This window comes from Peptoniphilus senegalensis JC140, assembly GCF_000321025.1.
GTDB lineage: Bacteria > Bacillota > Clostridia > Tissierellales > Peptoniphilaceae > Peptoniphilus_A > Peptoniphilus_A senegalensis.
Genome location: NZ_HE610717.1, coordinates 493,017 through 550,687, shown reverse-complemented (window position 1 = coordinate 550,687; position 57,671 = coordinate 493,017). Strand labels below are relative to the sequence as shown.

The window sequence follows — 57,671 nt, the reverse complement described above, 5'->3', positions numbered from 1 at the left end:
TTAATGTAAGTGAGAGAACGCCATATTATCAAATGGAGTCAAGTGACTACTTAATTATTGATGAAGACTTTAGAATTTTAAAAAATTCAAAGAAAAAATCCGATAATCTTGTTAATTTGACAGGATTTAATGTAGATAATCCAAAGGCAGGAAATTATATTTTAGTAAACAAAGAGGATGAAGAAAAAAGGAACCTTCTTCTTGAATTAAAGAAAGAGGAATATTCTCTTCGTGGAAATATTAGAGAAATTGAGCTATTAGATTCAATTGCTACATTTACAACTGTCGGGGGAATAAAAATTGAGTTTGGTTCTTATAGTAACACATCTTATAAATTAAAAATGCTCTCTCTTATCTTAGACGACATTAAAAAAACAAATAAAAATGCTATCATTATTCAAATGGAAAAGGGAGAGAGTCCAATTCTCATAACGGATGGCGAAAAAGATGGTAACAATAATGAAAAAAATCAAAAAGATGATAATGATAGAAAAGAAAAAAATGACAAATCATATAGAGAAGTAGAAAAAAATTAGTATTATACAAATAAAAATTAGCAATTGACCTTTATATATTGACTATTTACAAGTATTTCTATAAAATAATAGTAATGAATATAAAAACAATTAATTAGTATACGAGGAGGATGTTTATGTTGGAATTCGATATGGACCAAGACGAATTTGCCAAAATTAAAGTAGTTGGCGTTGGTGGCGGAGGAAATAACGCTGTTAATAGAATGATTAATGCTGGTGTAAAGGGTGTAGAATTTTTAGTATTTAACACTGATAAGCAAGCATTAAAGAGTTCACTTGCTGAAACTAAGATTCAACTTGGTGAAAAAATAACTAAGGGACTTGGTGCAGGTGCAAATCCTGAAGTAGGAGAACAAGCAGCAGAAGAATCAATTGATGAAATTAGAGAGTCTCTTGAAGGTGCTGACATGGTATTCATAACTGCAGGAATGGGCGGAGGTACTGGTACTGGTGCAGCTCCTGTTATTGCTGATGTTGCTAAAGAATTAGGTCTACTTACAGTTGGCGTTGTTACAAAACCATTTACATTTGAAGGTAGAAAAAGAGCAAAATCTGCTGAACAAGGAATAAATGCTCTAAAGGGAAAAGTTGATACATTAGTTATAATTCCAAATGACAGACTTCTAAGTATTGCAGATAAGAAAACTAGCTTCTCACAAGCTTTTGAAATGGCTGATGACATATTAAAACAAGGTATCCAAGGTATTTCAGATTTAATTTCTGTACCAAACTTAATTAACCTTGACTTTGCTGATGTTAAGACAATTATGTATGACAAGGGTGTTGCACACATGGGTATTGGTCGTGCATCAGGCGATGATAGAGCTACTGAAGCTGCTAAACTTGCAATTAATTCTCCTCTACTAGAAACTTCTATCGAAGGAGCAAAATCTGTTCTATTAAATATCACTGCAGGATCAGATCTTGGTATCTTTGAAGTTAATGAAGCGGCTGATTTAATTAGAGATTGCGTATCTGAAGATGCAAATATAATCTTTGGTGCAGGAATTGATGAATCACTTAAAGATGAAGTTAAAATCACAGTTATTGCAACTGAATTTGACCAATATAAAGACGACAAAAAAGAAAAGAAAGAAAATAAAGTTGAAATGACAGGCACTCCTATTGGAACAATTGGCGAAGATGATGAAGAAGATAATGGAGAACTTAAAATTCCTTCTTTCTTGAGAATTAACAGAAAATAATTTTAGTATTTTCATAATATAACATTAGTGGACATTGGAAACAATGTCCTTTTTTTAGTTTATTTGACTACATTGATTAATAAAAATTTAAGTGATATTATAGGTTTAAAAGTTTATTGGCTTATATAAATGAGGTGAAGATAATGAAATGTCCATTTTGCGGATACGATGATTCTAAGGTTTTAGATACAAGACCTACTGATGAAGGATATACAATTAGAAGAAGACGTGAGTGTTTGAAATGTCAAAAAAGATTTACTACTTATGAAAAAATAGAAAAATCGCCAGTAATGGTAATAAAAAAAGATGGAAATAGACAAGCCTTTGATAGAGAAAAAATTATTAGGGGTATGATTAAGTCCTGCGAAAAGAGACCAGTTTCTGCTGACGAAATAGAAGAAGCTGTAAATAATATTGAAAAGAAAATTGAAAACTCAATGAGAAGAGAAATTACTTCTCTCGAAGTGGGAGAAATGGTAATGGATGAATTAAAGGATTTAGATGAAGTTTCTTATGTAAGATTTGCATCAGTTTATAGGGAATTTAAAGACTTACAGTCTTTTGTTGACGAGCTTGAGAATTTTGTAAAAAAGAAGAATTAAAATGGATTTATTTGAACTTAGTATGCAGAAAAACTTAATGAATGGGGCACCTCTTGCAGATAAGATGAGACCAAGAAGTCTAGATGAATTTGTGGGTCAAGATCATGTGATTGGCGAGGGAAAATACCTGTCAAGGCTTATAAAGAGCGACAGACTTTCTTCTATTTTATTTTACGGGCCTCCTGGAGTAGGCAAAACAACTTTAGCAGAGATTATTGCAAAAACTACAAATAAAAATTTTATAAAACTTTCAGCTGTAACTTCAAACCTAAAGGAACTTCGCGAAGTTTTAAAAAAAGCTGAAGATTCTATGAAGTTTCACAATATATCTACTATAGTTTTTATTGATGAGATTCACAGATTTAATAAGACGCAACAGGACGCTCTTTTACCTTTTGTAGAAAGAGGAATTATAACTTTAATTGGTGCTACTACTGAAAATCCCTATTTCGAAGTCAACAGAGCTCTATTATCTAGGATGCAAATTATAAATTTACTACCACTTGAAGATAAAGACCTATATAAAATGCTTGAAACTGCATTAAGTGATAAAGAAAGAGGCTTTGGGAACAAAAATGTTGAAATCACAGAACTTGCAAAAGAAATTCTAGTTAAGAATTCAAATGGTGATGGAAGATTTTTATTAAATAGCTTAGAAATTGCTATTCTATCAACTGATGAAATAGATGGGAAAATTTTTGTAGATGAGAATGTAATAGAAAATTCTCTTTTAATAAAAAATGTTAAGTATGACAAAAATAATAATGAGCATTATGATACAATTTCTGCATTTATTAAGTCTATGAGAGGATCTGATCCTGATGCGGCATTGATTTATCTTGCAAAGATGCTTGAAGGCGGAGAAGATATAAAGTTTATCGCAAGAAGACTTATAATTTTTGCATCAGAAGATGTTGGAAATGCAAATCCACAGGCAATGGTAATGGCTTCAGCTTGTTTTAACAGCATAAATGCTGTGGGTATGCCAGAAGCGAGAATTATTTTGGCACAGATGGTGACTTACCTTGCAACGTCTGAAAAATCAAATGCATCTTATCTTGGAATAAATAAGGCGATGGAAGATGTAAAAAAATCAAATAATATAAATATTCCAAAAATTATTAGGGACAAGCACAATCCACAAAATGAAACTGATGAAAAATATTTGTACCCACACAATTATGAAGGATCTTATGTTGAGCAAAAGTATATGCCAGACAATTTTATCGGCAAAAAGTATTACGAGCCAAAAGATGTTGGACATGAAATTAATATAAAAAAACATCTTGACTCTTTGAAGTGAGTAAAATTGACAAATAAGGGATTTAATTATATACTTAAACATTATGTAAGGAAAACAAATTAGGAGGAATTATGTCAATTAGCATTAGAGATATTTTTAAAAATCCAGAAGATTTTTTAGATAAAGAAATAGTATTAAGTGGTTGGATAAAAACTAGCAGAGCTTCAAAGAATTTTGGTTTTATTGAACTTACTGATGGAACAGTTTTTAAGCCTATTCAAGTAGTTTATGGTAAGGACCTTTATAATTTTGATGAAGTGGAAAAATATCCAATATCTTCTTCTCTTGAAGTTACTGGGAAAATTGTTAAATCTCCAGGGAAAAATCAATCTTTTGAACTTCAAGCAAATAAAATTGTTGCCATTTGTTCATCTGATCCTTCTTATCCTCTTCAAAAGAAGAGACATACAATGGAATATTTAAGAACAATAGCTCATCTTCGTCCAAGAGCAAATACATTTAATGCTATTTTTAGAGTTAGGTCACTAATTGCTTATGCAATTCACAAATTCTTCCAAGAAAAAGGATTTGTATATGTTCACGCTCCAATAATTACAACATCAGATGCCGAAGGTGCTGGAGAAATGTTCCAAGTTACAACTCTTGATATTGATAGTATTGCAAAATCTGAGCCAACAGAAGTTGATTACTCAAAAGACTTTTTTAACAAAAAAACTCATTTAACAGTATCAGGTCAACTTGAAGCTGAAGCCTTTGCAGAAGCTTTCAAGAATATATACACTTTTGGACCAACATTTAGAGCAGAAAATTCAAATACGCAAAGACATGCTGCTGAATTTTGGATGATTGAACCTGAAATGGCATTTGCAGACTTAAATGTTAATATGGACATTTCTGAAGAAATGTTAAAATACATTATCTCTTATGTTTTAGAAAATGCGCCACAAGAAATGGAATTCTTTAACAATTTTATTGACAAGGGTCTTCTTGAAAGACTACAAAATGTTGTTGAAAATGAATTTGCAAGAATAACTTATACAGAAGCTATTAAAATTCTAGAAAAAGCTGATAGAGAATTTAACTATCCAGTTAGTTGGGGAATAGACCTTCAAACTGAACACGAAAGATATATAACTGAAGAAGTTTATAAAAAACCAGTATTTGTAACAAATTATCCTAAGGAAATCAAAGCATTCTATATGTATGAAAATGATGACAAAAAAACTGTAGCGGCAATGGATTTATTAGTACCAGGAGTTGGCGAAATCATTGGAGGAAGCCAAAGAGAACACAGACTTGATATTCTAGAAGAAAAGATGAAGAATATTGGAATGAATATGGAAACTTATGACTGGTACCTTGATTTAAGAAGATATGGCTCTGTTGTTCACTCAGGTTATGGACTTGGATTTGAAAGAGCTGTAATGTATATAACAGGAATGAAAAATATAAGAGATGTAATACCATTCCCAAGAACTGTTGGAAATGCTGAATTTTAGGAGTTAATATGAATAAATATACACCAAACGAAATAGAAAAAAAATGGCAAGACTTTTGGGATGAACATGAATCTTTTGTCTGTGAAAATAATTCTGATAAAGAAAAATTCTATGCACTTGTAGAATTTCCTTATCCATCAGGACAAGGACTTCACGTAGGTCATCCAAGACCCTACACAGCTCTTGATATTGTTTCAAGAATGAAGAGAATGCAAGGATATAATGTACTTTTCCCAATGGGTTGGGATGCTTTTGGTCTTCCAACTGAAAATTTTGCAATAAAAAATAAAATTCATCCAGCTATAGTTACAAAAAATAATATTGCACATTTTAAAGAACAATTAAAATCTATTGGATTTTCTTTTGACTGGACTAGAGAAATTAATACAACAGACCCAGAATATTACAAGTGGACACAATGGATTTTTCTACAATTATATAAACATGGCCTAGCTTACAAAAAAGAGATGCCAATAAACTGGTGTCCTTCATGTAAAGTTGGACTTTCCAACGAAGAAGTTGTTGGCGGAAAATGCGAAAGATGTGGAGAAGAAGTTGTTAGACGAGTAAAAAGTCAATGGATGCTAAAAATAACAGAATATGCAGATAGATTGATTTCAGATCTAGACGACCTTGATTTTATAGATAGAGTTGTGACTCAACAAAAAAATTGGATTGGGAGAAGTGAAGGGGCAAGTATAAACTTTTCACTTAAAGATTTTGATGAAAAACTAGAAGTTTTTACCACTAGACCTGACACAATTTATGGAGCAACATACATGGTAATAGCGCCAGAACATCCTTTAATCGAAAAGTATTCAGATAAAATTGAAAATTCAGATGAAATAAATGCTTATAAAGTAGAGTGTGCAAAGAAAAGTGAATTTGAAAGAACTGAATTAGAAAAAGATAAAACTGGTGTTGAAATTAAGGGGATTAAGGCAATTAATCCACTTACAAATAAAGAAATACCAATTTGGATTTCTGATTATGTATTAATGACTTATGGAACAGGAGCTATTATGGCTGTTCCAGCTCACGATGATCGTGACTATGACTTTGCAAAGAAATTTGGACTTGATATAATTCCAGTTATTGAAGGTTCTGACGTTAGCGAACATGCAAATACAGAAACTTCAAGCGGAAAAATGATAAATTCAGGGATATTGAATGGTCTTGAAGTAAAAGAAGCTATTGCCAAGATGATTGAATATTTAGAAGAAAATAAACTTGGCGACAGAAAAATAAATTACAAGCTTAGAGACTGGGTATTTTCTAGACAAAGATATTGGGGAGAACCAATACCTATAGTTCACTGTGAAAAATGTGGTCATGTAGCTCTTCCAGAAGAAGAACTTCCACTTTTACTCCCAGAAGTTGAAAATTATGAGCCAACTGATTCAGGGGAATCACCACTTGCTAAGATGACTGATTGGGTAAATACAAGATGTCCAAAGTGTGGCGGACCTGCAAAAAGAGAAACAGATACAATGCCACAATGGGCTGGTTCATCATGGTATTTCTTGAGATATACTGATCCACATAATGATAAAGAACTTGCAAGTAAAGAAGCACTTGAATATTGGACTCCAGTAGACTGGTATAATGGTGGAATGGAACATACAACACTTCACTTACTTTATTCAAGATTTTGGCACAAATTCTTGTATGATATTGGAGCTGTACCTACTAAAGAGCCATACCAAAAGAGAACTTCTCATGGTATGATTCTTGGTGGCAACAATGAAAAAATGTCTAAATCAAGAGGAAATGTTGTAAATCCAGACGACATTGTAAGAGATTATGGAGCTGATACACTTAGATGTTATGAAATGTTTATTGGCGATTTTGAAAAACCAGTTCCATGGTCAGAAAATGGAGTTAAAGGCTGCAGAAGATTTTTGGAAAGAGTTTGGAATTTACAAGCTATAGTTGTTGATGGCGATGAATACAGTGAAGATTTGGCAGCTGAAATTCACAAAACTATTAAAAAAGTTACTGAAGATTATGCAAGCTTAAAAGCAAATACTGCCATTGCACAACTTATGACACTTTCAAATAGTTTCAATTCTAAGGGTAAAATTACAAAAGAAGATTTTAGAACTTTCTTAATTTTATTAAATCCAGTTGCCCCACATATAACAGAAGAATTGTGGCAAGTATGCGACTTGGGTGGAGTTCTTTCAGAACAAGTTTGGCCTAAATTTGATGAAAAAATGACAATTGATGATGAAATAGAAATTCCTGTTCAATTTAATGGTAAAGTTAGATACACAATTAAAATTGAAAGAGATGCTTCACAAGATGAAGTATTTGAAGTGGCAGAAAAGGATGAACTTTTTGCCAAAAATATTGAATCAAAGAAAGTTGTTAAGAAAATTTATATTCCAAATAAGATAGTAAATATTGTTGTAAAATAAAATGAAAAGCACTTTTTAGTGCTTTTTGTTTCTTTATGAGGAGTTTTTATGAATAGCATGACTGGCTACGGCCTTTTTGAGAAGAGAAGCGATAACTTTTATATAAAAGTTGAGATGAAATCAGTTAACAATAGATATCTTGACATCAACGTAAGGATGCCATCGTCTATTATGTATACTGAGGAAGCGGTAAAATCTTTTATTAAAAGTAAAATCAAAAGAGGTAAAGTTGATGTATTCATTAATTTTGAATATTTGGACTCTAGTGAAGTCAAAATTGATGTTGACTATGAGCTTCTAAATAAGTATATTAGTATAAGTAAAGATTTACAGGAAAAATATGGAGTAGTTGAAGATCTTTCTTTTTCAAAATTAATAGAAGTTGGAAATATTCTTAAACCTCAAAAGGCAGAGTTTGATGGAGACTACATTAAAGATGAACTTATAAATATAGTGGAATTAGCATCTAAAGATTTTGTCGAAGCAAGAAATATTGAAGGGGAGAAAATTAAGGAAGATTTTCTTATAAAGTTAGAAGAAATAAGAAATATTACTTCATTTATTGAAAAGAGAGCCCCAATTTCTCTTAGGGAAAATGAGAAAAAGCTTAGAGATAGGATTTCTGAATATTTAGAATTAAGTAAAATAGATGAAGATAGAATTTTGACTGAAATTGCAATTATGCTGGACAAACTCTCAATTGACGAAGAAATTACTAGATTGAAAATACATATAGATAATTTTAATGATATAATAAAGTCAGAGGGAGCGATTGGAAGAAAATTAGATTTTTTAATTCAAGAGATGAATAGGGAATCTAATACAATTGGCTCAAAATCAAATGATATCGAAATTACAAGTAAGGTTGTACTCCTTAAATCTGAGATTGAAAAATTGCGTGAACAAGTACAAAATGTTGAATAATATAAATTAGGATGGTGATGATTTGGACGGCGGATTTTTATTAGTTTTGTCAGGTCCTTCTGGTTCTGGAAAGGGAACTGTCAGTGAGGCTCTTATGAAAAACAACGATGATATAATTTTTTCTACTTCAGTTACTACTAGAACGCCTAGACCAGGCGAAGTAAATGGAGAAAATTATTTTTTTGCTACAAGAGAAGAATTTGAAAAAATGGTAGAAAATGATGAGCTTTTGGAGCATGCCTTTGTTCATACTAATTATTATGGAACTCCAAAACAATTTGTTTTTGATGAAATTGAAAAAGGAGAAATTGTACTTTTAGAAATTGATGTACAAGGAGCCTTACAAGTAAAAAAGAAATACAAAGAAGCAGTCTTTATTTTCTTAATTCCTCCTACTATGGATGAACTGAAATCTCGCCTTGTTAAGAGGGACACAGAAACTGAAGATGAAATAGAAACAAGATATAAGAATGCTTTTAAAGAACTTGATTTTGTTGGAGAATATGATTATTTTGTTATAAATGACGTAATAGACAATGCTGTTAGGGACATTGAAACTATTATAGCTGCAGAAAAATTGAGAGTTAAAAGGCACAAAGATATTAAGAAAGAAGTTCAAGCAGAAGAGGAGAGAAATAAATGATTATACCATCTTTTAAAGAGTTAAGAGAAGTTGCAAATTCAAGATACGAACTTGCAATTTTGGTTTCAAAGAGATCAAGAAAATTAATTGAAGGAAACCCACCACTTGTGGATACAAAAAGTGAAAATCCAGTTACAATTGCTATTGAAGAAATTATGGCTGGAAAAATTAAGTTTGGCGAAAGATTATCTGATTCTCAATATGAAAAGAAGGTAGCAGAAGAAAAAGAAGAATTAATCGAAAAAATTAAACAAGAAAAAATAGAAAAGTTGAGCTCAGAAGACCTAGAAGAGGAATAAAATGTTAAAAGGAAAAAAAATTCTTCTTGGAGTTACTGGTGGCATTGCATCTTATAAATCTCCAGGGATTTGTAGTTTGTTAAGAAAGTTAGGAGCTGAAGTTAAGGTTGTTATGACTAAAAATGCAACTGAATTTGTAAGGCCTTTAACTTTTCAAACTATGTCAAATAATGTTGTGCACTGCGAAATGTTCAATCAATTATTTAACATGGATGTGGAGCATATTTCTCTAGCTAAATGGGCTGATATAATAGTTATAGCACCAACATCTGCTAATTTAATTGGCAAATTTGCAAATGGTATTGCTGATGATATGCTTACTACAGTTTTAATGGCATCAAGGTCAAAAGTTATGCTTGCACCAGGCATGAATACTGTTATGTTAAATTCAGAAGCCAATCAAAAAAATATGGAAACTCTAAAAAATAGAGGAGTAATTATTTTAGAGACTAAAGAAGACTTATTGGCTTGCAATGACTATGGAAGTGGAAAAATGCTGGAGCCAAGTGAAATAGTTGATGAAATTGATAGGGCTCTAATGGAAAAGGATTTGGGAGGAAAGCATGTTCTTATAACAGCTGGTCCAACTGTGGAACCTCTCGACCCAGTAAGATTTATTTCAAATTATTCGTCAGGAAAGATGGGTTATGCTTTGGCAGACAATGCAAATAAGAGGGGAGCAAAGGTCACTCTTATATCCGGTCCGACAAAAATAGATATTCCAAAGGTTGATAACTTTGTTAGGGTAAAAACTACAAGGGATATGTTTGATGCTGTTGGAAAATATTTTGATGACTGTGATGTTTTAATAAAAGCTGCAGCACCAAGTGATTATAGACCTAAATCTTACAGTGAAGAAAAGATTAAAAAGGGCAATGACAGTCAAATGAATTTAATTGAAATGGAAAAAAATCCAGACATAGCTGCTCATTATGGAAGTTTGAAAAAAAATCAAATTATAGTTGGTTTTGCAGCTGAATCCACAAATGTTTATGAGTATGCTAAAGAAAAGCTTGTAAAAAAGAATTTTGACATGATTGTTGCCAATAATATTAAGAAAAAGGGTGCAGGTTTTGGAAGTGACACTAATATTGTCTCTATTATAAGTAAAGATAACATTGACGATTTAGAAATCATGAGTAAAGCTGAACTTGCAAAAGAAATTTTAGATAGAGTAAAAAATCTTATGAGCTAGAGAAATCTAGCTCTTTTATAGGTGAAGAATGTTTGCAGATATTTTTATAGAAAATAATTTTCAAAAAATAGATAAACTTTATACATATATAGTAAAAGATGATGTTAAACCAGGTATGCGTGTTCTTGTGAATTTTGGCAAAAGTTACCGAGTTGGAATCGTCCTTTTTTTGCATGCAAGTTATTCTGGGAAACATTTAGAAAAACTTAAAGAAATTAATTCTGTCTTAGATGATGAGCCAATTATTTCAAAAGATTTAATTGAACTTGGACTTTGGATGAGAAATAGGTATTTAATTGGATATTCAAAAGCTTTTGCACCAATTTTACCTCCAGGAAATTTGCAAAAAATTAAAAAGAAAATTATTGTGGAAAAATATCCTCAAGGAAGAGAACTTGAAGAATTAAATTCTGTAGATATTAATAAATATTTTGAAGATTTAAGTTTTGATGAGAAGAAAATTATAAAAAAACTTAGGGCAAAGGGATTTATAAAATATAATTATGAACCACTAATTGCGGTAAAGCCAAAGCTTATTAATTATCTTAAAATTTCAGAAAATTTTGATGCAAAAAAATTAGAAAATATTAATGAAAAACAAGCTCAAGTTTTTGATTTTATAAAAAATAAAAAGGATGTATCTAGGGTTGAAGTAATGTCTACTATTGGTGTTTCTTATTCTCCTATAAAAACCTTAATCAATAAAGATTTAATTCTTGAGTACAAAAAAGAAGTAAATAGAGAGCCAGTGGAAAAAAAATTTGTGTCAGAAAAGTTGGCTTTAAATGAGGAACAACAAAAAGCTCTCGAAAGTATTATTAAAAGGGATAAGGTTGTTTCACTCTTGCATGGTCTTACAGGAAGTGGAAAGACTGAAGTATATTTGAATCTGGCGTCAAAAGTAATAGAAAAAGGTGGAGAGGTTATTGTCCTTGTTCCTGAAATTGGTCTTACTCCTCAAATGATTGAAAGATTTAAGGGAAGATTTGGCGACAGTGTGGCAATTATACATTCAAAACTTTCTTCTGGGGAGAGATATGATGAGTATAGAAAAGTTTTAAATGGAGAAGTAAAAGTCGTTGTTGGGGTTAGAAGTGCGGTTTTTGTTCCATTTAAAAATTTAAAGATGATTATTATAGATGAATCTCACGATTCTTCCTATGAATTTCATGATAATTTGAAATATGACACAATTGAAGTTGCAATTAACAGAATGAAGAATAGGGGAAAAGTTGTATTAGGATCTGCAACTCCTTCCATTGAATCTTATTTTTATGCAAAAAATGATTTTTATAATCTATGTGAGTTAAAAAACAGAGCGAAAAAAGGGGCTTTCTTACCAGAAACAAAAATTGTGGACATGAGAGATGAACTAATAATGGGCAATATTTCCATTTTTAGTAGGGAGCTTAAAGCAGCAATTGAGGAAAAATTAAAGAAGAAAGAGCAGATAATTTTGTTTTTAAACCGCCGTGGTTTTTCAAATTTTATCTCCTGCAGGTCTTGTGGAGAAGTAATAAAATGTGAGGATTGTGATATTTCAATGACTTATCACAAGGCGAAAAATAGACTTATTTGTCATTATTGTGGAAAGACAAAACCACTTCCCAAAGTCTGTCCAAGCTGTGGTTCAAAGTTTATTAAGCAGTTTGGAGTTGGCACACAAAAAGTAGAAGAGGAAGTAAATAAATTATTCCCAGAGGCAAATGTTCTTCGCATGGATAGAGACACAACTACTAAAAAAGATTCCTTTGAAAAATTTTATGAAATTGTAAAAAATAAAGAAGTAGATATAATTATTGGAACTCAAATGGTTTCCAAGGGCTTTGATTTTGAAAATGTAACCTTAGTTGGAATTGTAGCTGCAGATATGTCTTTATATATTTCCGATTACAAGGCAAAAGAAAGAACTTTTCAACTTATAACACAAGTTGCTGGTAGGGCTGGTCGTGCCTCAAAAAGGGGCGAAGTTATTATTCAAACATATAGTCCAGATAGTGAAATTATTAAATATTCTGCAAGTGGAAATTATGAGGATTTTTATAATTATGAAATAGAAGATAGAAAACTATTTTTGTATCCACCTTATAGGAAACTTATTGAGTTTGAATTTTCTTCTTATGATGAAAATTTAACACAAGTCTGGGCAGAAAAATTTTTAAGACAAATGTCTCTTGATATAAAGAATTTAGATCTAATGGTGACAAAATTTATAAAGTTGCCAAAAATACAGAATATTAATAGGACAAAGTTTTCTCTAAAAATAATACCTAGGGACCTTCCAATGTTAATAGATGCTTTAAATAGGGTAATTAATAATAGCAAGATAGAAGAAGATAATAAAATATTTTTAAATATAGAGTTTAGGTGATTAAATGGCAATAAGAAAAATTAGAATTGATGAAGATCCAATACTTAGAAAAAAATCAAAAGTGGTTTCAAATTACAATGACAGATTAAAAGTATTGGTTGAAGATATGTATGAAACAATGGATGTGGCTTATGGCGTTGGGCTTGCTGCACCTCAAGTTGGAATTTTAAAGAGGGTAATCGTAATAGATAATAGAGATGAAGAAAATGGCAAGAGATTTTATATGATTAACCCTGACATTATTGAAAGAGAAGGGGAAGAAATTTCTATGGAGGGTTGTCTTTCAGTTCCAGGAAAACAAGGAACTGTCGAGAGAGCAAAAGATATAAAGGTTAGATATAATGATTTAAGCGGCGAAGAAAAAATCATGTATGCTGAAGACTTTTTGGCGAGAATTATTCAGCATGAGATAGACCATTTAGATGGAATTTTATACACAGATAAGGCAATTGAAATGTATGAAGCGGAGAGTGAAGAGTAGTGAAATTTATTTTTATGGGGACTCCAGAATTTTCAGTTCCTATATTAGATAGACTCAATAGCTTAGGGGAAGTTGCCCTTGTAGTTTCTCAAGAAGATAAGAGAAAGGGAAGGGGCAAAAAAGTTACAAAAACTCCAGTAAAAATTAAAGCTGAAGAACTTGGTCTTGAAGTCTACCAACCACAGGATATAAATTCATCTGATTCAATAGAAATTTTAAAAGAGATTGGGGCAGATATTATAGTTGTGGTTGCCTATGGACAAATTTTAAAAAGAGAAATAATTGATCTTCCAAAAAAATATATTGTGAATGTTCACGCATCTCTACTTCCAGAATTTAGGGGAGCAGCTCCAATCAATAGAGTGATTATGGAAGGAAAAGAAGTTACTGGAGTTAGTTTAATGAGAGTGGAAGAAGGACTTGACTCTGGTGCAGTTTCTGCTGTAAAAGAAATCAAAATAGGAGAAATGAATGCAGGAGATCTAGAAGATAAACTTTCTTTAATGGGAGCTGATCTTTTGGAAGAGTTTATAAAAGAAGTTGAAGAGGATAAAGTTAAATTTGTTTCTCAAGATGAATCAAAAAAAACTTATGCAAATAAAATTTTAAAAGATGATTTGATTTTAGATTTTAGGGACAATTCAAAGAAACTTGTAAATATAATTCGAGGACTTAGTCCACATTATGGTGCTAAATTTTCTTATGAAGATAAAATCTACAAAATTTTTGATGCAGAAGTGGTTGAATGTTCATCTGATAAAGTAGCAGGAACAATTTTAAAATCAGATAGTGAGCTACTTATAAAATCAGGAGATGGTGCAATTTCTGTAAAAGAAATTCAAGCACCAGGAAAGCGTGCCATGAAAATTGATGATTTTCTTAGGGGAAATAAATTTGAGGAAAATTATTTGATTGGAGGAAAATAATGTTTGGACCATATTTTTATACTTATGATTATAGTTATTTAATTTATATTTTGCCTGGAATTATTTTGGCATTTTACGCACAAGCAAAGATTAGTTCTGCCTATGAGAAATACAATAAAATTGCTTCATCTACTAATTTAAGTGGAGCTGAAGTTGCAAGACAAATATTAGATAGGAATGGTTTAAACAATGTAACTATAAATTTAGTAAATGGAAAACTTTCAGACCATTATGACCCAAGAGATAAGACATTAAATTTATCACGAGATGTTTATTACAAAAATTCCATTGCATCAGTATCAATAGCTGCTCACGAAGTTGGTCATGCAATTCAAGATTCAGTTGAGTATGCACCTTTAAGAATAAGAGCAGCATTAGTACCCCTTGCAAACTTGGGAACACAGCTTAGTTTCTTTTTAATTATACTTGGATTTTTCTTCTCAGTATTTTTTACTAAACTTGGCATTGCCTTATTTTTCTTTGCAGTTTTATTTCAAATAGTCACACTTCCTGTTGAGTTTAATGCCTCTAATAGGGCAAAAAAAGAACTTGCAAATGGAATTATTTCTGAAGAAGATTTAAGTGGAACGAGAGAAGTATTAAATGCAGCAGCACTTACTTATGTAGCATCAACAATTGTTGCAATAGGACAATTTTTGAGATTACTTAGCATTTTTGGAAGAAGAGATTAATGAAAAACGCAAGAGAAAAAACACTACAGATTATTAATGATGTCCTCTATAAGGGGGCATTTTTAGAAGAAAGTCTTGAAATTTTAAAGAAATCAAACATTGAAGAAAGAGATTACAATTTTATAAAAGAAATTAGTACAGGAGTAATTAGAAATAGGAGCTATCTTGACTATGTCATTAAGATTAATTCAAGAGTTAAATTTAACAAAATTCATAAAATTATTTTGACAATACTTGAGATGGCAATTTATCAAATGTATTTTTTGGATAAAGTTCCAGATTATTCTATAGTTGATGAGTCAGTGAATTTAGCGAAAATTTATGGCAATAGGGGATCTATTTCCTTTACTAATGGAATTTTAAGAAGTATTTCAAAAAAAGAAAAGGCACAAGTTAGGATTAATGACAGTATTGAAAATCTTTCAACATACTACTCTCATCCAAAATTTTATACGGAATACTTCTATAATAATTATGGAGAAGATTTTACAAAAAAACTTTTGAAGGCAAATAACGAGAAACCACTTTTTACTATTAGAGTTAATACTTTAAAGACAAATAAAATTGACTTGATTAATAATTTAAAAGAACTTAGCTTTGAAATAGAAGAGACAGTTTATGATAATGCTATAAATATTTTAAATCCCAAGGGAATAATTGATACAAAATATTTTGATGAGGGACATTTTTATGTGCAAGACTTGGGCTCAATTTTAGTCTCCAGCTTTTTAAAGCCAGTGGAAAATTCGAAAGTCTTGGACTTATGTGCAGCGCCAGGTGGAAAAACAACTCATATATCGGAACTTATGGATAATACTGGAGAAATTATTGCTTGTGACAAATCAACTGGAAAAATAAAACTAATCGAAGAAAATGCTAATAGACTTGGAGCAAAAAATATAAAAGCTCTTGTTAATGATGCTAGAATTTTAAATGAAAATTTTATAAATAAGTTTGACTACGTATTAGTTGATGCACCTTGTTCAGGTACTGGTCTTTATAGAAAAAAGCCTGATATAAAGTGGAATAAAGATTTAGAAGATATAAAGGGACTTGCGGAAATTCAATTTGAGATATTAGAAAATGCAAAAGAATATGTTAAAGATGGTGGAAATCTTTTATACTCAACTTGCTCTCTTTCAAAAATAGAAAATGAAGATGTAATAAAAAAATTTTTAGAGAAAAATAAAAATTTTAAAATTAAAAAATTAAGAGGTAGAGAGATTTTAAAATTATTTCCATCAGTTGATGGAAGTGATGGGTTTTCTATCACTCTTTTAGAAAAAAATTGACTGTGATCTAATCGCAGTCTTTTTCTTTTGCATAGGAGAAAAAAGAATAATAAAGTAATTTCTTTAAATATATTTTTATTTGTGCAAGTCTAATGGTATAATGAAAAGATGAATAGGTGGTTTAATGGAATTAAATTCAATGTATGAAGATGAACTGCGACAGTTTTTTGAAGAGAAAGGTGAGAAGGCTTTTAGAGGTTCTCAACTTTTTACATTTTTTCATGACAAGAAGAGATGTGATGTAGAAAATTCAAATCTTTCATCTAAGTCCATCAACATAATTAATAGTGAAGATATAAATAAAGTAGAAATTTTTAAAATTTTTGATTCAAAATTAGATGAGACGAAAAAATTTCTCTTTAAACTAAAGGATGAGAACTTAATAGAAGGAGTTCTTATGGAATACAAACATGGCTATTCTCAATGTATATCAACGCAAGTTGGATGCAGAATGGGATGCGATTTTTGTGCTTCTACAAAGTCTGGACTTGTGAGAAATCTTACAGCTGCAGAAATGTTAAGTGAGGTTTATGAAATTGAAAACAAGTTAGATATAAAAGTTTCAAATTTTATTTTAATGGGAAGCGGAGAGCCACTAGATAACTTTTCTGAGGTTATTAGGTTTATTAAGTTACTTCATGACGAGAAAGGACATAATACAAGTTATAGAAATATAACAATTTCCACTTGTGGGGTCGCAGATAAAATTTATGAACTTGCAGATACAAATATTCCAATAAATCTTGCTGTTAGTCTCCATCAGACTAATGATATTGATAGGTCAAATCTTATGCCAATTAATAGAAAGTTTAATTTGGGGGAATTAAAAAAGGCTTTGGAATATTATTGCAACAAAACAAAAAATAGAATTACCTTTGAATATACTTTAATTAAGAATCAAAATGATGGCAAAAAAAATGTTGATGAGCTATATAATTTTGCAAAGCATATTAAATGTCACATAAATTTAATACCACTAAATCCAATTGATGAATTTGACGAAAAGAGACCTTCCAAAGATGAGATTAATGAATTTAAAAATCTACTTGAGAAAAAGGGATTTAACGTGACTATTAGGCGAGAACTTGGAAGAGACATCAGCGCTTCATGTGGACAACTAAGGCGCAAAATTGAGGTGAAATAAATGAAAGTTGTGTCAGCAACAAATGTAGGCAACTACAGGAAAAACAATGAAGATTTTTATTTTGTAAATGAATCAAAAAAATTATATATATTGGCTGATGGAATGGGCGGACATCTAGCTGGGGAAAGAGCATCAAAGATGGCAACTGATATTATTGCTTCTGATTTTGAAAAGTCAAAAGAAATAGAAAGTATTGAAGATGCAATTGAGATTTTGTCTTCTTCTATTAGAGATGCCAACAGAGAGATTTTCAAAAGCTCAGAAGAAAATGAAGATTACAGAGGTATGGGTACTACTGTATCAGCTGGAGTGATTTTGGGAGATGTCTTAGTTTATTCTAATGTCGGGGATTCGAGAATTTATAAAATAAATAGAGATATGGAGCAAATTACCATAGATGATTCCTTTGTTAATTATTTGATTGAAATTGGAGAAATCACTGAAGAGGAAGCTAAGGTCCATCCAAAAAAGAATGTGCTAACTAAGGCAATGGGTACTACTGCCGATTTAGATGTATCCGTAAACACCTTAAAGATGGAAAAGGGAGATATATTTTTATTTTGTTCTGATGGACTTACCAATATGGTTTCTGATGAAGAAATATTCAAAGTCATAAAGGAAAATAGTCCAGAAGATGCAAGAGATAAACTTATTGCTTTAGCCTTAGAAAATGGCGGCATGGATAATATCACTTTTATTTTAGTATTTAATGAGTAGGTGCACAATGATAAATAAAATTTTAGCAAATAGATATGAAATATTAGAAAAAATTGGCACAGGCGGCATGGGCAATGTCTTCAAGGCTCATGATAGAAAGCTTGATAGAATTGTTGCCATTAAAGTTTTAAAGTTAGAATATAATGAAGACAATAATTTTATTAGAAAGTTTAAGAGAGAATCCCTTGCAGCTGCAAGTATTTCTCATCCAAATATTGTTAGCATATATGATGTAGGAACTGAAAAGGTTGAAGACAAGGAAGTTCACTACATTGTAATGGAATATATTGACGGAAAAACCTTAAAAGATTTAATAAATGATGAGGGTAGGCTTTCAGAAAAGAGAGCTTTAAATTACTGTATCCAAATTGCAGAGGCTTTAAAAGTAGCTCATTCAAAGCATATTGTTCACAGAGATATTAAATCTCAAAATATAATGGTTACTCGTGACGACAGAATTAAGGTTACAGATTTTGGCATTGCAAGGGTTGCTGATAACACAACTGTTACTGCTACTAATGCTGTAATGGGTTCAGTTCACTATTTTTCGCCAGAGCAAGCAAGAGGTGCAAAGGTGGACAATAGGTCTGATATTTATTCTCTTGGAATTGTTCTTTTTGAAATGTTAACGGGAAGACTTCCTTTTGATGCAGATAATCCAGTTTCCGTTGCCCTTATGCAAGTTCAATCACAAATGCCAAGGCCTTCTGATTTTATTAAGAGTATAGACCCATCAGTTGATGCTTTAGTTTTAAAGATGACAGAAAAGGACCCTGATGAAAGATATAGAGATGTCTTTGACTTAATTAAAGATATAAAAGATTATACTATTGGGGCAAAAACTTTTACTGTAAAGAGAGATTATGAAGAAGATGATAATAGCACAGTTATCACTCCAAATGTTAAAAGAAGAACAAATAGAAACCACTCAAATAATTTAGATAATGACAGACAAAAGCCAAAAAAAGTTGTGAAAAAGAAAAAATCTGCTGCACCAGCTATACTAGGGATTTTTTCTGCAATAGTAATTATTGCCTTACTAATTTATGTAGTGCCAAAAGCTATAAAGGGTATGAAGAGTGGCGATGTAGTTGAAAAAATTGCTGTAGAAAATTATATTGGCAAGACTAGAGATGAAGCTAAGGAGTTAATTGAAGCTCAAGGTTTAATACTCGATGTAAATACAGTAGAAGATGAAAATGAACCTGATGGCCTTGTTCTTGGTCAAAAACCTGAAGAAGGAACTTCAGTGGATAAGGGCTCAACTGTAACTCTTGAAATAAATGAGCTACCTGATTCAGTTCCTGTTCCTCCTCTAAAGGGATTAACTAAGGAAGAAGCCCAGAAGACTTTGGAGGATAATTCACTAAAACTTGGCTCTGTGGAAGAAACTTTTAATGAAGAAGTTGAAGAAGGGAAAGTTATTTATTCAAATCCTGATGGTGGTTATTCTGTAAAGAGAGGTACAGCTGTTAAGGTTATAGTATCCAAGGGCATTGACAAAACGCCAGTTGTTTTAAGTGATTACAAGGGAATAGACCAAGATGTAGTCGTAAACCAACTAAAGAGTTTAGGCTTTACAGTCGTAATTGAAAATGGAAACAGCAACAAGGTTGGCGAAGGTCAAGTTTATGATATGGATCCAAAGCCAAATCAAAGTGTAGAAAAAGGCTCAACTGTAACTCTTTACATTTCCAAAGGACCAAAGATTGAGGAAGAAGAAACTGAAAGTGAAATTCAGGACACTGAAAATCAAGATAATTATAACAGAATAAATCATGTGAAAGTTAAAGTTCCTGATGATGGAGAAAGTCATAGGGTAACTGCAGATAGAGTAAAGGACGCAAATGGAAATAAAATTGGTGCAACTTCAGTTTGGAATTACAATGTTGAGGCTGGAGATGTTGCAAATGTTGAATTAATTGGTCCTGGCGAATACAATATTTATGTTGACGGAAACCTTGTAAAAACTGAGAAAATAAAATAATGCGCGGAAAAATTATAAAACTGACAGGTGGATTTTACTATATAAAGTCTGGAGATGTAGTTCTCGAAACAAGAGCTAGGGGAAATTTCAGACACACAAAGGTAGAGCCAATTGTCGGGGATGATGTAGAATTTAAGTATGAAGAAAAAACTCTGGGATATATTGAAAAAGTATATCCCAGAAAAAATATGCTCACAAGACCAAAGGTTAGCAATGTTGACTTAGTTCTAATAGTTATACCAGTTATGGAACCTAAGTATAATCTTGTTATAATTGATAAAACTATAATTCAAGCTGAATTTGAAGGAGTTGACATAGCTATAGTAATTAGCAAGTGTGATTTAGATGCTAAGGCTGGAAAAAATTTGGCAAGAATTTATGAAAATTCAGGATTTGAAACTTTTAGAGTTTCAGACAAGGATGAAAACATAGACTCACTTAGGGATTTTTTAAAAGGTAAAACTGTTGCTCTATGTGGAGTTTCTGGAGCAGGTAAATCTACTATCACATCGAGAATTTTAAATAAAGATGTGGAGGTAGGAAGAGTCTCTGAAAAGACTAAGAGGGGAAAACACACCACTAGACACACAGAAATACTCTATAATAACGATATTTATATTTTTGATACTCCTGGCTTCTCATCTTTAACTCTCAAGATAGAGGAAGATGATTTAAAAAATTATTTTCGAGAATTTAAAGATTTAAGTCCTTGCAAGTTTAATAATTGCAATCACATAAAAGAGCCAAAGTGCACTGTCAAAGATGCAGTAGAAATTGGCGATATAGAAAAGACAAGGTACGATAATTATTTATACATTTACAATGAATTAAAAGAAAAAGGAGAATACTAATGATTTCACCGTCATTACTTTCAGCAGATTTCACAAATTTAGAAAAAGAAATAAAAATTTTAAATGAAGAGAAAGTTGATTACATTCATCTTGACATAATGGATGGCAACTATGTTCCAAATATTTCTTATGGACCAGGGATTGTAAAGAGCCTAAGAGAGCTTACTGAAATTCCATTTGATACTCATCTTATGATCGAGAGACCAGAAAATTTTATTGAAAAGTTTGTAGAGGCAGGATCAGATATAATTACTATTCATCCAAGCACAACAAAGCACCTTGACAGAACTCTTTCGCTGATAAAATCTTATGGTAAAAAAGTAGGTCTTGCATTAAACCCTGGAGACAGCCTAGATGTATTAGATTATAATTTAGAGAAATTAGATTTAGTATTAATAATGAGTGTAAACCCTGGTTTTGGTGGACAAAAATTTATTCCATCTGTACTTAGAAAAATTAGAGAAGTAAAAAAATTAATTAGAGAGAGAAATCTAAAAACATTAATTGAAGTGGATGGTGGAGTTAAGCTTGATAATGCAAGAGAAATCTTAGATGCAGGTGCGGATATTTTAGTTGCAGGTTCAGCTATTTTTGAAAAAGATAAGACGAGAGAAAATATTAGGGCATTTAAAGAAATTTTATGAAAAAGGCACTTTTAATTTCAGGTGGAAGACAAGTCTCAAAAGAATTAATCAAAAAATATATAAATAGGTTTATTATAGTGGCTGACGGAGGGGCAAAACTTCTAAAAAAGTACGAGCTAAAAGCTGACCTTCTCCTTGGAGATTTAGATTCTATTGATAGAGAGACTCTTTGTTATATAAAGGAAAATAAGATAGAAATAAAAAAATTTCCTGCAAAAAAAGATTTTACGGATACAGCACTTTGCATTGACTATCTTTTAGAGGAAGACTACAAAGACATTGTAATATTAGGTGCTTTGGGCACAAGGCTTGATCACGAACTTGCAAATATTTACAAGCTAAAAATGCTTTATAAATTGGGAGTTTCTGCAAAAATTGTTGACGATAACAATGAAGTCATTTATGTCGAAGAGGGCGAGTACGAATTTGAAAGTTCAGACAAAAAATATTTTTCACTAATAAATGCTGGCGATAAAATGAGTTTCACAACTAAAGGACTTTACTATGAAGTTGAGAACCTTGAAATAAATGTTATGAATCCAAGTAGAGCTGTAAGCAATGAAATGCTTGGCGACAAGGCAAAAATAAAAATAAATTTTGGTGCAGCCTTTATAATTAAATCTAAGGACTAAACACAATTTAATAAAAAAAAGAGACTGTTTAAAATAGTCTAAAAAAGGCGAGGAAAAAAAATCCTCGTTTTTTATTACAATTAACCAAAATAATAAGGAGATACAAAAGTAAATTTGTATTGATTTAATGTGTTAAAAATGATAAAATTAATATGCTAAATTACATTTTTTAAACGGAGTATTTCCGACATTTCTACAAGAAAGATGGGTAAGGAAAAATCTGTTTAAGCATCGGTATTTCGAATCTAACAATTAAAATAGTACGCCAAGGGAAAAGGATTACCTTTAAAAAGCACTCAGTAAGCTTAATTGGTGTATGGAATGCTTATTCATAGCTTTTCGAAAACCGAAATTTTTTAAAGGAGGCATATATGAAAAGAATTTTGTTATTAGTTATGTTAACTGTAACATTGTTTTCAGTAACAGCTTGTGGAGGAGACAAAAAGTCAGCTGAAGGTGAAAAAAATGCTAATAAGGTAGAAACTGAGCAAGCAAAAGATAACAAAGGGTTAACAGCAGAGGAAAGAGCTAAAGAATTTATTACAGTTGCAACTGGTCCAACATCAGGTATTTATTATCCTATAGGCGGTGCTTTTGCAACGGCTCTTAAAGATTATGGTTATGATACTTCGGCAGAAGCTACAAATGCAACAGGAGCAAACATTCAATTGATGTTGGATGGCGATGCTGAAATTGCAATTGCTATGCAAGACGCTGTTATGCAAGCTTATCAAGGAACTCAAGCTTATAAAGATAAAGAACCAGCAAAAGATTTGAGAGCTATGATGAGATTGTGGCCAAATTATGTTCAATTAGTAACAACATCCGATACTGGAATTAAATCTGTTAAAGATTTGGTAGGTAAACGTGTTGGAGTAGGTGCTCCAAATTCTGGAGTTGAAATTAACGCTCGTATGATTCTTGAAGCCTATGGAATTACTTATGATGATATTACACCAGATTATTTAGCTTATGGCGAAGCAATTGAAAACATGAAAAACAAACAATGTGATGCCGTATTTGTAACTTCTGGCTTACCTAATGCTACAGTTATGGAACTTGGAGTACAATATGACATGGTAGTTGTTCCAATTGATGGAGAAGGTCGTGACAAGTTAGTAGAAGAATATCCTTATTATGCAAAGACGGTTATACCTGCAGACACATATAACAATAAAGAAGATGTTGAAGGTGTATTTGTATATAACATTATGCTTGTTAGAGGAGATTTACCTGACAATGTAGTTTACGATATGTTGAAGGGTGTTTTTGAAAATATCAGCACTATTAAGAGTTCACATAATGCGGCAGATAAGAATATAGATATTACCTTTGGTGTAGATGATATTCAGTTACCATTACATCCAGGTGCTGAACAATTCTGGAAAGATAACGGATATATTAAATAAAATTACAGCTTATAAAAAGGCGAGTTTTCGCCTTTTTATAAATTATGGATCTTTAAAAAGGCAAAAAACATGAAAATATTTAAAATAAAGTCAAAAAGAAAAATAATCTATGGAATTATTTTAATTATTTTTTTAAGTATTTTTTTTGGATATCCAAAAAAAAAGTATTTGAAAATTTATGACCGCAGAAGTGAGGTCGTATTTTTAAGTGAAGAAGTTCAAGAAGGTGATATGTTATGTTTGGAAATTGAACATTCCTTTGAACATATTCCGTGGTTTGAATATTATCGAGTTACAGATGACTATTTTTTATTAAAAAAAATTGCAGTTGCAGGATATGGAGCCGGAATTCCTGCTGAAATGGATGTACCTACGAAAATTGAAAACGGGCTTGTTTGGATGGAAGATATTGATTCACGATTTGACGAATTGAAATGGCTTACACATAATGTATATATGAAAAATTTAACCTTGAACAAGAGAGTTATTTTTGATTTTAGATCTTTGCCAAATGCTAGTTTAGTAGGTGCTGTAATTGAAGAGAAAAGAGGTGTTTGGAATTGTATGAAGAATTAAATAAAAATCAGGGCTATGAATCAGTTGCACCAATTGATGAAAAAAAAGGTGCAGAGATTATGGAAAAATTTGATAAAGAGTCTCGAACAAGAAACTTTGATGCAAAAAGTTTAACTAAAATTATTTTTTATTTGAGTATTTTCTTTACTTTATATCATATGGGTTATGCATCGGGAGTTCGCTTTTTGCAAATGGTTAATATTAAACACCATGCTATTCATGTTGGTTTGGTTTTAATTTTGGGATTTAGTTTATATCCTACAACAAAGAATTCAACGCGTAAATCGATACCGATTTATGATTGGATTTTGATTATATTATCAGCTGCCATGCCGATTTATGTTTTTATTAGATATTTACCATGGACAGCTACAGGATTTATGCCCACAACTTTAGATATGGTTATGGGAACAATTTTAATTTTTTTAGTATTAGAATGTTCACGAAGAATTAGTGGACCAGCTTTGACAATTTTAGCTATTCTATTTTTATTGTACGGACTTTTTGGAAGACAGTTTCCAGGAGTTTTCAGACATAGAGGCTATAGTTGGGAAAGAATAGCACAGTATTTAACTATGGACATTTCAGGGATTTATGGAACGTCAGTAAAAGTATCTTCTACATTTATTGTTTTATTTATTATTTTTGGAGAAGTAATGAATAAATGTGGAATGGGTCAATTTTTTAATGACATTGCCAACGCTTTAGCTGGACATACTATGGGAGGTCCTGCCAAGGTTGCAGTATTAGCATCAGGATTTTTAGGTTCAATTAACGGTTCTGCTGTAGCTAATGTTGTTACAACTGGTACTTTTACCATACCTTTAATGAAAAAAACCGGTTATTCCAAAGAGTTTGCTGGTGCTGTTGAAGCTACTGCCTCTGTTGGAGGACAGTTGTTACCTCCAATTATGGGAGCGGCTGCCTTTGTTATGGCAGAAACTTTGGGAGTTAAATATCCTGTAATTATTAGGGCGGCAGTGCTTCCTGCTCTTATTTATTATTTAGGTATAATTATTCAAGTTCAAATGAGAGCACAAAAACTAAACTTAAAGGGTATCCCAAAAGAGGAGTTACCTAAAGCAGGTCAAGTTATGAGAGAGAGGGGTCATTTGTTGATTCCTATAATATTTCTATTGTACATGCTTATTTTTAGTGGTAAAACAGTTATTGTAAGTGCATTCTGGACAATTGTGGTAACTATTATCATCGCTCAATTAAGACCAATCAGTCGTATGAGCTTAAAAGATTTGGCAGAAGCCTTTGCTGCAGGAGCTAAGTCCACTGTCAGTGTGGCTATTGCCTGTGCCTGTGTAGGCATTATTGTTGGTGTGGCTGCTCAAACTGGATTTGCTCTTAATGTTGCCTCAACAATTATTAGAATAGGTCAACAAAGTATTTTCTTAACATTGCTATTTACAATGGTTACTTGTATGATTCTTGGAATGGGATTACCTTCTATTCCTTCATACTTGATTACGGCAACTATTGCAGCTCCTGCTTTGGTGGAATTGGGAGTTCCTGCATTGTCAGCCCACCTATTCTGCTTTTACTTCGCAATGTTTGCTAATTTAACTCCACCTGTTGCCTTGGCGTCTTTTGCGGCTGCAGGTCTTTCCGGCGGAAATCCTATGAAGACAGGTATTGCTTCGGTAAAATTGGCATTGGGTGGATTCATTATTCCATTTATGTTTGTTTTCAATGGAAAACTCTTACTTGAAGGTACTGGATTTTTAGATGGGATACAAGTTGTATTAACAGCTTCAATAGGAGTAACTTTAATTGCTGCGGCTGTAGAAGGGTATTTATTAAAACCTCTTCCTATTATATTAAGATTGATAGCTTTTGTTGCGGCATTTCTTCTAATTGACAGTGCAACATTAACAGACTTGGTAGGTATAGGTGCTCTTGTACTAATTGTACTATATCAAAAACTAATCAACAAAAAAGACAAGCATTCCGATGTAAAAGAAGATAATCTTTTAAAAGAAGACTGAATTTAATGATTTATAAAAAAAGACGAGGAAAAAGGCTTATTGAATTAGGGATTTTAGAAAACTGATTTAGGGAGTCTTTAAGTGAAAAAAGTCTATGAGTTTAAATTCATAGGCTTTTTTATTTGGGAGTGTTGTTGATATTGGGAATATTTTTAAGTGATAGATACACGCACCTCGGTCTAATTATGAATACCCAAGAGGGAGCTTAAGTATCTTCTATATTGTCTAGGCACACCAAAAATTCACACACTTTTATGAAATATAGAAAGGAGTTAGTAATGCCATTTGAAATAGTGAGGAACAACATAGTGAATATAAAAGTGGATGCAATTGTAAATACGGCAAACCCTAAGCCTATAATAGGTGGTGGAGTAGATAGTGAGATCTACAAAGGTGCAGGGTCGAAACTTCTCATTGCAAGAAAGAAGATCGGCGACATACCCTTTGGCAAAGCCTTTATTACGTCTGCATATAATTTAAAGGCAAAATATGTAATCCACACTTCAACTCCATCTTGGGAAGGTGGATATAAGGGAGAAGGAGAAATACTTTCAGCCTGCATTAAAAACTCTTTAAACTTGGCAAAAGAAAAGGGCTGCGACTCCATAGCCATGCCTTTGATCGGAACAGGAACCTGTGGATATCCAAATGACTTGGCGCTTCAAAGTGTCATTAAAGAAGTGAGCGAATTTTTATTAAAAAACGAAATGCACATCTACCTTGTAGTCTTTTCAAAGGACGCCTTTTCATTGTCAAAAAAACTCTTTCAGTCGGTAAAAGAATATATTTCAGAAAACTACGTAGAAGAAAAAATAAATGAAGAATACATAGGCTCATTTTATAGAAAATATAATTTTGAGGCTGACAAGATGGCAACTTTTATACAAGACAGTGAAAGTATAGAGGACATTTTAAAAAATTTGGATGAAGGATTCTCCAAGACCTTATTAAGACTCATAGACAAGTCCGGCAAGACGGACCCTGAAGTTTATAAAAAGGCAAATATTGACAGGAAGCTTTTTTCCAAAATCAAAAACAATCCCGACTATCGCCCCTCAAAGAACACAGCAATAGCCTTTGCCTTGGCATTGGAATTGAACAAGGATGAGATGGAAGATTTAATAGGAAAAGCAGGCTATGCCCTCACAAGAAGCAGCAAATTTGACGTAATAATTGAGTATTTTATCGAAAGAAAAAATTACAACATCTTTGAAATAAACGAAGTCTTGTTTGCCTTTGACCAAGCTTTAATTGGAGGATAAATGTCGCCTTGGAAGTGACCTAAATGTCTTCTTGTTTTTTTACAATATAGTAAAAGAAAGAGGGGATAAAAATGATAGAACTTGTATTTATATTAGATAAGAGTGGCTCAATGGAAGGCTTGGAAAAGGACACAATAGGTGGATTTAACTCAATGATCGAAAGGCAAAAAAAAGAAGCGGGAGAAGCCTATGTCTCCACAATATTATTTAACGAAGAAAGTAAAGTGATACACGACAGAGTGTCCATAAAAGACGTAGCAAAGCTGACAGAGGAAGAATACTATGTAGAAGGCTGCACCGCACTACTTGATGCAGTGGGAGGAGCCATAAAACACATTGGAAATATTCATAAGTATGCTCGCAAAGAAGATGTGCCAGATAAGACATTATTTGTAATCACCACAGACGGTATGGAAAATGCCAGCAGAAGGTACGGTTACAGAGAAGTAAAAAGACTAATCACCAAGCAAAGAGAGAAGTATGGCTGGGAATTTATCTTCTTAGGTGCAAACATAGACGCAGAAGGAGAAGGAGAAAAATTTGGCATAAGAAGAGAAATGGCGGTAAACTATCACAGCGACGAAAAAGGCACAGAACTAAACTACAGAGTCATAGGCGATGCCATAAGCTATGTAAGAAGAAACAAAGGAAGAATCGACAAACACTGGAAGGACGAAATTACTGAAGACTACGAAAATAGAGGAGGCAAAAGATAAAAATAATTAAAGACCTGCTTTGTTTTTGGGGAACTTGTTAAAGGGGATAGACGCAAGTATTTAGGTTTGCCTCTATCCCCTTTAATATAAAATAGAACTTTTAATAAGGCTTAATCTATTTCCTTTTAGTCCTAAATTAGCATTTATCTAAGCTTTTACCTTACCCAGCAAGGATTATACTTTACATAAGTCTTCTTATAATTAAAGACTTGATAATAAAATACTATGACACCAATTACTCTATAAAAAAGGACAAAATTTTTTATAAAGTTTTTAATGAAGATATTAAAAAATCCTGTGACAAAATACTTAATATCCTAAAATAAAAGCCCCTAAATCCTCGTTTTTTTGATACAATATTTTTTTGAAAAAAAATTAACAAGAACAATTCTAAATTAATTATAAAATTTAATTAAAGATTAAATAAAATTAAAGTTGTGTTTATTCACAACTTTTTTTATTCTTAAAATATGAAAGAATCAGTCACGAAGAATGGTTATATCTCATTTGTTAAATTACTTTTCTAATTTATAGTACATCTTGTAATGTTTTATTGAGCCGTATTTTCTCTTTAAATAAGTTTTTTTTCGACTAAAGCTAAAGTCTTTTTTGTTGTTAATTGTGAACTCGTAACCATTTTTTAAAAGCTCATCAATTGTCTTGTGATATTTTTTGTCAGTGTATTCTTTTAAAAGTTTTGGATGAGCGTTCATCCAAATTTTTGATGTTTCTTTGTGATAGTAAACTTCTTCTTCAAAGCCTAAATCTAAAAGGTCTCTTATATAAAAGTCTAATACATTAACTCCTCCTGCTGCCATAAAGTAATGACTTTGTGGAAGTCTCAAGTTCATTTCAAAGGCCTTATAAGTGTTATCTCGAGGATCGTATTTTAAATCTATATTTGAGTAGCCAGTGTAGCCAATTGATTCAAGTTTTTCTTTATAAAACTCAAATAGTTCGGGCATATATTTTGTGTATATTGCATCATTATTTCCGATTCTAAGTGGAAGTGGATCTGCAAGAAGAATTTGTCCGTAAACCATCATTCGAACCTTGCCAGTTTTGTCGCAGTAGACATTAAAAGATGCTTGATTTGATGCAGGGCCAGGAATGTATTCTTGCACTAGCATTGTGCCCTCATAATGATTGTCATCGTAAATTGTTTTTACAACAGATTCTAGCTCTTCGTAGCTGTAAATTGTGTAGACTTTGTACTTATTGGGGAAGGATAATTTCACATAAGAAATTGAATCATTAGGTTTTAATATTAGCGGAAACTGTAGATCAAGGTCTTCAATTTCCTTAGAATTATTAATTATTGCAAATTTGGGATAAGGAATGCCAAGTTCTTGGCAAGAATTATAGAAGTCGATTTTATTTTCTAGTCTTGCGTTTAAATCACTTGAAGGCGTGTTGAACTTATAATATTTTTTTATTTTTTCTTTGTTATTTGAAAGGAGTTTTGAATACTCGTCACCACAAGGAATTGTAATAAGAGTTGCATCTTTATTTGCATCTGCAAATTTTATCATTTCAGAGACAAAGACATCATCATTGGAGAAATTTTTTATTATCTTTCTGTCTAAGATGCGTGAATTATCTGTGGCAGGAAGTGGTTTTTGACAAAAAACTGTGGAGATCAAATCGTAATTATCGTTTAATATGCGAGCAATTCCATAGGCATTTTCGTCAGAGCCAAGAATTACAAACTTTACTTTCAATTTATTTAATATATCTTTAGAAATATTTTTCATGTTTCTCCTTTGCAAGCTAATTATATAAATTTATTTTAAACATTAAGTAATATTATACAATAGATTTAGACATTTTTTAAGTTTTATGGCTAAAGGCTAAGTCTATTTCTTTCCAATATGTTGAAATGTTTTTTATTTGTTCATCTTTTAGTATATCTTTATCTAATTCCTTTAATCTTTTGTCAATTTCGGAAATGACAGAAAGTTTGTCGGCACACCATTTTGGTTCAAAGAGATTTTTCTTTGGTGGATCGCCAGTGATTCTGTGAACTACGGTCTTCTCGTTGATATTTTCCAAAGCATAAAGAATTGTTTGAGTGTATTCTTCCCTTGATAAAAGTCTAAATTTTTTATTTTTGTAGAGTTCATAAATAGGCGAGCCCTTTAAAATATATAAGTTGTGAAATTTTACACCAAAGGGGGCAACTTCTCTTATGTATTTGATTGTATTTTTAAAATCATTTTGGTCTTCAAAGGGAAGTCCAAATATTGCGTGAATTAAAAATAATATATTTGCGTCTTTTAATTTTTTTACAGTTTCATCAAAAATTTCATGAGTGTAACCTCGATTTATGAGCTTAATTGTGTTTTCATTTACACTTTGCATGCCAAGTTCTAGCCAAAGTGTTTTCTTGCGTGAAATTTCTCTTAAATAATCTATTTTTTCATCATCGAGGCAGTCGCATCTAGTTGCAATAGATATTCCAACTATGTCATCTCTACTTGTAACTTCATCGTAAATATTTTTTAAAGACTGGAGAGACCCATAGGTATTGGTAAAATTTTGGAAGTAGGAAATATAATTTTTTGCCTTCCACTTCTTTTCTAGAAATATTTTTTGGGATTCAATTTGCTCGCTAATAGAAAGATTTTTAGACCCAGCGAATTCTCCACTGCCTTCATCAGAGCAAAAGATACAGCCAATATTGGAAAGCCTACCATCTCTATTGGGGCAAGAAAAGCCAGCATCAAGAGAAAGTTTTACGCTCTTGCCAGAAAAATACTCACGAAAAAAATCATTAAAGGATAAAAATCGTCTCATCAAATCACCTAGTACATTATATATTTTTTTAAAAATTATTTCCATGACTTTGAAATTATAAAAAATGCTATATAATATAATAAGAATTGAGGTTTATATGGACTTAAAATTTAAAAATTATTTAATTTTAGCAGAAGAATTTTTGATAGATGGGGACTTAGATAAAGCTGAAGATTTACTGTTAAAATCTTTAAAATTCACAAGAGAAGCAGATGTCGATGAAAAAATTTCTGTCTACTTTGAATTAACTGATATATATCTAAAAAAAGAAAATTATGATGAGGCAAAACTTTATTTTGAAAAAATTTTGAGCCTAAGAGAAATGGCAGGTGCCTATTATGGTCTTGCCATAACAAATGATTTTTGCAATGGGGATATAAATTATTCTATTAAAAATTATAAATTGGCTATTAAACTTGATGAAAATTATGACAGAGCCCATTATTATCTGGCTCATGCCTATGACAAGATTGGAAAGACAGAGCTTGCAATAAAAGAATTTGAAAAAGTTCTTGCAATAGATGATTATGACTTTGTAGCATATAATGATTTAGGCTCAATTTATGAAATAGAAAATAAAAATGACTTGGCTGAAAAATTTGTGAAAAAATCTCTTGAGATAAAGCCAGACTATGGGAGAGCTCTATATAATATGGGTGTTCTCTCAAAAAAGAAGGGCGACAACGCTTTGGCTCTAAAATATTATTATGAGGCGATTGGTAAATTTGAAGACCCATTTTTATTTTTAAATATGTCTGCCGTATATATTGAAGAAAAAGATTACAAATCTGCTATAAATATTTTAGATAGAGGACTTTTAGATTTTCCAAATTCTGTTAATTTACATTATAATAAGGCTTGTTCTTTCTCTCTTTTGGGAGATATTAAAAGGGCAAAAGATGAAATAAAAAAAGCAATAAAAATAAACAGGGAAGCCTATGAATGGGCTAAGACAGACGATGATTTGTGTGAGATTGTAAAGGAGTTAAAATGATTATTATTAAAACAGAAGACGAAATAAAAAAGATGCAAGTTGCAGGTAAAGTTTTATCTGATGTGCATCACAAACTTAGAGATTTTATTAAACCTGGTGTAAAAACTATTGAAATAGATAGGTTTGTGGAAAATTATTTAAAGGAAAGAGGAGCTTATCCTGAACAAAAGGGTTACGAAGGCTATCCTTATTCAATTTGTGCATCAGTAAATGATGAAATATGTCACGGATTTCCATCTGAATATGCCCTTAAAGATGGCGATATTATAACTGTTGATATGGTTGTAAATGTAGATGGATGGCTTGCAGACTCTGCATGGTCCTATGAAGTTGGAGAAGTTTCAGAAGAGGCAAAAAAACTTTTGAGAGTAACTCGTGAATGTATGTATAAGGGAATTGAAAAAGCTGTTATTGGCAATAGGCTTGGAGATATTGCTGCAGCTGTTCAAAAACACGCAGAAGAAAATGGTTATTCTGTTGTCAGAGAATTTGTTGGTCATGGAATAGGTCAAGAAATGCACGAAGACCCACAAGTTCTTCATTATGGAAAGGCTGGCAGAGGACTAAGACTTCAAGAGGGAATGGTATTTACTATTGAACCAATGATTAACATGGGCAAAAAGGAACTTACAATAGATGACAATGGTTGGACGGCAAGGACTGCTGATGGTTCACTTTCTGCGCAATATGAACACCAACTTGCAATAACTAAGGATGGTCCAATAATTATTACTGACCAGGGCGATTGTTAATAAATGAGGGAAGTCAATTTATTAAAGGGAGATATATTTTCTGCATTGTTAAAGATGGCAATGCCCTTAATGGGAACGGCTTTTGTGCAGATGGCATACTCGCTTGTCGATTTAATGTGGCTTGGTAGATTATCTACTGGAGCTGTTGCTGCTGTTGGAACTTGTTCTTTTTTGGTATGGATTGCACAATCTATTACTCTTGTTGCAAAAACAGGAATTTCTGTTGGACTTTCACAGTCTTATGGAAAGGGAGATAATGAAAGTGCAAAAAAAGTTTGGGTAGCAGGCTTTATTTTAAATTTAATATTTTGTATAAGTTTAACAATTTTATATATCACTTTAAGAAATAAAATAATTGGTTTTTACAAACTTGATGATCTTGTTCATCAATTGGCAGTAAATTATCTTGTAATAATTAGTTTAGGATTAATTTTTACTTTTTTAAACCCAATTTTATCAGCAGCTTTTTTTGCAAAAGGAAACTCAATTACACCTTTTAAAATTTCAATAATTTCTCTAGTTATTAATTTAATTCTTGATCCTTTTTTAATTTTTGGGATTTCAATTTTTCCAGAGCTTGGAATAAAAGGTGCGGCTCTTGCAACTGTTTTTGCACAAATGGTTTCCACACTCCTATATTTATATGTTGGATTTACAAACAGGGAAATTTTTGTTAAAACTAATTATTTTAAAATTCCTGAAAAAAATTATTTTAAGTCAATTTTAAAACTAGGATGTCCAGCATCACTCCAATCAGTGATTCATGCCATGGTGGGTATGGTCTTAAATAAATACATTGCAAGTTTTGGAGCAATTTATATTGCAGTATATTCAATTGGTTCACAAATAGAATCTATTTCTTGGATGACATCTGACGGATTTTCTGTTGCCTTTTCTGCCTTTTTTGGACAAAATTTTGGGGCCAAAAATTATGAAAGACTTCGAGATGGTAGGAGAGAAGCAATGAAAATTGTAAATATGATAGGAATTTTTGCGTCACTTTTATTATTTTTCTTTGCAAAAAATTTATTTACACTTTTTATACCAAGAGATCCTGAGGCAATTATAAAGGGAATTGATTATTTAAAAATTGTATCAATATCACAATACTTTATGGCACTTGAAATTGGAACTACGGGAATGTTAAATGGTCTTGGTCTTACAAAGTATTCTGCAATAAATGCAATGATATTAAATGTATCAAGGATTCCTCTTGCCATAATTTTGATGCCAATTTTAGAAGCCAATGGTATTTGGATTGCTATGAGCTTGTCCTCTATCTTAAAGGGAATATTTTTAACTTTAATTTATTATTATTTGCGTAATAAGACAGATGGCTTTAAAATAAACATGAGGACTTATATTTGAAAGGAGATAAAATGTTAAAACAATTTGAAAAACCTGCACTTGGAGAAAAAATTGCAGTGCTAAAAACTAATAAAGGCGAAATTAAAATAAGATTATTTGAAGAAGCAGCACCTCTAGCTGTAGAAAACTTTACTTCACTTATAGAAGATAAATATTATGACGGAATAATTTTCCATAGAGTTATAGAGAACTTTATGATTCAAGGTGGAGACCCATCTGGAACAGGTCGCGGGGGCGAAAGCAAGTGGAAAAAGGCTTTTAAAGATGAATTTGATGTAAACTTTAGGAATTTTAGAGGGGCACTTTCTATGGCTAATGCTGGCCCTAACACAAATGGATCTCAATTTTTTATTGTTCAAGGGGATAAAATTTCATCTGATTTAATTGGTCAAATGAAAGAAGCTGGAGAAGAGAGCGGCTATCCTAAAGACATTGTAGATGCTTATGAAAAAGTTGGGGGTGCTTTTTGGCTAGATGGTAAGCACACTGTCTTCGGACAAGTTTTTGAAGGAATGGATGTAGTTGATGACATTGCAAAGTCCAAGGTTGGATTTATGGATAAACCTGTATTTGACATTGTAATTGAAGAAGCTTTTATGGAAGAGTACAAGGGATAAAATAATGCATCAATACAGAGGAAGAATGATTTTACACACTGGCTCTATGTTTTCAGGGAAGACTAGCTCTTTAGAGAAAGATTTAAAGAGATTTTCTATTGCTAATTATAAAGTTGTTGCCTTTAAGCCATTGATTGACAAAAGATATTCACGAGAAGAAATTGTAACTCACGATAAAATTTCTTTAAAGGCAATAGAAATAGAATCCAGTGCTGAAATTTTGGATTACGCAGAAAAAAATTCTCCTGAAGTAATAGGAATTGATGAAGTTCAGTTTTTAAAGGATGAGCCTAATGAAATTGAAGCTAATTTAGAGAAAATTCTTGAAATGGGAATCACAATTGTAATGGCAGGTCTTGATATGGACTATATGGCAAAGCCTTTTGAAATTGTAAAAGAAGTTATGCCTAAGGTAGATTATCTTAACAAGCATCATGCAGTTTGCAAGAGATGTGGAAGTGATGCTTGGGTTTCTCATAGAAAGATTAAGAGTGACAAGAGGGTGGAACTTGGAGCAGTGGAAGAGTATGAGCCACTATGTAGGTCATGTTATAGAGTTGCTATTGAAGAAGACAAATTAAAAGAAAATCAAGAAAAATTTTTATAAAGGATTGACAACCTCTAATCATTTGATTAAAATACAAGTAAATGATTAGAGGTGATTTTTTTGACTCCAAGAGAAAAGGAAATTATAAATCTTTTGAAGAAAAATCCGAGAATATCACAACAAGAGATTGCTGATGAATTAGATATTACAAGGTCTGGTGTATCTACACATATAAATAATTTAATGACTTCTGGATATATTTTAGGTAGAGGATATATTCTTAGAGAAGATTCTTATGTAGCAGTTCTTGGTGGATCTAATATGGATATTACAGGATATTCTTTTGATAATTTGAAAAGCAGAGATTCAAATCCAGGGAAAATAAAATATTCTAGTGGTGGTGTAGGCAGGAATATTTGCGAAAATTTAGCAAGGCTTGATGTTAACACAACTTTTCTATCAGTTCTTGGTAAGGATGATGCTGGGAAAAATATTTTGGATGAGTTAAATAGAATTAATGTCGACAGCTCCAAAATTTTATTGGCTGATGGAATAACTCCTCACTATCTTGCAATTTTAGATGAGACAAAGGATATGTATATTGCAATTTCTGATATGGATTTGTTAAAAAATATTGATAGGGAATACATTGATAAGAACAAAAGAATTATTGAAAATTCTGAATTTACAATAATGGATACAAATCTTCAAGAGGAAACTTTGGATTATGTACTAAAAAATTTAAAGGGAAGGTTTTTAATTGACGGAGTTTCCACAAAAAAAGTAATGAAAATAAAAAATCTATTGGATAAAATTCATTTCTTAAAAGTTAATCTTTATGAAGCTCAAGCTCTAACAGGTCTTGAAACAGAAAACATTGATAGACTTGGGGAATATTTAATAGCAAAGGGTTTAAATAGTCTTGTCATTACTGCTGGAGAAAATGGTGCATTTTATTTTGAAAAAGATTTTAAGATGATGAGAAAGCCAAAAGAGGTTGAAATTGTAAATGCAAGTGGAGCAGGAGATGCCTTCATGGCTGGCTATGCCTATGGTCTTTACAATAACTTAGATATAGATAAGAGAATGAAGGCAGCTGAAGCTGCTGCAAGGATTACACTAAAAAGTGCTGATTCATGTTCCAAGCACATGAATGAAAATAATTTAAAAGGAGAAATTTTATGATTAGTAATGAAATGTTAAAGAAGTATGTTGAATATAGCGACGAAGTTAAAAAAGCAATGGAAGAAGGTAAGCCAGTAGTTGCTCTTGAGTCTACAATTATATCTCATGGCATGCCTTATCCACAAAATATTGAAACAGCTAAGGCTTGTGAAGAAATTATTAGAGAAAATGGTGCTGTTCCTGCAACAACTGCAATTATCGGGGGAAAAATTAAAATTGGTTTAAGCGATGATGAATTAGAATTTATGGCAACATCAAAAGATATTATTAAAGCATCAAGAAGGGACTTTGCCTATATAGTTTCTCGTGGTTTAAATGGTGCTACAACAGTTGCTTCTACAATTATTGCATCAAGACTTGCTGGAATTAAAATCTTCGTAACTGGAGGACTTGGTGGCGTTCACAGAAATGCAGAAGTTACATTTGACATATCAAGAGACCTTGAAGAACTTGCAGCAAATGACATAATGATTGTTTGTGCAGGATGTAAGTCAATCCTTGACATTGGACTTACACTTGAATATCTTGAAACTAAGGGAGTGCCAGTATTTGGCTATCAAACAGATTATATGCCAGCCTTTTTTACAAGAAAGAGCGAATTTAAGGTTGACTACAATATTAAAAATCCAAAAGAAGCAGCAGATGCGGCAAAGGCTCAATGGGAATTAGGACTTCAAGGTGGTATTCTTCTTACAAATCCTATTCCTGAAAGTGATTCAATGGATGAAGAAAAAATAAATTCAGCTATAGAAAAAGCTTTAGTTGAAGCAGAAGAAAAGGGAATTCATGGTAAAGAAACTACTCCTTTCTTGCTATCAAAAGTTCTTGAAGTAACTGAAGGTAAGTCTCTTGAAGCAAATATTGCTCTTGTGAAAAATAATGCGAGATTGGGTGCTGAAGTTGCAAAATATTTATACTAATTCAAAAAAAGTTTCTGAGTCAAAGGTAATTTTTACCTATGGAGTAATGCCAACAGATTTAAACACGGGTGGCACAATGTATGGACCAAGGCTCTTTGAAATTGCTGATCATAGCTCTGGAACCTGTGCCATTAGACACACTAGGGGAAGAGTTGCAACAATTTCATGCGACAGTTTTACTTTTTTAAAGCCAATAAATCAAGGAGACTTTTTAACTGCAACAACATTTATTTCTGGAGTTGGAAATTCTTCTGTTGAAGTTTTTACAAAATTTACCAAGGAAGCTCCAATGACAGGGGAAAGAGAAGTAGCTGCCTTTTGCTTTTTGACTTTTAAGTGTAAGGGAAGTGAGCCAGGAAAAATTCCTGCAATTATAGGAGAAAGTTTTGAAGAGAAAAAAATAATAGCAGGCTACGAAAGTAGAAGAGAGATAAATAAAATAAGACAAAAAAATAATAAAGATTTAAGTGAAATTTTAAAATAAAGGAAAGCTGTAAGTAACAAATGTTATTTACAGCTTATTTTTTATAATCTTAATCAAGTTTTATTGAAGAAAATAATTTTTTTGTGTATTCATCTCTTTCTGGATTTCTCAGTTCTTCTGTCTTAAATAAGTCCACAAGTTCGCCCTTGTAGAGGACGCCAATTCTATCGCACAAGTAAGAGATAACATTTAAGTCGTGAGAAATAAATAGACAAGTAAAGTTATATTCTTTCTGCAAAGATTTTATTAAATTTAAAATTTGTGCTTGGATGCTAACATCTAGTGCCGATACGCCCTCGTCAATAATTAAAAACTCTGGATTAATTATAAGAGCTTGACCTATGGCAATTCTTTGCTTTTGACCACCAGACAAACTGCCAGGGTATTGATTTAAAATATCTTCTTCTAGTTCAATATCTCTTAAAACTTTTGATACTCTTTGGTTTTTTTCTTCTTCACTGTATAGATTGTGAATATTTAAAATTTCCTTTAAGGCAAAGCCTATTGTCTTCTTTGGATTTAGAGCTGAATAGGGGTTTTGAAATACTACTTGCAGCTCTTTTCTGTAGTTAAATAGTTCATCTTTAGAGAAAGTTGAAATATCTTTTCCATTAAAAAATATTTTGCCTTGATTAGCTTTTATAAGCCTTAAAATAATATTTGCAAGGGTGGTTTTACCTGATCCACTTTCTCCAACTAGACCAAAAATTTCGCCTTTGTAGATGGAAAAATTAATGTCTTTTAAGGCAATATTTTCTTTTTTTCTAAATAAAAGAGAAGAAGATTTATAAATTTTTCCTACATTTTCAATCTTTAATATTTTTTCCATTTTCATCTCCAAATAAATGACAATGCACAATATGACCATTGAAATTAGAACTTTCAGGGAATTTCTCCTTGCAAATGTCCTTTGTAAAGTCACACCTATCCCAGAAAGGACAAGCAACATTGCTTCTATTTTTAAGGGCAGGTACTTTTCCTCTGATGTTGAAAAGTTTTTCGCCTCTTTTTTTATAAGAAGGCACAGCTTTTATTAAAGCCTTTGTATAAGGGTGCAGAGGATTTTTTATAAGTTCAGAGGTATCTGCACTTTCTACAATTCTTCCAGCATACATAACTAAAACTCTCTTAGAAATTCTTTCAATTAAATTCAAATCGTGAGAAATAAAAAGGATTGCACCATTATAAAGTTTGCTGATGTCTTCAAAAAGTTCAATAATTTGCTTTCCAATATTTGCATCTAGTGCCGTAGTTGGTTCATCAGCTATTAAGACATAGGGGTTAGCAATAAGACTCATTGCAATTACAATTCTCTGTTGCATTCCTCCAGATAATTCGTGAGGATACTTATTGTAAACTGCTTCTGCATCTCTTAAACCACATTTTTTCATAGTTTCTATAACTAATTTTTTATTTTTTTCCTTGGGAAAGTTGTAGTGAATTTGCAATATTTCTTCTATTTGTTTGCCAACTTTTTGAAGTGGATTAAGAGCTGATCCTGGTTCTTGAAAAATTGTAGAAATAGATCTAGCTCTATACTTTTGCCACTCTTTTTCTGAAAAATTTAAAACTTCCACATCTTTTAATTTACAGGAGCCAGACAAAATGTGAGCGTCAAGACTTTGTATTCCCAAAATAGTTTGTGTGGCAACAGTTTTGCCGCAGCCACTTTCGCCAACAAGACCTACAAAATCTTTTTCGTAGAGGTCAAAACTTATGTGGTTTACAGCATTTTTTAACTCTCCATTTAATTCAAAGGCAACCGTCAAGTCCTTGACTTCTAATAATTTATTCATCCTTTTTTCTCCTTTAGTCTCTTATTTCTGAAATTTTCGCCAAACAAAGTAAAGCCAAGCACTAAAAGAGAAAGGTTTAGACCTGAAAATATAAAATACCAAGGTGCTTGAGTAAAATAAGCCTGAGATTCCTTTAACATTCTTCCCCAAGAAGGATGAGGAGGTCTAACTCCCAAGCCTAAGTAGGAGAGTCCTGCTTCAGATAAAATTGCAGATGAAATAGAAAGTATAATTGCAACCATAAGTTGATTTTTTATATTTGGGAAAATATGATTTTTTGCAATATAAAAGGGACTAGCACCTTTTACAATAGCAGACTTAACAAAAACTGATTCCTTCACTTGCAAGAAACCACTCCTAACAACTCTTGCAAAGTAGGGGATGGACATAGTGCCTATTGCTATAATTGTGTTTAGAATTCCTGCTCCAAAGACAAAGACAAGCATCATGGCAAATAAAATTCCAGGAAAGGCCATTAGTGAATCAATAAATCGCATCAAAATTTCGTCAACATTTCCACCAAAATAACCAGCAGATGCTCCAATTATTGAACCAAAGACCAAGGCAAAAAATACAGTGCCAAAAGAAAGTAAGACTGTAATTTTCGTTCCTTCCATGATTCTTGACAAAATATCTCTTCCCATATTGTCTGTTCCAAAGAGATGTTCAAGGGAAGGAGATAAAAATTTGTCAGCTGTTACAATTTCATTGGGATTATAGGGAGTCCAAAAAATTGAGATTATAAAAACTAAAAGATATAGGATTAAAATAATTTTTCCGATTTTAATTGAAAGTTTATTTTCTCTAATCATATTAACCTCTTATTCTTGGATCTACAATTCTGTAAAGTATGTCTACGATTAAATTTATGAAAATTACCATAAAGGCAACGGCAAGCACTACTGATTGAATGAGAGGAAAATCCCTTGAAGATATTGACTGCACAATAAGTGAACCAATGCCGGGAAGTGAAAATACATTTTCAACTATTAAACTTCCTCCAACGCTCGAAGTAATACTAATGCCAATAATTGTTATAACTGGAATTAAAGCATTTCTAAGCACATGTTTATACAAAATATCCTTTAATAGTAGTCCCTTCATCCTTGCAGTCCTCACATAGTCCTTGTTTATTTCATCTAAAATAGCTGACTGCATATATCTAATTATTGTAGCAATATTTGGTATTGCAATAGCAAGTGAGGGCAAGAAAAACTTAGAAAGTTTCTGCAAAAAGTTTCCGCTCATTGCATTGTAGGAAAGGGTATTAAACCATCCAAGCTTTACTGCAAATACATAGATTAGTAAAAAGGCAAGCCAAAAAGATGGTATTGAAATGCCAAGCTGTGTAATAGCTGTAATAATTGATGAATACCATTTATCTGATTTTGCTGTAATTTGAATTGACAAAGGAATTGCAATTATAAGTGATAAAAACAAGGAAAAAAATGTCAAATATAAAGTTACAGGAAGTTTCCTTAAAAAAAGATCCTTAACAGGAACTTGGTATTTTAAAGAAGTGCCCATATCTAGTTTTAAGATGTCCTTTATCCAATTTCCATATCTTACTAAAATTGGTTTATCAAGTCCCAGCTCTTTTTCAAGAGCTAGAACTTGAGCTTCATCTGCCTCTGTTCCTAAAATAATTTCTGCTGGATTTCCAGGAAGGACTTGAAATACAAAGAAAATTATTAGACTTACAAAAAATAGTGTAAGAAAGAGGGAGATGAGCTTTTTAAAAATAATTTTACTCATTTTCTAATTTTACATCCTCAAGATTTAATTTTTGAATAGGATATTGATTTAAGCCAGTTAAACCCTTACTTAGGGCTTGATTGTTGTCAGGATCTGCAATAAATACTGAAGCAGCTTCTTCTGCTAGAATTCTTTGAGATTCTTTAATATTTTTTATTTCTTCATCTTTTGTTGAAGCTTTTTCTGCATTTAAAATGGCTGCATCAAAATTCTTAGACTTAAAGTTTATATAGTTCTTTTCATTTTCAGAAGTGTATCTTCCTAAAATTTGAACTGGATCAAGATAACCAATAAAACCTACTACTGTTGCTTCATAATCTCTATCCTTATAAACTTTAGTTAGCCAAGATGAAAATTCAATAGGGTCAATTGTAACTTCTACGCCAACTTTTTGAAGTTGAGATTGAATAAGTTCAGCTGTGTTCATATGGTACTTATAATCACTTGGCACAGTTAATTTAAAGCTAAGTCCCTTTTCATAGCCAGCTTCTTTTAATAGAGCCTTTGCTTTTTCAACATCATGAGGATAATATTCTCCTAAATCCTCAAAATATTCCTTTAAAGCTGGAGAAAAAGATGAGAACAATTTTGTTGCTTTACCTTCAGCTGCACTTTCAATAATTTCATCTCTATCAATTGCATAGTTAAGAGCTAGTCTTACATTTTTGTCTTGGAAAGGCTTGAAGTCATTGTTTAAGCCCATAACTTGTACTAAGTTTTGTGGGAAATTATTAATTGTACAAGCATCGCCAAGTTGATCGGCTTCTTCAGCAGAAATACGATCGGCTAAATCTAAATCCTTATTTTTTAAAGCCATAATCATGGTTTGTCTGTCAGTAATTCTTATTACTTCAAGATTTTCAAAGTGAGCTATATGATCTTTTTTGTGATAATCTTCAAATTTTTTAAGTTTTAAACCCTCACCTGGAGTGTATGAAACAAATTGATAAGGTCCTGTTCCAATTGGTTTAGTTCCATTATCTTTATAATCTTTTTCCACTATTGGTCTAAGTGTCAAATAAATAAAACCATTTTGTCTTTCTTTTAAATGAACTCTGACACTTAAATCATCAATAACTTCAATTTTGTCAATAATTGCAAATTTTGATGATAGGGGTTCCTTTGATGTTAAACCTGCCATAGCATCGTAGGTATATAAAACATCCTCAGCACCAAACTTCTTTCCGTCGTGGAAATATACATCCTTCTTTAACTTAAAGTCATAGGTTTTTCCGTCTTCTGAGACAGAATAACTCTCTGCTAAATCAGGAATCAGACTTCCATCTGTGTCTACATCAAATAATCCGTCGAAAACTTGATCCATAATAGTTTCTGTGTCGCCAGCTGTCATCTTAAAGGGATCTAACGAATCAATTTCTGTAGCCATCGCTACTCTTAGTGTGTTTTCTTCACTTTTTTTATCACTATCTCCTGCCTTGTCCTTTGAGTTAGAACATCCTGCTAGAAGTAGTACTCCTAGAAAAAAAGTTAAGACTAAAGTAATCCTTTTCATGATTCCTCCTAAAATATTTTATTTGCAGTAACTACTGCGATTAAAATATAACATAAAATTAATATAATTTCCATTTATATAGAATAAAAATAAGTAAAATACTAATAAAAAATAATTATTCATAAAAAGATTTTTGTAAACATGTTATAATAAGACTTATGATAATAGGAATATGCACTTGTGAAATATTTATTTATGATGCAAACTCTTTAAAGTCAAAGAGATCCGTCGTAAAAAGTATTATTGAGAAGTCAAAAAATAGATTTAATATTTCAATAGCTGAAGTTGGAGAAAATGATAAATGGCAGAAAAGTATTATTGGATTTACCACAGTTTCCAATGACAAAAAAATTGTAGATGAAACCCTTGAAAGAGTAATACAATTTTTTAACGCTTACAGCGAAATTGAAATTATGAATATAGAAAAAGAAATTTTATAGAGGATAATATGAAGGATATTTTAACTCATGAAGAGGCAGATTTATGCCTTGATATATTGGAGAAAACTTACCCAGATGCCCACTGTGAACTGGAACATGAAAGCCCCTTTGAACTTTTAGTCGCAACAATTTTATCGGCACAATGTACTGATGTCAGAGTAAATAAAGTTACTTCTGAGATGTTTAAAAAATATAAGGAGCCAGAAGACTTTGCCTATATGGACATAAAGAAATTAGAGGGACTAATTAAGGAATGTGGTCTTTTTAGAAATAAGGCAAAAAATATTAAGGCAAGTTCTAGTGTAATCTTAGAAGATTATAATGGCGAAGTACCAAATACAATCTCTGAACTTATGAAGTTACCTGGAGTTGGCAAAAAGACAGCCAATGTAGTAGCGTCTACTGCTTTTGGAGTACCCGCTATTGCAGTTGACACTCATGTTTTTAGAGTTAGCAATAGAATTGGTTTTGTCCATGAAAAAAATGTATTAGATACAGAAAAAGCACTTCAAAATAAAATTGATAAAAGTAGATGGACAAATGCACATCATTTATTTATTTTTCACGGCAGAAGATGCTGCACTGCAAGAAATCCCAACTGTGAAGGTTGTACTATTAATAATATTTGCAGATATTATGAGGTTTGATGATTATGGAAAATTTAGGCAATAAATTTTTAGATATTAATAAAAAAATTTTAATTACCCTTGCGCTTATTTTGATGATAATTTTTATTTCTGTAATGTATTTCACTAAAGAGTACACTAATCCTTATATGCACAGAGGTGTAAAAATTGAGGGCATAGATGTATCAAGATTATCAAAGGAAGATGCTTTAAGGGAAGTAAAGACCATTACAGATGAGATGATAAAAAATAAAATAGTTAATTTTACCTATGAAGATATCACTGTGCCTGTGCCTTTAAAGGACTTTGGCTATAAGTTAAACTTGGAAGATGTTGTAAATAGTGCTTATAGTTATGGTAGGTCTGACAATGTTTTTTATAATTACATTGATATTTTAAAAGCTGCAATTTTTAAAAAGAATTTTCTCGCAAAAGCGGACATAAATAATTCTAAAAGAGAAGAAGTAATTTTAAATATTGGAAATAAAATTTTTAAGAAGCCTCTTGATGCTCATCCTATTATAAAATCTGATGGAAGTGTAACTATAAAGGACTCTGAGATTGGTAGATATATGGACTTAAATGAGGCAAAGGAATTAATCAATTTAGATATTTTGCATGAGGAAAAAATCGAACTTCCAGTCTATAAGACTGAGCCAAAAATTTATTCTAATTATTATGAAGGAATAAACAAAAAACTTGGGGATTTTGAGACAGACTATTCATCTTCCATTAAAAATCGCAAGGAAAACATAAGACTTGCCGCATCAAAGTTTAACAACATGAAGTTAAATCCAGACGATGAAATTTCCTTTAATGATGTTGTGGGCGAAATTTCTGAAGAAACTGGTTTTAAAAATGCAACTGTAATCGTAGGAGGAGAATATGAAGATGGAATTGGCGGAGGAATTTGTCAAGTTTCCACAACCCTCTATAATTCTTTAGTTTTATCTGACTTAGAAATTACAGAAAGACACAATCACTCAAGACCAATTCATTATGTTGACCTTGGTACAGATGCTGCTGTGGCAAGAGGTTACAAGGATTTAAAATTTAAAAATAATACCAATAATCCTATTTTAATATTAGCAGAGGCAAATGGAGAAAAATTAAATTTTAAAATTTTGGGAAACAGCAGCGACAGAGACTATGAAATAAAAATTGTACCAGAACTTTTAGACACAGTTAGTCCAGGAGTTGACACAGTTTATTCAGACGCTTTGCCTGAAGGAGAATCAACTGTGAAAGAAAGTGGAGCAAAGGGTTATTCTTATAAGACTTATAAAGAAATAATTAAAAATGGCGAAGTAGTAGACAAAAAAGAAATTTCAAAATCCTATTACCTTCCAAAGGACAAAGTTGTTGTAGTTGGAACAGGAAGTCCAAGTGATAAAGAAGATAATGATGAAGATTAATAAGGGCCTAGGCTCTTATTTTTTTGACAATATAAAAATCTAGGCTCTTGTGATAAAATAGAGACATGAAGTTATTTAAGAGATTTAAAAAGGAAAAGTCGATATATAAAGTTCTTTGGGAAAGTAATTTTGATTTAGAGAAATTAAAAGAAATAAAAGATTTTCATTTATCTGATGGGAGCTACGAACTTTCTCTTGCAAAGGGCGAAATAAAATTAAATCATATTAACACAAGAGAGATAAATAAGGCTGTTGATGATTATTATTTGAGAGATAGCCAGGCAATAGATGAATTTGAAAAATTTTTTAAGGACAACAGAGCAGTGGAAGCCGAGAGAAATTTTCTAACATTTTTACTGCAAAAAATTGAATTTGACGAATCGAAATTAGTAGGGCTTTCGATTTTACTTATGAGAGACTCAAAAGTTGAAGAGTGTGTGAAATTTGGAATGTTACTGACAAAATATTACAATCTTCAAGAAGTAAGAAGAGCTTATGAAATTTTTTTAAGTTTATTAAGGCATCCAGCTTTTATATATTACGGAATAGATATTTTGAAGAATATAGATTATGGGATAATAGATGATTTGCACGATAAAACTACGGAAATTGGAAAAGAAATAATTGAGGAGAAGGCATGGAATTAGGAAAAATACAAAAATTAAAAGTAGAATCAAAAAATGGCAAGAAAGTTTTTTTAGCCGATGATGAAAATAATAAAGTTCTTCTTGCAAAGGGCGAGGGAGAGGATTTAAAGGTAGGAGACGAAGTTGAAGCCTTTGTCTACAACATTCATGAAGAATTTGAAGCGACACTAAAGAGACCTTATGCACAAGTTGGCGACTTAAAAAAATTAAAGGTCGTTGACAAGGCGAAGGTTGGTTACTTTGTTGATAATGGAATTGGAAAGGACATTTTCTTACCTTTTAAAGAAAGTTATGGAAGATTAACTGTTGGGGAAGGATATCTTTTGTATTTATACCATGATAAGAGTGACAGACTTGCCCTTACAATGAATATAAAGGACAAACTTTTAGTAAATGACAAATATAAGGTCAATGAAATAGTTAAAGGAACTATTTATAGCATTGGAAGACCTGGTGCCTTTGTTGCCATTGATAACAAGTATGATGGAATGATTCCTGCTGAAGAAATAAAGGGAATTTATAAAATTGGAGATGAAGTTGAGGCAAGAGTGCAAAGAATTTTACAAACTGGATTTATAACTTTGACTCTTAGAGAAAAGGCTTATAAGCAAATAGATGCCGATGCTGATTTAATTTTAGAACTACTTGAAGACAATGGTGGTGTTCTTGAAATTGGCGATAAGTCTGATCCAGAAATCATTAAGGACTTGACAGGACTTAGCAAAAAAGCCTATAAGAGAGCAGTTGGACATCTTTATAAAAATAGAAGCATAAATATTTATGATACTAAAATAGAGTTGAGACATGGAAGAAAATAAATTTACAAGAGAAATAATTGACTTTGATTTCAAGGGACTTGGCATGACAAAAGTAGATGGGCTGCCAGTATTTTTAGATGGTGGAGTAATTGGAGATGAAGTTGAATTTCTCATAACTAAGAAAAAGAAAAATTTTTGCAAGGGAAAAATTCTAAATATAAGAAAAAAATCTAAGGACAGAGTGAAAAGCCCCTGTCCTTATTTTAAAGAGTGTGGAGGTTGCGACTTTCTAAATTATTCTGATGAGATGGAATTAAAGTGGAAGGAAGAAGATGTAAATAAGAATTTAGAAAAAATTGCAGGTCTCGACATCAAAGTAGAAGAAGTTTTTGACTCGCTGGAAAAAACACATTACAGAAACAATATGCAGTTCCAAGTGCAAGATGGCCTAATTGGACTTTATGGCAAAAATTCAAAGGATATTGTGGCAATAAAAAACTGCATAATGCAAAGAGATATAGCTAATGAAGTCTTGAAAATAATGTGGAGGTTTAGAAAACTAAAGGACTTAAAACGAATTGGAATAAGGACAAACTACAAGGGAGAAGTCCTATTAATACTTGTAACAAGAGATGGAGAAGTGGAAATAAAGGATGTCCTTCCTGATTTAATTGATGCAGGAGTAAAATCAATTTATCTAAATTACAATGCAGGAGACAAGTTTCATTATTCACGAGAATTTGAAAAAATTTATGGAGAGGACGCCATAGGAGAAAAATTATTAGACATAAATTATAAAATTTCTCCAGAATCTTTTTTTCAAATAAATAGACTTTCTACAGAAAAATTATACCAAAAAGCTATTGAGTTTTTAGAGCCCAAAGAAGAGGATATAATTTACGATTTATATTGTGGAGTTGGATCAATATCACTTTCTGTAGCGAAAAGTAAAGCTCAGGTAATTGGAATAGAAATAGTAGATAGTGCCGTCGATGATGCAAGGATAAATGCAGAAAATAATAGTATTGAGGCAAGATTTATAAAGGGAGCGGCAGAGGAAGCCATAGAAAAACTTTGGGAAGAAGAAAAAATTTCGCCAAATAAAATAATAGTTGACCCACCTAGAAAGGGACTTGACGAAAAAATGGTAAACTTCTTAAAGGAAAACCCAGTAGAAAGAATAGTTTATATTTCCTGCAACCCAGCAACCCAAGCAAGGGATTTAAAATCTTTAAAAGAAGTATATAGGGTGGAAAAAGTAGCATTAGTAAATCTCTTTCCAAACACAGCTCATGTGGAGTGCATAGCGTTGATACAAAGAGTGAAATCGTGAAAATCCTGCATTTTAAGCAGTTTTACAAGCATTATGTCTTTAATGAAGATGGCGATGGAGGAAGAAAAAAAGTCCTAAAAAATTATATTGATGTTTATGTTTGCATTGATATGGTGTGTGGAGATACAAAGGGTGAATTGGGAAGTGAGGAATAAGAAATGATGAGATGGATAATAAAAATAATCTTGTTTCCAATCAGCTTGCTGCTGAGTATCCTTACTGCCTTTTTGACATTTATACTTGGCATAGGAACAACTATTCTGTATTTCTTAATGCTTATGTGTATAGTTGCTGCAATAGGTTCGTTTATGCAGAAAGATGTATCACTTGGTATTGAAGCATTGATTATTGGATTCTTAGTTAGTCCATATGGAATACCAATGGTTGGAGCAACAGTTATAGCTTTTTTACAAGGTATCAATGAGGTAATAAAATCAATCTAAAAAATTTCATAAAAATGGTTACCAAAGGCGATAGAAGAAAAACTATCGTCTTTTTCTTTGCAAATTTTTTGGAGAGGAGGTGAAGCGATGGACTTTGACTATTTCTATAACAGAGAAGCAGAGAGATTTAATTTTCTTAAAGTACCGGAGATATTAGTTGATGGAGAAGAATTTAAGGGGTTGTCAGCAGAGGCAATTATCCTTTATTCCATGCTTCTAAAACGAACGGGAATATCTTTTAAGAATAACTGGATAGACAAAGAAAATAGAGTATTTATCTATTTTACCGTTGAAGAAATTATGAGAAGAAGAAATATCTCAAAGCCGACAGCCATAAAAACATTGGATGAGTTAGACAGTAAAAAAGGAATCGGACTGATTGAAAGAGTAAGGCTTGGACTTGGAAAACCTAATATCATTTATGTGAAAGACTTTATGAGTGTATTTCAGGTAAAAGGAAATGACTTTCAGAAGTCAAAAAACTTTACCTCAGAAGTAAAAGATGTTGACCTCAGAAGTAAAGAAAATGAACTTCAGGAAGTTAAAAATGTTGACTCTAACTATATAGAGAATAATAAGAGTAAGTATAGTAAGAGAGAATATAGTTTTTGCGAAAACGGACTTGGAACATTTCAAAATGTATTTTTAACTGATGAAGATATTTCTGATTTACAAATCAAACTAAATGCACAGCTTGATAATTACATTGAACGCTTATCTGCATATATCAAGAGTACCGGAAAGAGCTATAAAGACCATAAAGCGACGATCCTTTCTTGGTTTTATAAAGATCAGGGCAAAAGCAAGCAGGCGAAAACATCAAATGTCCCGACATGGGAAGAATATAACAAAGGAGAACATTTATGAAAAGAGAATTGGAAAAAATAATGATAGAGGATGTAGAATTTGCCTATGATTCTGAAAAAGAGTATATCAAAGACGGACACGCCTATTGTAAAGTCTGCCACGAAAGAAAAGACGGTGATGTAATGGAATTTTTCGGAAACAAAATGATATTAAGGGTAGCTTGTAAATGCGATAGAGAAATAGAGAAACAAAAGAAACGAAGAGAAAAACAGATGGAAATTGAAAGGTTAAAAAGAACCTGCTTCAATTCCATGAGGGAGTGGTCATATACCTTTGAAAATTATCAGGGAGAAGAAAACCAAAGCCTCATGATTGCAAAGAATTTTGTAGAAGATTATGAGAAAATGAAAAAAGAAAATATCGGACTTCTCTTTTATGGCTCGGTAGGAAGCGGAAAGACCTATCTTGCATGCTCCATTGCAAATAGCCTTATTGAACAGTATCAAATAGGTGTTAAGATTAGAAATTTCGCACAGATTATCAATGAACTTCAAAAAAGCAGCTTTGACTTTGATAAAAACGCATATATTGAATCCCTTGTAAATACTTCTGTTCTTATCTTAGATGACTTGGGAATTGAAAGGGATACAAGCTATGCTAAAGAGCAGGTATATAACATTGTCAATAGCAGGTACCTAAAACAGAAACCAACAATTTTCACAACAAATCTTTCCTACGACACAATTCAAAACTGCAAGGACAGTGTTGAATATCAAAGAATCTATTCAAGAATTATTGAAATGTGTATTCCCGTTATGGTTGTAGGCGAGGATTTCAGAAAGTTTATTCAAAGAGATAAGCTAACTCGCAATAAAGATAGATTACTGAACGGAGGTGAAAGGACTTGATCAATGAAGAAATTGCAAGAAAAACGCTCAACATGGAAGTGAGAGCCGGCAAAGTAACAGGCAAGATACTTTTGGATTTGATAAGGAAGTTACTGAAAGAATCAGAAAAAATCGGTGGACTTGAAAAGCTCGTTGGGAGTAAAGGGAATGAAGTAAAACTAAAAGATATGGTTAAAAAGGGACAGCTTGAAGAGATACCAGTAGAAGAAACAGAATTGAAGGAACTGAAAAAAGAACTGAACAGATATGGAGTTAAGTTTTCGGTAATGAAAGATAAAGAATCAGGTAAATACTCAGTGTTCTTTCAAGCAAAAGATATGAAAGTGATGGACAAAGCATTTAAGCACGCCCTTTCAGAATCAGAAAAGAAAACGGAAAGGAAAGAATCTATTCATAAAAACATTGAGAAGTTTAAGGAGATGGCTAAAAATTCTGTTTCTAAAGATAAAATCAAGAACAAGCAAAAGGAGCAGAGCCTATGATAGAGAAAATACTAAAGGACATCAAAGGCTTGTTTAAGGTGCAGGATAAGGCAAAGTTTCTAAAGCAGAACATTCCCTATCTTGCATTTTTTTATTTAGGCAATATTTTTTCTCATCATGTAAGAAACTATGTAGGTGGAGATATTATAGACAAAATCTTTCAAGGGATATTAGAGCTTAACACCATGAGCTTTATTCCAAGCATTCATCCAACTGACATTCTAATAGGCATAGGAGTAGCCGCTTTAATTAAATTCATTGTCTACAGCAAAGGCAAAAATGCAAAAAAGTTCAGACAGGGAAAAGAGTATGGTTCAGCAAGATGGGGAACGAGAAAAGATATAGAACCATACATGGATGAAAAGTTCCAGAACAATATCTTGCTTACACAAACAGAACGATTAACTATGAACGGCAGACCAGCTAATCCAAAGTATGCAAGAAATAAAAATGTTTTGGTTATAGGTGGTTCAGGCTCCGGAAAGACAAGATTTTATGTAAAACCGAACTTAATGCAAATGAACAGTAGCTATTGTGTAACCGATCCTAAAGGAACGATAGTGATTGAGTGTGGCAAGATGCTTGAAGATAATGGCTATGAGATTAAAATTCTAAATACCATAAACTTCAAAAAGTCTATGAAGTACAATCCATTCGCATATATCCGTTCTGAAAAAGATATTCTAAAGCTTGTTCAGACAATCATCGCAAACACGAAGGGCGAGGGAGAAAAAGCAGGTGAGGACTTTTGGGTGAAAGCTGAGAAGCTCTACTATACGGCACTTATCGGCTACATCTGGTATGAGGCTCCAAGAGAAGAAAAGAACTTTGCAACACTACTTGATATGATAGACGCTTCAGAGGTAAGAGAAGATGATGAAACCTACATGAATCCGATTGATAGACTCTTTGAAGCATTGGAAAAGAAAGAACCGACACACTTTGCGGTGAAGCAATATAAAAAGTACAAATTGGCTGCTGGAAAAACTGCCAAGTCAATTCTAATATCTTGTGGAGCAAGACTTGCCCCTTTTGACATAAGAGAGCTAAGAGAACTAATGAGTGAAGATGAACTTGAGCTTGATACACTGGGAGATAGAAAGACAGCACTCTTTGTTATCATCTCCGATACAGATGATACTTTTAACTTTGTGGTATCTATTATGTATTCTCAGCTATTTAACTTGTTATGTGATAAGGCAGATGATGTGTATGGAGGAAGATTACCTGTTCATGTAAGATGCCTACTTGACGAGTTTGCAAACATCGGCTTAATTCCAAAGTTTGAAAAACTGATAGCGACAATCCGTTCCAGAGAAATATCAGCGAGTATAATTCTTCAAGCACAATCTCAGCTAAAGGCAATCTATAAAGATAATGCTGACACAATCGTGGGCAACTGCGATAGCACTTTGTTTCTTGGTGGAAAGGAAAAGACCACACTAAAGGAGCTATCTGAAACACTTGGTAAAGAAACCATAGATCTGTATAACACTTCTGAAACACGCTCCAATGCCAATAGCTATGGACTGAATTACCAAAAGACAGGAAAAGAGCTGATGAGTCAAGATGAGATAACGGTTATGGATGGCAGTAAATGTATTTTTCAGCTTCGAGGTGTAAGACCGTTTTTATCAGATAAATTTGATATTACAAAGCATAAGAATTACAAACTTTTGGAGGACTATGACAAGAAGAATGTGTTTGATATTGAAAGCTATATGAAGCGAAAAGGGAAAGCAAAATTAAATAGAGAAACGGTTATTACAAGAGTGCAGTAAGTCTAAAGAACATAGATTTGCTGCTTTTTTATTACTCAAAATCAGGAGGAAAGATGGTAAGGATAAGAAGTCCCACTAAGGAAAACTAAATAGCAAGAGTATCAGCGATTGGAAAAGAAAAACTCCGATCGCTTTTTTATTGAAAAGAAAAGGAGAAATTTTTAATGAAGCAAGAAATGATTAACATCAATGCCAATTTATTGGCAGAACCAACTTTTTCGAGTTTTGACAAAGAGGGAGAAGCTGTTGAAGTTGTAAACTTTACGCTTGTAAAAAAGTATGGGAAAGGCAAGGAATATATCAACTGTGCCGCTTATGGAGAAAAAGCGGAGAAAGCAAAAGTCTTTGAAAAGGGCGATTTGATTCATATCTTTGGCTACTTCAAGAAGCGTGAAAAAGACGGAAAGACTTACAAAAACTTTGTTGTGAAGTCATACAACAAGATTGAAAAGAAAGAAGAAAACGAGGAGGAATAAATTATGGAATTTTTTACACAGGCAGTAAATGTATTAAAGATTTTAGTTATGGCAGTAGGTGCAGGACTTGGAGCATGGGGCGTAATTAACCTGATGGAAGGTTATGGTAATGACAATCCCGGTGCCAAGAGTCAAGGCATCAAGCAGCTTATGGCTGGAGGTGGTATCGTCTTAATCGGATTAAAGCTGATTCCGCTTCTTGCAAATGTACTCAAGTAAGAAGAAAAGGAGAAATTAAATGTTTGGGATATTCGACAAGATAGAGGAGTTTTTCAAAGATCTTCTACTGGGCGGTATCCAAGCAAACTTAGAGTCCATGTTTCTTGACATCAACGATAAAGTTGGTGCAGTTGCAACAGATGTAGGAAAAACTCCCATGGGATGGAACGGAGATGTATTTGCCTTTATCAAAAGCATTAACGATTCCGTCATTATTCCCATAGCGGGACTAATCATCACAGCAGTCCTTTGTATTGAGCTTATCAATATGGTAATGCAAAAGAACAATATGCACGATACGGATACCTTTGAATTTTTCAAATACATCATAAAGATGTGGATTGCCGTATGGTTAGTGTCTCATGCTTTTCAGTTTTCTATGGCAGTCTTTGATGTGGCACAGCACATGGTAAATAAAGCGGCAGGGGTTATCAATACCTCTGCCGTTATCTCCGGAGATCAGATTGTAACGATGGTAGAAGGCTTAAAGGAAAAAGGTCTTGGAGAGCTTGTCATGATACTCTTTGAAACCTCACTCATAAAGGTTGCCATAGAGGTAATTTCCATTGTAATCATGCTTGTGGTTTACGGAAGAATGTTTGAGATTTATGTTTACTCATCGGTTTCAGCCATTCCATTTGCCACAATGGGAAACAAAGAGTGGGGACAAATTGGAACAAACTATATCAAAGGACTATTTGCACTTGGGCTACAAGGACTCTTTTTAATGGTTTGTCTTGGAATATACGCAGTATTAGTTAAGACAATAAAGATAACAGATATACACACAAGTACCATGACGATACTTGGATATGCGGTTTTGCTGGGGTTAATGATGCTAAAGAGCGGAACTCTGGCCAAAAGCGTATTAAATGCACACTAACAGAAAGGAAGGATAGGATGATCAAAAGAAAAACAGTATTTACAGCAGTAGTAATCGGAGCAGGTGTTATAGCGGTGATTGATAGAATCAAACTTTTTAGCAAGATTAATGACTTGGAAGAAAGAACAAAAGACATCGGTCGCTGCCATAATGACTTTTGTATTTTGCAGGAAAGATATAACAAAAATACAGATAAACAGATAGAAAGCATTCAGGAAGAAATCGGCTCTGTATATGAACACATGGCGGAGCTTTCAAAAGAAAAAGAAGATGGGAGGTAAGTTATGGCGTATGTACCAATCCCAAAAGACCTAAAGAAGGTAAAGACAAAGGTAGCTTTTAACTTAACCAAAAGGCAGATGATAGGCTTCACACTCGCAGGACTGGTAGGACTACCAGTCTATTTATTTATGCGAAAGGTTGTTCCAAATGATATAGCCATCATATTTCTCATTGTGTCCACACTCCCTATATTTTTCATCACTCTTTTTGAAAAGGACGGACTGACATTTGAGAAATATTTTAAATATATTTACCTTCATAAGTTTTATCAGCCACAAAAAAGGGTGAGAAAGGAGGTTTACCTTGAAAGACAAAAGAAAGATTCAGCAGGTAAAGTTAGAACAAAACAAAAAGAAGTTAAGAAGTCAAAAACAGGACTTAAAGCAAAATAAGGGAAAATCTAAAAAAGATAAAGGCGGGCTACTTGACCTTATTTTTAGAAAAGAACCGAAAAGATACACTGTTGAAGATACCATTCCCTACCTTAGACTTTTAAAAAGCGGGATATGTCAGATTGATGAAAAGCATTTTAATAAGAGTATCGCTTTTGAGGATATAAACTATCAGCTTGCCTTAGAAGAAGATAGAGATTTGATTTTTAATCAGTTTGCAAATTTTCTTAATTCCTTTGATCCAAGTGTCAGCATAGAGTTTTCATATATTAATCAGCTTGGCAGAAATGAAGAAATGAAATCAGCTATTCAAATACCGGATAAAAAGGACGGGTTTGACGATATTCGCCTTGAGTTTAGAGAAATGCTGAAAAGTCAGATTGTAAAGGGAAATAACGGACTGAAAAAATCAAAGTATGTAACCTTTACGGTGGAAGCGGATAATTTAGAGCAGGCAACATCAAAACTGGAAAGACTGGAGATAGATATATTATCTAATCTAAAGAGTATGGGGGTTCGTGCTGAAAGTCTTACAGGAGAAGAAAGATTAAAGATACTTCACGATATATTAAATCCCAATAAGACCTTTGAGTTTTCATACAAAAATCTGAGGAAAAGGGAAAGCACTAAAACATACATTGTACCTGATGAATTTAACTTCACGCCTTCAAGGTACTTTAAGTTTGGAAAATTTATCGGGGCAGTAAGTCATTTTCAAATTCTTGCAAGCGAGCTTTCAGACCGTATGCTTGCCGAGTTTTTGGATATTGATGATAACATCAATATTTCCTTTCATATTAAGGCAATCGACCAATCGGAAGCTATTAAAATGGTAAAGAGAAAAAATACCGATATTGACAAGATGAAGATTGAGGAAAATAAGAAAGCGGTAAGAAGCGGTTATGATATGGACATTCTTCCATCGGACTTAATCACCTATGGAGAAGATGTAAAAAGCCTCCTAAAGGACTTACAGACAAGAGATGAGCGAATGTTTGTGGTGAGTATCGTCTTTATGAACTTTGCAAGGACGCTGCAAAAGCTCGATAACACCATTTCTCAAATAAGCTCTATTGCCAATAAGCACAATTGTAAAATAAAAAGACTTGACCATACGCAGGAGCAAGGTTTAGTGAGTGTGTTGCCTCTTGGCGTAAATAAGATTGAAATAGACAGAGGACTGACGAGTTCATCTACGGCGGTCTTTATGCCCTTTACTACAGAGGAGCTTTTCATCAATTCAAGTAACAGTCTTTACTACGGGCTAAATGCCTTAAGCCATAACCTGATTATGGCAGACAGAAAGAAGCTCAAGAACCCGAATGGTCTAATTCTTGGAACTCCGGGTAGCGGAAAGTCATTTTCTGCAAAGCGTGAAATGGCAAATGCGATTCTTGTAACAGATGATGATGTGATTATCTGCGATCCGGAGGGCGAGTACGGGAACCTTGTAAGGCAGTTTAATGGTGAAGTAATCAAGGTCAGCAGTAAGTCGAAAGACTATCTGAATCCCCTTGATATAAATATGAACTATGGCGATGGGGATGCACCACTGAAAGACAAAGCAAACTTCATTATGAGTATGCTTGAACTTGTAGTTGGTGGCAGTGGACTTACTGCAGAAGAAAAGTCCGTTATAGACAGGTGCTTACCTAAGATTTACGAAAAGTATTTTGATAATCCAACTCCTGACAATATGCCAATACTGCAAGACCTATACGATATGTTAAAAGGACAGGAAGAAAAGGTCGGTAAAAAGCTGGCAACGGAGATGGAAATCTATGTATCAGGTTCCCTTAATGTTTTTAATCACAGGTCAAATGTGGACTTAAATAAGAAACTCCTGTGCTTTGATATTAAAGAGCTTGGAAGTCAGCTAAAGAAAATAGGAATGCTTGTTATACAGGATCAGGTGTGGAATAAAGTATCTCAAAATAGAGGAAGCAAGGCTACAAGGTACTATATAGATGAGTTTCACTTGCTATTAAAAGATGAGCAGACAGCATCTTATTCTGTGGAAATATGGAAGCGTTTTAGAAAATGGGGAGGTATTCCAACAGGTATTACGCAAAATGTCAAAGACCTACTTATGAGTAAGGAAATTGAAAATATCTTTGATAATACCGACTTTGTCTTAATGCTAAATCAAGCGTCAGGAGACAGAGAAATTTTAGCAAGAAAACTTAAAATCTCACTTCCTCAGCTTAGATATGTTACCAACTCAAATGAGGGCGAGGGACTACTGTTCTTTGGAAATACCATTGTTCCTTTCCTTGATAAGTTCCCGAAAGATACAATTCTCTATCAGAAGATGACTACCAAGCCTGAAGAAGTGAGGTAGCCTATGGGAAAAAAGCTGAAAAAGGATTTTAGGGAAAGGCATAAGGCAAGTCTTGAAAGAGAAATGATCCATAGTGAAACATTCACTACATCTGAAGAAAGTAAGCTAAAGCACAACGATGATTACAGAGGAAAAATCGTCCATGACAAAGACAGATTTCAGGACAAGGTTCATAAGAAAATAAACAAGGTAAGTTCTGATAATGAAAAGGCTTATGGAACATCCAAGAGAAACGCAAGATATAGAGCTTCTGATAAGGATAGTGTAGCTGATGTAAGTGAAACAGGAAGATCGGATTATATTACGGAGGTAAAGGATGGAAAAATCTATGATCCTTTAGGAAAAGACCTTGATAATGACGGGATTATAGACAGATACGATAATGACTTTAGGGATAGCGACTATTTTGAGTCAACTTATGATGTGG

60 protein-coding genes (2 of these 60 cut by a window edge) are annotated in these 57,671 nt (G+C 32.5%); 53 read left to right on the top strand and 7 right to left on the bottom strand.

Annotated elements, in window-relative coordinates; translation table 11 throughout:
- The 26 genes from PTSHG_RS02695 to PTSHG_RS02570 form a co-directional block, all read left to right on the top strand.
- Positions 1–536, top strand: the 3' portion of a protein-coding gene (locus PTSHG_RS02695) for a cell division protein FtsQ/DivIB (protein WP_019107354.1). It extends 319 nt beyond the left edge of the window; the window shows 536 of its 855 coding nt (coding positions 320–855); its start codon lies off the left edge, out of view; the stop codon is at positions 534–536.
- A 116-nt stretch (positions 537–652) separates the two neighbouring features.
- Entirely contained in the window at positions 653–1,741 is a 1,089-nt protein-coding gene (gene ftsZ / locus PTSHG_RS02690; RefSeq protein WP_019107353.1) for a cell division protein FtsZ, read from the top strand.
- A 143-nt stretch (positions 1,742–1,884) separates the two neighbouring features.
- A complete protein-coding gene (gene nrdR / locus PTSHG_RS02685) occupies positions 1,885–2,343 on the top strand; it encodes a transcriptional regulator NrdR (protein WP_019107352.1) in 459 nt (152 codons plus the stop codon).
- Position 2,344: 1 nt separating this feature from the next.
- A complete protein-coding gene (locus tag PTSHG_RS02680; RefSeq protein WP_019107351.1) occupies positions 2,345–3,646 on the top strand; it encodes a replication-associated recombination protein A in 1,302 nt (433 codons plus the stop codon).
- Positions 3,647–3,717: 71 nt separating this feature from the next.
- On the top strand, positions 3,718–5,106 hold the full coding sequence (asnS, locus tag PTSHG_RS02675) for an asparagine--tRNA ligase (protein ID WP_019107350.1): 1,389 nt from the start codon (positions 3,718–3,720) through the stop codon (positions 5,104–5,106).
- An 8-nt stretch (positions 5,107–5,114) separates the two neighbouring features.
- A complete protein-coding gene (leuS, locus tag PTSHG_RS02670) occupies positions 5,115–7,526 on the top strand; it encodes a leucine--tRNA ligase (RefSeq protein ID WP_019107349.1) in 2,412 nt (803 codons plus the stop codon).
- A 48-nt stretch (positions 7,527–7,574) separates the two neighbouring features.
- Positions 7,575–8,450, top strand: a complete 876-nt coding sequence (locus PTSHG_RS02665; protein ID WP_019107348.1) for a YicC/YloC family endoribonuclease — start codon at positions 7,575–7,577, stop codon at positions 8,448–8,450.
- Positions 8,451–8,472: 22 nt separating this feature from the next.
- Positions 8,473–9,093: a guanylate kinase gene (gene gmk, locus PTSHG_RS02660; RefSeq protein ID WP_019107347.1), complete on the top strand. Its 621-nt coding sequence runs from the start codon at positions 8,473–8,475 to the stop codon at positions 9,091–9,093.
- On the top strand, positions 9,090–9,392 hold the full coding sequence (gene rpoZ, locus PTSHG_RS02655) for a DNA-directed RNA polymerase subunit omega (protein ID WP_019107346.1): 303 nt from the start codon (positions 9,090–9,092) through the stop codon (positions 9,390–9,392). Before gmk ends, rpoZ begins: the two co-directional genes overlap by 4 nt.
- 1 nt (position 9,393) lies before the next feature.
- Positions 9,394–10,587, top strand: coding sequence for a bifunctional phosphopantothenoylcysteine decarboxylase/phosphopantothenate--cysteine ligase CoaBC (gene coaBC / locus PTSHG_RS02650; RefSeq protein ID WP_019107345.1), 1,194 nt, complete (start codon positions 9,394–9,396; stop codon positions 10,585–10,587).
- 28 nt (positions 10,588–10,615) lie between these two features.
- Positions 10,616–12,958 (top strand): primosomal protein N', encoded by a 2,343-nt coding sequence (priA, locus tag PTSHG_RS02645; protein WP_019107344.1) that lies wholly within the window; start codon positions 10,616–10,618, stop codon positions 12,956–12,958.
- A gap of 4 nt (positions 12,959–12,962) precedes the next feature.
- On the top strand, positions 12,963–13,439 hold the full coding sequence (gene def / locus PTSHG_RS02640; protein ID WP_019107343.1) for a peptide deformylase: 477 nt from the start codon (positions 12,963–12,965) through the stop codon (positions 13,437–13,439).
- Positions 13,439–14,365, top strand: coding sequence for a methionyl-tRNA formyltransferase (gene fmt / locus PTSHG_RS02635; RefSeq protein WP_019107342.1), 927 nt, complete (start codon positions 13,439–13,441; stop codon positions 14,363–14,365). The genes def and fmt overlap by 1 nt, the downstream gene beginning before the upstream one ends.
- A complete protein-coding gene (locus tag PTSHG_RS02630; RefSeq protein WP_019107341.1) occupies positions 14,365–15,057 on the top strand; it encodes a zinc metallopeptidase in 693 nt (230 codons plus the stop codon). Before fmt ends, PTSHG_RS02630 begins: the two co-directional genes overlap by 1 nt.
- Positions 15,057–16,349, top strand: a complete 1,293-nt coding sequence (rsmB, locus tag PTSHG_RS02625; RefSeq protein ID WP_019107340.1) for a 16S rRNA (cytosine(967)-C(5))-methyltransferase RsmB — start codon at positions 15,057–15,059, stop codon at positions 16,347–16,349. Before PTSHG_RS02630 ends, rsmB begins: the two co-directional genes overlap by 1 nt.
- Before the next feature lie 124 nt (positions 16,350–16,473).
- On the top strand, positions 16,474–17,493 hold the full coding sequence (rlmN, locus tag PTSHG_RS02620) for a dual-specificity RNA methyltransferase RlmN (protein ID WP_019107339.1): 1,020 nt from the start codon (positions 16,474–16,476) through the stop codon (positions 17,491–17,493).
- Positions 17,494–18,210 (top strand): Stp1/IreP family PP2C-type Ser/Thr phosphatase, encoded by a 717-nt coding sequence (locus tag PTSHG_RS02615; RefSeq protein WP_019107338.1) that lies wholly within the window; start codon positions 17,494–17,496, stop codon positions 18,208–18,210.
- Between the two features lie 7 nt (positions 18,211–18,217).
- Positions 18,218–20,197 carry a Stk1 family PASTA domain-containing Ser/Thr kinase gene (pknB, locus tag PTSHG_RS02610; protein ID WP_019107337.1) on the top strand — a complete coding sequence of 660 codons (1,980 nt, stop codon included), beginning with the start codon at positions 18,218–18,220 and terminating at the stop codon, positions 20,195–20,197.
- Entirely contained in the window at positions 20,197–21,048 is an 852-nt protein-coding gene (gene rsgA, locus PTSHG_RS02605) for a ribosome small subunit-dependent GTPase A (protein WP_019107336.1), read from the top strand. The genes pknB and rsgA overlap by 1 nt, the downstream gene beginning before the upstream one ends.
- The gene (rpe, locus tag PTSHG_RS02600) at positions 21,048–21,692 is read left to right on the top strand and encodes a ribulose-phosphate 3-epimerase (RefSeq protein WP_019107335.1); all 645 of its coding nucleotides are present in this window, start codon (positions 21,048–21,050) and stop codon (positions 21,690–21,692) included. The genes rsgA and rpe overlap by 1 nt, the downstream gene beginning before the upstream one ends.
- Entirely contained in the window at positions 21,689–22,324 is a 636-nt protein-coding gene (locus PTSHG_RS02595) for a thiamine diphosphokinase (protein WP_019107334.1), read from the top strand. Before rpe ends, PTSHG_RS02595 begins: the two co-directional genes overlap by 4 nt.
- Positions 22,325–22,695: 371 nt before the next feature.
- The gene (locus tag PTSHG_RS02590; RefSeq protein ID WP_019107333.1) at positions 22,696–23,733 is read left to right on the top strand and encodes a TAXI family TRAP transporter solute-binding subunit; all 1,038 of its coding nucleotides are present in this window, start codon (positions 22,696–22,698) and stop codon (positions 23,731–23,733) included.
- 69 nt (positions 23,734–23,802) lie between these two features.
- A complete protein-coding gene (locus PTSHG_RS02585; protein ID WP_019107332.1) occupies positions 23,803–24,309 on the top strand; it encodes a DUF1850 domain-containing protein in 507 nt (168 codons plus the stop codon).
- On the top strand, positions 24,294–26,306 hold the full coding sequence (locus PTSHG_RS02580) for a TRAP transporter permease (RefSeq protein ID WP_202898963.1): 2,013 nt from the start codon (positions 24,294–24,296) through the stop codon (positions 26,304–26,306). The genes PTSHG_RS02585 and PTSHG_RS02580 overlap by 16 nt, the downstream gene beginning before the upstream one ends.
- A gap of 278 nt (positions 26,307–26,584) precedes the next feature.
- Positions 26,585–27,568 (top strand): macro domain-containing protein, encoded by a 984-nt coding sequence (locus PTSHG_RS02575; RefSeq protein ID WP_019107330.1) that lies wholly within the window; start codon positions 26,585–26,587, stop codon positions 27,566–27,568.
- 71 nt (positions 27,569–27,639) lie between these two features.
- A complete protein-coding gene (locus PTSHG_RS02570) occupies positions 27,640–28,284 on the top strand; it encodes a vWA domain-containing protein (protein WP_019107329.1) in 645 nt (214 codons plus the stop codon).
- Positions 28,285–28,799: 515 nt separating this feature from the next.
- On the opposite strand, the gene PTSHG_RS02565 is transcribed toward PTSHG_RS02570, so the two are convergent.
- Entirely contained in the window at positions 28,800–30,038 is a 1,239-nt protein-coding gene (locus PTSHG_RS02565) for a carboxylate--amine ligase (protein WP_019107328.1), read from the bottom strand.
- Between the two features lie 76 nt (positions 30,039–30,114).
- Positions 30,115–31,080: a tRNA modification radical SAM protein MnmL/YtqA gene (mnmL, locus tag PTSHG_RS02560; RefSeq protein ID WP_019107327.1), complete on the bottom strand. Its 966-nt coding sequence runs from the start codon at positions 31,078–31,080 to the stop codon at positions 30,115–30,117.
- Positions 31,081–31,177: 97 nt separating this feature from the next.
- Here mnmL and PTSHG_RS02555 point away from each other — a divergent pair, with 97 nt between their 5' ends.
- Genes PTSHG_RS02555 through PTSHG_RS02520 form a run of 8 tightly spaced genes read left to right on the top strand, consistent with a single transcriptional unit; the run spans position 31,178 to position 37,947 of the window.
- On the top strand, positions 31,178–32,074 hold the full coding sequence (locus PTSHG_RS02555; protein ID WP_019107326.1) for a tetratricopeptide repeat protein: 897 nt from the start codon (positions 31,178–31,180) through the stop codon (positions 32,072–32,074).
- The gene (gene map, locus PTSHG_RS02550; RefSeq protein ID WP_019107325.1) at positions 32,071–32,826 is read left to right on the top strand and encodes a type I methionyl aminopeptidase; all 756 of its coding nucleotides are present in this window, start codon (positions 32,071–32,073) and stop codon (positions 32,824–32,826) included. The genes PTSHG_RS02555 and map overlap by 4 nt, the downstream gene beginning before the upstream one ends.
- Positions 32,827–32,829: 3 nt before the next feature.
- Positions 32,830–34,194, top strand: coding sequence for an MATE family efflux transporter (locus PTSHG_RS02545; RefSeq protein WP_019107324.1), 1,365 nt, complete (start codon positions 32,830–32,832; stop codon positions 34,192–34,194).
- 11 nt (positions 34,195–34,205) lie between these two features.
- The gene (locus PTSHG_RS02540; RefSeq protein ID WP_026088822.1) at positions 34,206–34,811 is read left to right on the top strand and encodes a peptidylprolyl isomerase; all 606 of its coding nucleotides are present in this window, start codon (positions 34,206–34,208) and stop codon (positions 34,809–34,811) included.
- Positions 34,812–34,815: 4 nt separating this feature from the next.
- The gene (locus PTSHG_RS02535; RefSeq protein WP_026088821.1) at positions 34,816–35,418 is read left to right on the top strand and encodes a thymidine kinase; all 603 of its coding nucleotides are present in this window, start codon (positions 34,816–34,818) and stop codon (positions 35,416–35,418) included.
- A 60-nt stretch (positions 35,419–35,478) separates the two neighbouring features.
- On the top strand, positions 35,479–36,543 hold the full coding sequence (locus PTSHG_RS02530) for a carbohydrate kinase (RefSeq protein ID WP_019107321.1): 1,065 nt from the start codon (positions 35,479–35,481) through the stop codon (positions 36,541–36,543).
- Positions 36,540–37,463: a pseudouridine-5'-phosphate glycosidase gene (locus PTSHG_RS02525; RefSeq protein ID WP_019107320.1), complete on the top strand. Its 924-nt coding sequence runs from the start codon at positions 36,540–36,542 to the stop codon at positions 37,461–37,463. Before PTSHG_RS02530 ends, PTSHG_RS02525 begins: the two co-directional genes overlap by 4 nt.
- The gene (locus PTSHG_RS02520; protein ID WP_019107319.1) at positions 37,444–37,947 is read left to right on the top strand and encodes an acyl-CoA thioesterase; all 504 of its coding nucleotides are present in this window, start codon (positions 37,444–37,446) and stop codon (positions 37,945–37,947) included. Before PTSHG_RS02525 ends, PTSHG_RS02520 begins: the two co-directional genes overlap by 20 nt.
- A gap of 49 nt (positions 37,948–37,996) precedes the next feature.
- Here the strand turns inward: PTSHG_RS02520 and PTSHG_RS02515 are convergent, their stop codons facing one another.
- From PTSHG_RS02515 to PTSHG_RS02495, 5 genes are read right to left on the bottom strand one after another with little or no spacing between them, the layout of a single operon-like run.
- On the bottom strand, positions 37,997–38,776 hold the full coding sequence (locus tag PTSHG_RS02515; RefSeq protein ID WP_019107318.1) for an ABC transporter ATP-binding protein: 780 nt from the start codon (positions 38,774–38,776) through the stop codon (positions 37,997–37,999).
- Positions 38,754–39,743, bottom strand: coding sequence for an ABC transporter ATP-binding protein (locus tag PTSHG_RS02510; protein WP_019107317.1), 990 nt, complete (start codon positions 39,741–39,743; stop codon positions 38,754–38,756). The genes PTSHG_RS02515 and PTSHG_RS02510 overlap by 23 nt, the downstream gene beginning before the upstream one ends.
- Positions 39,740–40,555, bottom strand: a complete 816-nt coding sequence (locus PTSHG_RS02505; protein WP_019107316.1) for an ABC transporter permease — start codon at positions 40,553–40,555, stop codon at positions 39,740–39,742. The genes PTSHG_RS02510 and PTSHG_RS02505 overlap by 4 nt, the downstream gene beginning before the upstream one ends.
- A 1-nt stretch (position 40,556) precedes the next feature.
- Positions 40,557–41,498, bottom strand: coding sequence for an ABC transporter permease (locus tag PTSHG_RS02500; protein WP_019107315.1), 942 nt, complete (start codon positions 41,496–41,498; stop codon positions 40,557–40,559).
- A complete protein-coding gene (locus PTSHG_RS02495) occupies positions 41,491–43,011 on the bottom strand; it encodes an ABC transporter substrate-binding protein (protein ID WP_019107314.1) in 1,521 nt (506 codons plus the stop codon). The genes PTSHG_RS02500 and PTSHG_RS02495 overlap by 8 nt, the downstream gene beginning before the upstream one ends.
- A gap of 158 nt (positions 43,012–43,169) precedes the next feature.
- Here PTSHG_RS02495 and PTSHG_RS02490 point away from each other — a divergent pair, with 158 nt between their 5' ends.
- The 19 genes from PTSHG_RS02490 to PTSHG_RS02400 all read left to right on the top strand — a co-directional run.
- Positions 43,170–43,451 carry a DUF503 domain-containing protein gene (locus PTSHG_RS02490; RefSeq protein WP_019107313.1) on the top strand — a complete coding sequence of 94 codons (282 nt, stop codon included), beginning with the start codon at positions 43,170–43,172 and terminating at the stop codon, positions 43,449–43,451.
- A gap of 8 nt (positions 43,452–43,459) precedes the next feature.
- Complete coding sequence (gene nth / locus PTSHG_RS02485) at positions 43,460–44,098, top strand: endonuclease III (RefSeq protein WP_019107312.1); 639 nt, start codon at positions 43,460–43,462, stop codon at positions 44,096–44,098.
- Positions 44,099–44,103: 5 nt separating this feature from the next.
- Complete coding sequence (locus PTSHG_RS02480) at positions 44,104–45,492, top strand: VanW family protein (RefSeq protein WP_026088820.1); 1,389 nt, start codon at positions 44,104–44,106, stop codon at positions 45,490–45,492.
- 65 nt (positions 45,493–45,557) lie between these two features.
- Positions 45,558–46,139 carry a hypothetical protein gene (locus PTSHG_RS02475; RefSeq protein WP_019107310.1) on the top strand — a complete coding sequence of 194 codons (582 nt, stop codon included), beginning with the start codon at positions 45,558–45,560 and terminating at the stop codon, positions 46,137–46,139.
- Complete coding sequence (locus tag PTSHG_RS02470; RefSeq protein WP_019107309.1) at positions 46,130–46,957, top strand: CvfB family protein; 828 nt, start codon at positions 46,130–46,132, stop codon at positions 46,955–46,957. The genes PTSHG_RS02475 and PTSHG_RS02470 overlap by 10 nt, the downstream gene beginning before the upstream one ends.
- Positions 46,944–48,230: a 23S rRNA (uracil(1939)-C(5))-methyltransferase RlmD gene (gene rlmD / locus PTSHG_RS02465; protein WP_019107308.1), complete on the top strand. Its 1,287-nt coding sequence runs from the start codon at positions 46,944–46,946 to the stop codon at positions 48,228–48,230. The genes PTSHG_RS02470 and rlmD overlap by 14 nt, the downstream gene beginning before the upstream one ends.
- The gene (locus PTSHG_RS09940; RefSeq protein ID WP_019107307.1) at positions 48,227–48,385 is read left to right on the top strand and encodes a hypothetical protein; all 159 of its coding nucleotides are present in this window, start codon (positions 48,227–48,229) and stop codon (positions 48,383–48,385) included. The genes rlmD and PTSHG_RS09940 overlap by 4 nt, the downstream gene beginning before the upstream one ends.
- A gap of 3 nt (positions 48,386–48,388) precedes the next feature.
- The gene (locus PTSHG_RS02455) at positions 48,389–48,673 is read left to right on the top strand and encodes a CD1845 family protein (RefSeq protein ID WP_019107306.1); all 285 of its coding nucleotides are present in this window, start codon (positions 48,389–48,391) and stop codon (positions 48,671–48,673) included.
- An 87-nt stretch (positions 48,674–48,760) separates the two neighbouring features.
- Positions 48,761–49,540 carry a replication initiator protein A gene (locus PTSHG_RS02450; protein ID WP_019107305.1) on the top strand — a complete coding sequence of 260 codons (780 nt, stop codon included), beginning with the start codon at positions 48,761–48,763 and terminating at the stop codon, positions 49,538–49,540.
- Positions 49,537–50,388 (top strand): ATP-binding protein, encoded by an 852-nt coding sequence (locus PTSHG_RS02445; RefSeq protein WP_019107304.1) that lies wholly within the window; start codon positions 49,537–49,539, stop codon positions 50,386–50,388. The genes PTSHG_RS02450 and PTSHG_RS02445 overlap by 4 nt, the downstream gene beginning before the upstream one ends.
- On the top strand, positions 50,385–50,870 hold the full coding sequence (locus tag PTSHG_RS02440; RefSeq protein ID WP_000606566.1) for a PcfB family protein: 486 nt from the start codon (positions 50,385–50,387) through the stop codon (positions 50,868–50,870). The genes PTSHG_RS02445 and PTSHG_RS02440 overlap by 4 nt, the downstream gene beginning before the upstream one ends.
- On the top strand, positions 50,867–52,651 hold the full coding sequence (locus tag PTSHG_RS02435; RefSeq protein ID WP_019107303.1) for a VirD4-like conjugal transfer protein, CD1115 family: 1,785 nt from the start codon (positions 50,867–50,869) through the stop codon (positions 52,649–52,651). Before PTSHG_RS02440 ends, PTSHG_RS02435 begins: the two co-directional genes overlap by 4 nt.
- Before the next feature lie 164 nt (positions 52,652–52,815).
- Complete coding sequence (locus tag PTSHG_RS02430; RefSeq protein WP_007894841.1) at positions 52,816–53,127, top strand: hypothetical protein; 312 nt, start codon at positions 52,816–52,818, stop codon at positions 53,125–53,127.
- Positions 53,128–53,130: 3 nt separating this feature from the next.
- Entirely contained in the window at positions 53,131–53,346 is a 216-nt protein-coding gene (locus PTSHG_RS02425) for a Maff2 family mobile element protein (RefSeq protein ID WP_000394208.1), read from the top strand.
- Between the two features lie 19 nt (positions 53,347–53,365).
- Positions 53,366–54,229 (top strand): VirB6/TrbL-like conjugal transfer protein, CD1112 family, encoded by an 864-nt coding sequence (locus PTSHG_RS02420; RefSeq protein ID WP_019107302.1) that lies wholly within the window; start codon positions 53,366–53,368, stop codon positions 54,227–54,229.
- 17 nt (positions 54,230–54,246) lie between these two features.
- Entirely contained in the window at positions 54,247–54,510 is a 264-nt protein-coding gene (locus PTSHG_RS02415; RefSeq protein WP_000595839.1) for a hypothetical protein, read from the top strand.
- A gap of 3 nt (positions 54,511–54,513) precedes the next feature.
- Positions 54,514–54,903, top strand: coding sequence for a PrgI family protein (locus PTSHG_RS02410; RefSeq protein ID WP_019107301.1), 390 nt, complete (start codon positions 54,514–54,516; stop codon positions 54,901–54,903).
- Positions 54,815–57,244: a VirB4-like conjugal transfer ATPase, CD1110 family gene (locus PTSHG_RS02405; protein WP_019107300.1), complete on the top strand. Its 2,430-nt coding sequence runs from the start codon at positions 54,815–54,817 to the stop codon at positions 57,242–57,244. The genes PTSHG_RS02410 and PTSHG_RS02405 overlap by 89 nt, the downstream gene beginning before the upstream one ends.
- A 3-nt stretch (positions 57,245–57,247) precedes the next feature.
- On the top strand, positions 57,248–57,671 hold the start of the coding sequence (locus PTSHG_RS02400) for a CHAP domain-containing protein (protein ID WP_019107299.1). The gene runs 1,709 nt beyond the window's last position; 424 of the gene's 2,133 nt are visible here — the first part of the coding sequence; its start codon is at positions 57,248–57,250; its stop codon lies off the right edge, out of view.

What these genes read in the sequence shown, in the direction of transcription:
- ftsZ (WP_019107353.1), top strand. Translation starts at nt 653, where the DNA reads ATGTTGGAATTCGATATGGACCAAGACGAATTTGCCAAAATTAAAGTA.
- nrdR (WP_019107352.1), top strand. Translation starts at nt 1,885, where the DNA reads ATGAAATGTCCATTTTGCGGATACGATGATTCTAAGGTTTTAGATACA.
- PTSHG_RS02680 (WP_019107351.1), top strand. Translation starts at nt 2,345, where the DNA reads ATGGATTTATTTGAACTTAGTATGCAGAAAAACTTAATGAATGGGGCA.
- asnS (WP_019107350.1), top strand. Translation starts at nt 3,718, where the DNA reads ATGTCAATTAGCATTAGAGATATTTTTAAAAATCCAGAAGATTTTTTA.
- leuS (WP_019107349.1), top strand. Translation starts at nt 5,115, where the DNA reads ATGAATAAATATACACCAAACGAAATAGAAAAAAAATGGCAAGACTTT.
- PTSHG_RS02665 (WP_019107348.1), top strand. Translation starts at nt 7,575, where the DNA reads ATGAATAGCATGACTGGCTACGGCCTTTTTGAGAAGAGAAGCGATAAC.
- rpoZ (WP_019107346.1), top strand. Translation starts at nt 9,090, where the DNA reads ATGATTATACCATCTTTTAAAGAGTTAAGAGAAGTTGCAAATTCAAGA.
- coaBC (WP_019107345.1), top strand. Translation starts at nt 9,394, where the DNA reads ATGTTAAAAGGAAAAAAAATTCTTCTTGGAGTTACTGGTGGCATTGCA.
- priA (WP_019107344.1), top strand. Translation starts at nt 10,616, where the DNA reads ATGTTTGCAGATATTTTTATAGAAAATAATTTTCAAAAAATAGATAAA.
- def (WP_019107343.1), top strand. Translation starts at nt 12,963, where the DNA reads ATGGCAATAAGAAAAATTAGAATTGATGAAGATCCAATACTTAGAAAA.
- PTSHG_RS02630 (WP_019107341.1), top strand. Translation starts at nt 14,365, where the DNA reads ATGTTTGGACCATATTTTTATACTTATGATTATAGTTATTTAATTTAT.
- rsmB (WP_019107340.1), top strand. Translation starts at nt 15,057, where the DNA reads ATGAAAAACGCAAGAGAAAAAACACTACAGATTATTAATGATGTCCTC.
- rlmN (WP_019107339.1), top strand. Translation starts at nt 16,474, where the DNA reads ATGGAATTAAATTCAATGTATGAAGATGAACTGCGACAGTTTTTTGAA.
- PTSHG_RS02615 (WP_019107338.1), top strand. Translation starts at nt 17,494, where the DNA reads ATGAAAGTTGTGTCAGCAACAAATGTAGGCAACTACAGGAAAAACAAT.
- pknB (WP_019107337.1), top strand. Translation starts at nt 18,218, where the DNA reads ATGATAAATAAAATTTTAGCAAATAGATATGAAATATTAGAAAAAATT.
- rsgA (WP_019107336.1), top strand. Translation starts at nt 20,197, where the DNA reads ATGCGCGGAAAAATTATAAAACTGACAGGTGGATTTTACTATATAAAG.
- rpe (WP_019107335.1), top strand. Translation starts at nt 21,048, where the DNA reads ATGATTTCACCGTCATTACTTTCAGCAGATTTCACAAATTTAGAAAAA.
- PTSHG_RS02595 (WP_019107334.1), top strand. Translation starts at nt 21,689, where the DNA reads ATGAAAAAGGCACTTTTAATTTCAGGTGGAAGACAAGTCTCAAAAGAA.
- PTSHG_RS02590 (WP_019107333.1), top strand. Translation starts at nt 22,696, where the DNA reads ATGAAAAGAATTTTGTTATTAGTTATGTTAACTGTAACATTGTTTTCA.
- PTSHG_RS02585 (WP_019107332.1), top strand. Translation starts at nt 23,803, where the DNA reads ATGAAAATATTTAAAATAAAGTCAAAAAGAAAAATAATCTATGGAATT.
- PTSHG_RS02575 (WP_019107330.1), top strand. Translation starts at nt 26,585, where the DNA reads ATGCCATTTGAAATAGTGAGGAACAACATAGTGAATATAAAAGTGGAT.
- PTSHG_RS02570 (WP_019107329.1), top strand. Translation starts at nt 27,640, where the DNA reads ATGATAGAACTTGTATTTATATTAGATAAGAGTGGCTCAATGGAAGGC.
- PTSHG_RS02565 (WP_019107328.1), bottom strand. Translation starts at nt 30,038, where the DNA reads ATGAAAAATATTTCTAAAGATATATTAAATAAATTGAAAGTAAAGTTT.
- mnmL (WP_019107327.1), bottom strand. Translation starts at nt 31,080, where the DNA reads ATGAGACGATTTTTATCCTTTAATGATTTTTTTCGTGAGTATTTTTCT.
- PTSHG_RS02555 (WP_019107326.1), top strand. Translation starts at nt 31,178, where the DNA reads ATGGACTTAAAATTTAAAAATTATTTAATTTTAGCAGAAGAATTTTTG.
- map (WP_019107325.1), top strand. Translation starts at nt 32,071, where the DNA reads ATGATTATTATTAAAACAGAAGACGAAATAAAAAAGATGCAAGTTGCA.
- PTSHG_RS02545 (WP_019107324.1), top strand. Translation starts at nt 32,830, where the DNA reads ATGAGGGAAGTCAATTTATTAAAGGGAGATATATTTTCTGCATTGTTA.
- PTSHG_RS02540 (WP_026088822.1), top strand. Translation starts at nt 34,206, where the DNA reads ATGTTAAAACAATTTGAAAAACCTGCACTTGGAGAAAAAATTGCAGTG.
- PTSHG_RS02535 (WP_026088821.1), top strand. Translation starts at nt 34,816, where the DNA reads ATGCATCAATACAGAGGAAGAATGATTTTACACACTGGCTCTATGTTT.
- PTSHG_RS02525 (WP_019107320.1), top strand. Translation starts at nt 36,540, where the DNA reads ATGATTAGTAATGAAATGTTAAAGAAGTATGTTGAATATAGCGACGAA.
- PTSHG_RS02515 (WP_019107318.1), bottom strand. Translation starts at nt 38,776, where the DNA reads ATGGAAAAAATATTAAAGATTGAAAATGTAGGAAAAATTTATAAATCT.
- PTSHG_RS02510 (WP_019107317.1), bottom strand. Translation starts at nt 39,743, where the DNA reads ATGAATAAATTATTAGAAGTCAAGGACTTGACGGTTGCCTTTGAATTA.
- PTSHG_RS02505 (WP_019107316.1), bottom strand. Translation starts at nt 40,555, where the DNA reads ATGATTAGAGAAAATAAACTTTCAATTAAAATCGGAAAAATTATTTTA.
- PTSHG_RS02500 (WP_019107315.1), bottom strand. Translation starts at nt 41,498, where the DNA reads ATGAGTAAAATTATTTTTAAAAAGCTCATCTCCCTCTTTCTTACACTA.
- PTSHG_RS02495 (WP_019107314.1), bottom strand. Translation starts at nt 43,011, where the DNA reads ATGAAAAGGATTACTTTAGTCTTAACTTTTTTTCTAGGAGTACTACTT.
- PTSHG_RS02490 (WP_019107313.1), top strand. Translation starts at nt 43,170, where the DNA reads ATGATAATAGGAATATGCACTTGTGAAATATTTATTTATGATGCAAAC.
- nth (WP_019107312.1), top strand. Translation starts at nt 43,460, where the DNA reads ATGAAGGATATTTTAACTCATGAAGAGGCAGATTTATGCCTTGATATA.
- PTSHG_RS02480 (WP_026088820.1), top strand. Translation starts at nt 44,104, where the DNA reads ATGGAAAATTTAGGCAATAAATTTTTAGATATTAATAAAAAAATTTTA.
- PTSHG_RS02475 (WP_019107310.1), top strand. Translation starts at nt 45,558, where the DNA reads ATGAAGTTATTTAAGAGATTTAAAAAGGAAAAGTCGATATATAAAGTT.
- PTSHG_RS02470 (WP_019107309.1), top strand. Translation starts at nt 46,130, where the DNA reads ATGGAATTAGGAAAAATACAAAAATTAAAAGTAGAATCAAAAAATGGC.
- rlmD (WP_019107308.1), top strand. Translation starts at nt 46,944, where the DNA reads ATGGAAGAAAATAAATTTACAAGAGAAATAATTGACTTTGATTTCAAG.
- PTSHG_RS02455 (WP_019107306.1), top strand. Translation starts at nt 48,389, where the DNA reads ATGATGAGATGGATAATAAAAATAATCTTGTTTCCAATCAGCTTGCTG.
- PTSHG_RS02450 (WP_019107305.1), top strand. Translation starts at nt 48,761, where the DNA reads ATGGACTTTGACTATTTCTATAACAGAGAAGCAGAGAGATTTAATTTT.
- PTSHG_RS02445 (WP_019107304.1), top strand. Translation starts at nt 49,537, where the DNA reads ATGAAAAGAGAATTGGAAAAAATAATGATAGAGGATGTAGAATTTGCC.
- PTSHG_RS02435 (WP_019107303.1), top strand. Translation starts at nt 50,867, where the DNA reads ATGATAGAGAAAATACTAAAGGACATCAAAGGCTTGTTTAAGGTGCAG.
- PTSHG_RS02430 (WP_007894841.1), top strand. Translation starts at nt 52,816, where the DNA reads ATGAAGCAAGAAATGATTAACATCAATGCCAATTTATTGGCAGAACCA.
- PTSHG_RS02425 (WP_000394208.1), top strand. Translation starts at nt 53,131, where the DNA reads ATGGAATTTTTTACACAGGCAGTAAATGTATTAAAGATTTTAGTTATG.
- PTSHG_RS02420 (WP_019107302.1), top strand. Translation starts at nt 53,366, where the DNA reads ATGTTTGGGATATTCGACAAGATAGAGGAGTTTTTCAAAGATCTTCTA.
- PTSHG_RS02415 (WP_000595839.1), top strand. Translation starts at nt 54,247, where the DNA reads ATGATCAAAAGAAAAACAGTATTTACAGCAGTAGTAATCGGAGCAGGT.
- PTSHG_RS02410 (WP_019107301.1), top strand. Translation starts at nt 54,514, where the DNA reads ATGGCGTATGTACCAATCCCAAAAGACCTAAAGAAGGTAAAGACAAAG.